Raw genomic sequence first — 56,387 nt, 5'->3', positions numbered from 1 at the left:
TAAAGCACATGTATTCATTGCCAGATTCACATAGTCGATTATTTTCATAGAACAGATTTCATAGTACAGATCGTGATTTTTAACTCGGTTTGGCTGAAACTAAAAATAGCGACCAAAAACGATCTTTTTCATCTATTTTCTGATCAATATTGTAGTGCGCTCGGGCAAAGAAAGAAGTTAGCTTTTGGTCTAAGTCAACAAAAAGCTATAAAAGCAAGGGGCAATTAAAAAAATATATAGACCGAGTTAGAGAAGGCATACGAAATCGTGTCTAAATCTGCTATTCTATTGAACTTCTTTTTTTAGTAATTATTCGAGGCAGAGATGACGCAACATAACGCTCAATCGACTTCTGAACCCATTATTTCCGAAAACGATTTAATTGCGCAGCGTCATGCCAAGTTAAAGCAAATTCAAGAACAAGCGCAGGCGAAGGGTACTAGTCCTTGGCCAAATACATTCAAGCGCGAACATTATGCAGAAGACTTACAGGCCCAATTTGCAGAAATTTCTAAAGAAGAAATTGAAGCAGGTGAAAAAGTTTATGTGTCTGTAGCGGGTCGTGTGATGCTGAACCGTGGTTCATTCATCGTGATTCAGGACATGACTGGACGTATTCAGTTGTATGTGGCTCGTAAAGAACTCAGTGCTGAAACCTTAGAGACTATTAAAAGTTTAGACCTTGGCGATATTATTGCAGTCAAAGGCTATATTGGTCGTTCAGGTAAAGGTGATTTATATGTTCATATCGAACATTTTGAATTGCTTACCAAATCATTACGTCCACTTCCAGACAAATACCACGGTCTAAGCGATACTGAAGCAAAATACCGTAAGCGTTATTTAGACTTGATCGTAAATGAAGATACACGTAAGACTTTTGAAATTCGTGCCAAAGTGGTTTCGGGTATTCGTGCATTCTTAACCGAACAGCGTTTTATGGAAGTTGAAACGCCAATGATGCATGTGATTCCAGGCGGTGCATCTGCGCGTCCATTTGAAACGCATCATAATGCTTTAGATATGCCATTATTCTTGCGTATTGCACCTGAACTATATTTAAAGCGTTTAGTGGTTGGTGGCTTTGAGCGTGTGTTTGAAATTAACCGTAACTTCCGTAATGAAGGGGTGTCTACGCGTCATAACCCTGAATTTACCATGATCGAATTCTATCAAGCTTATGCTGACTATAAAGACTTGATGGCATTGACTGAGCAAATGCTCGAAAAGTTAGCTTTGGATATTTTGGGTACTACAGATGTGCCGTATGGCGAAGAAGTGTATAGCTTCAAAGGTCCATTCAAGAAAATTTCTATGTTTGATGCCATTCTTGAGCATAACCCTCAGTTTACGCCAGACAATGTCAATGACCGTGAATTCTTGGCAAAATTTGTGCAGGAAGAATTAAAAGAGCAAGTGAAACCAGGTTTTGGTTTGGGTAAACTGCAAACCATCGTGTTTGAAGAAACGGTGGAAACACAATTACGTCAGCCGACTTTCATTACTGAATATCCTGCAGAAACTTCGCCTTTGGCACGTCGTAATGATGATAATCCACACATTACCGACCGTTTTGAGTTCTTCATTGGTGGTCGTGAATTGGCAAATGGTTTTTCTGAGTTAAATGACCCGATTGACCAAGCTGAGCGTTTCCAAGCACAGGTTGCAGAAAAAGACGCTGGTGATGATGAAGCAATGCACTACGATGCAGACTTCGTTGAAGCATTGGAATACGGCTTACCACCAACAGCGGGTGAAGGGATCGGGATTGACCGTTTGGTTATGTTGTTTGCCAACGCTGCCAGTATTCGTGATGTGATTTTATTCCCGCACATGCGTCATAAAAACTAAGTCTTAGATTGTTCTTGTCCAGATAAAAAATAACCTGCTGAAAAGCAGGTTATTTTTTGATTACAACTTAATAATTAAGCGCTTGCCACCAATTTTTTAATCGTAGGGCGTTGACGTTGGCTTGCAAGCCATAAATCATGCTGCATTTGTAAATTCAGCCAAAACTCTGGTGAGGTTTCTAAAGCTTCACTTAAACGAAGGGCCATATCTGCAGAAATTCCAGTATGACCATTCAAAATACGAGATAGGTTTGCACGCGTCACTCCAAGTGCTTGAGCCACCTCAGTCACAGAAGTTTCACCAATATATTCGCGTAACATTTCACCTGGATGAGGTGCATTAAACATCATATTCATCTTTGTACTCCTGCGCTAGAAGCTTAGTGATAATCCAAATAATCTACGATGTAGACATCACCATCTTCAAATTTAAAAATTACTCGCCAATTACCATTTACTGTTAGTGACCACTGATCTTGTAGATTCCCACTCAATTTATGTAAACGCCAATTGGGTGGGGTTCGCAAATCATTCACTGTAGATGCAGCATGTAATGCTGCAAGTATTAAACGTAATTTTGTAGAATGCGCTGCTTGAATACCTGCTGTTGAACCAGTTTGGAAAAAAGCCTGAAGACCTTTATGTTTAAAACTCTTAATCAAGCCTTTGTACCCAAATGTATTGTGTATATGAACAGTATACGTTAATTTCGAGTTTAATCAACCAACCTGTTCAGGGCTGTACTGTGAGGGATTCGCAGAATTTTAAAGTGAAGAGGCTTATAATAGTGCCGTCTGAATCCGTACTTTCATATCTAAAGTTTGTTGCAAAATATGCGCTTTCATCCAAGCCACTTGTTCGCCCATGGGGTTGGTTTTCATGGCTGTGTTTAAAAAATCGAGTTTCTGCTGCGTAAATAATTGCGTTTCAATGGCTTGGTATAGTTCTGCTGTGGTCGCATTTAAAGGCATTTCCACCAAATAAAACCCTTTAGGGTAATTATAAAAAGCATAGATCAGGTTAAAGGCTTTTTGGTCGGCCTTTAAATTACCTGCACCAATTTCATAACTGCGATCTTGGTTACTGTGCGTGATACCCAATAAAAAGGAAAGCTTATCTGCATGGCAGCGTAAACCAAATTGTAGGCCAATTTGATCTGCGCTGAGTTCGTGTTGCACAAACACGTTGAGCATGGAACCATCATCATTCAGTGGTTCCTGAAAAATCAAAAGCTCAGGGCTGTGCTGATAGAAAAAACCAGCCAATTTTGCCTGTTCAAGTTTGGATTTAATGGGTTCAATATGCGGCATGGGAGAATCTTAAAACTAAAAATATGGCTTTACTTTAAGCATTTTTTTAGCGGGGTAGAAGCGTTAGATTAGATGAATAATCTATTAACTTATTGGAAAAAGTGAGGCTAAAAAGTATAAAATTGACTGTGTTAATTTATTTCATTGGCATTAAAATTTGTAGCCATAAAAGAATAAATTACTGATTAAATAAAACTTATACTGCTTATTGGTTTTCTTTTATATGAGCTTTTTGCATATAAATATAATAAAACAAGCAATAGTTAGCATAACTAAATCACTATAATCAAGATCAAATTTTATCTGTGTTATTTGGACACAAGTTTAAGTATATCCGGTGTGATCAATGTCAATAAATCAGGAACGACTTACTCATCTTAAACAGCTTGAAGCTGAGAGTATTCATATTATCCGTGAGGTTGCAGCTGAATTTGAAAATCCAGTCATGCTGTATTCGATTGGTAAAGATTCTGCGGTAATGCTGCATTTGGCTTTAAAAGCATTCTACCCTGCAAAACTCCCATTTCCACTGTTGCATGTCGATACAGGCTGGAAATTCAAAGACATGATCACTTTCCGTGACAACATGGCAAAACAGCACGGTTTTGATTTAATTGTCCATCAAAACCAAGAAGGGGTAGATGCCAACATCAACCCATTCGATCATGGCAGTTCTAAATATACCGACATTATGAAAACCCAAGGCTTAAAACAGGCATTGGATAAATATGGTTTCGATGCCGCTTTTGGTGGTGCGCGTCGTGATGAAGAAAAATCACGTGCCAAAGAGCGTGTTTATTCATTCCGTGATGCCAAACACCGTTGGGACCCTAAAAACCAGCGTCCTGAGCTATGGAATTTGTATAACGGTAAAGTCAACAAAGGCGAGAGCATTCGTGTGTTCCCATTGTCTAACTGGACTGAATTAGACATCTGGCAATACATTTACCTAGAAAGCATTCCTTTAGTCCCATTGTACTTGGCTGCAGAACGCCCTGTGGTTGAGCGTAGTGGTACTTTAATTATGGTTGATGATGAACGTATGCCTTTACTTGAAGGTGAAGTTCCACAAATGAAATCGGTACGTTTCCGTACTCTGGGCTGTTATCCGCTTACGGGTGCAGTCGAATCAGCAGCAAATACCTTGCCTGAAATTATTCAGGAAATGCTATTGGCAACCAGTTCAGAACGTCAGGGTCGTATGATTGACCACGATGAAGCTGGCTCGATGGAAAAGAAAAAACAGGAAGGCTACTTCTAATTCATCTCCCTTCAAGAAATCCTCCTTTCATAGCAGGAGGATTGAGCGAGATGAAAAACTGGTTTCTAAAGAATATGTGGAGCTTTGAGCAATGTCTCATCAATCGAATTTAATTAGCCAAGACATTTTGGCGTACTTAAAACAACACGAAAACAAAGATCTACTGCGCTTTTTAACTTGCGGTAATGTAGATGATGGTAAATCGACCTTAATTGGTCGTTTGTTGTACGACTCAAAATTGATTTATGAAGATCAATTGCAAGCGGTAACCCGTGACTCGAAAAAAGTTGGTACTACGGGCGATGCTCCTGACTTGGCCTTACTGGTCGATGGCTTGCAAGCCGAGCGTGAGCAGGGCATTACCATTGATGTCGCTTACCGTTATTTCTCAACTGAAAAACGTAAGTTTATTATTGCCGATACTCCAGGGCATGAGCAGTACACTCGCAATATGGCGACAGGTGCATCGACCTGTGATTTGGCGATTATTCTGATTGATGCGCGTTATGGTGTGCAAACCCAAACCCGTCGTCATACCTATATTTCTAGTTTATTGGGTATTCACAACATTGTGGTTGCCATTAATAAAATGGATTTAGTGGATTACTCAGAAGCACGCTTTAATGAAATTCAGGCGGAATATGCCAATTTTGTGAATCAATTGGGTGACCGTAAACCATCGAATATTATCTTTACACCTATTTCTGCCTTAAATGGCGACAACGTGGTGAACAGATCGGAACATACGCCGTGGTATGCGGGCGACACCTTAATGGGTACCTTAGAGTCGGTAGAAATTAACCGTAACACGGCACACAACGATTTCCGTTTCCCGGTGCAATATGTGAACCGTCCAAACTTAGATTTCCGTGGATTCTGCGGTACGATTGCTTTGGGTGATATTCATGTTGGTGACCGCATTGTGGCTTTACCATCGGGCAAAAGCTCAACCGTGAAAGAGATTGTGACCTTTGATGGTAACCTAGAACATGCCATTGCAGGACAGGCTGTTACCCTGACCTTAAACGATGAAATTGATATTTCACGTGGTAATGTGTTGGTGCGTGAAGATCAGGCACGTCCTGAAATTTCACGTGCTGTAAATGCCACAGTGGTGTGGATGGCCGATCAGCCTTTATCGATTGGTAAGTTGTATAACTTAAAAGTGGGTACGCAAACTGTGCCTGCGAAAGTCACTGCAATTCATTACCGCACCAATGTGAATACTTTGGAACAGGTACAGGTTGAACAACTTGAACTGAATGCAATTGCTAATGTAACGATCGAATTTGATGCACCAGTCGTATTTGACCGTTATCAAGACAGCCGTTATACAGGTTCATTTATTTTCATTGACCGTCTAAATAACGTGACCATCGGTGCAGGTATGGTTGAAGCTTGTGTAGAATGGTCTGCACACAGCGCGCCAGTCACTGCAGAAGATCGTGCTGCACGTTTAGGTCAGAAGCCTGCTGCAGTCAGCGTTTCAAGTCAGATTTTAGCGCAGGCTCAGGCCATAGAAAGCTTGTTGATTCAGCAGGGGATTGTTGCAATTGCCAAAGCAGGTTTAGATGCTACGCAAGTTGCATTGCTGCGTGAAACAGGCATTGTGGTGATTAGTGATGTAGAAAGCGGTGCCGATGCGCAGTTAAGTGCAGACAGCATTGAAGAATTGGCAGAAAAAATTATTGCACTGGTTCGTTTATAAAATCAGATTTGTTTATAAAATCGTAGCTGCAATACAGATGAACCCGCTTTCAAATGAAAGCGGGTTTTTTATGGGGTAAAAACTATAAGATTGTTGTGCTCAAGATTGCTCAAATCGCTCTGTATTAAGATGTTTGAGCATGGGGGTGAAATGCCCATAACTAATTTTTTGTGGTTGAATTTCAAAATCATATTTTTGATAAAACATCAGCGCAGTTTGTGTGCTAAACACACTAATTTGCGATACATTTTTAGCCTGTAAATGTGCAATAGCTTCAAATAACAAGGCTTGACCAATACCACGCTGTTGCACTTCAGGTGCAATCGCATGGTGTAAAATTTGCCCGCGATCACTCATCATAATAAAACCAACCACCACATGCTGTAGGACATAGACCCAGCAATTGTTGTAGTGCAACAGCATTAAAATATTTTCATAGTTTTTCGTTTCAAGCCACGCCTGAATTTTGGCTTCATTACGTTGATGATCTTGAATACAAGACCGAATACTGGCGTGTAATACCGCAACCAAATCGGAGACATCTTGAATTTGTGCAGTTCTAATCATCTAAGCTTATAGTTATAGATAAAAACAAGGCTCTATTGGACGGGAAAACATCTGCAAGAAATAGCAGAAATTTGTTGTGTTTTGCTTCATTATGATGAAGCTCAAGTCGTATTTTTGAGTAAAAGCGTAGTATTGTGTAATTCAAGCATGCCTAATTGAATTTAAGTATAAGAAGCTTATTTCTGTTTTTGTTTATGATCTTTAGCAGTATAGGTTTAGGTTTAATCCGTTGCTAAGGATGTGTTCGCACAGTACACAGAATAGACGCTAAGCGCTGAAATCGTTATGCTTTATTCAAGCGCCTGAATAAGAGCGAAGACCAAGATGGCAAAACTATTGTTGTGGATTTTGTTCTTCATTGCAGTCTATGCAGTGTGGAAAGTCTGGTTCAAAATAAAAATTAATCGTAGCTTTCAGCAAAGCTGTCAAGATATGGCCAATATCGTACAAGACCCAATTACCCACAAAGCACCTCGTGCTGTAGAAGAAGTGGTTGAAGAAGTCGCCGAATACGAACAACAATTATTTGACGATGTTGCAGCGTTATTTTTAAGCCTAAAAGTTTCTACTTCCGACCCTGATGATGCTACTACTATTCAGCAAGAATTACTCAATAAAATGCCTGCTAAAGCTCAAACGCAGATTCGTCAGTTAGATTTAGGTGAGTGGTCTATTTATTGGAGTTTTTATCAACAATCTTTGGAATATTATGTGGGTAAATATGGTGTTTTTATTACCCATGTAGACCGTTTTGGACAAGAACATAAATATAATCATACAGATGTGTAAAGCCAATTTTATTGGGTGTTTATTTTTATTGTTTTGACTTAGTGCTTAAATCAGTCTGAGTTTGAGCAGTATTACAGAAACAAGGTATCATGCATTTTTCTTTTACATAGGCTGCATCAATGTCGGTTTTAGAAATAATTGCTGTATTGATCAGTGTCTTAGGCGTGACGTTAACCATCAAACGGCATATTGCTTGTTGGGTGGTAAATTTTATTGCCTGTTTGCTGTATGCCTATTTATTCTTTGAATATCAATTGTATGGCGAAACAGTATTGCAAACTCTATTTATGGGAATGGCAATTTACGGTTTTTACCAGTGGAAAACTGCACAGCAAGACACTCAAGCTATCGTGATTCAGACCTTATCACAAAATAAAATGCTGCAGCAGCTTGTACTTAGTATGGGTTTGGGGCTTATTTTTGGTCTAAGTTTAATGCAGTGGACGCAGGCATCTGTACCGTTATTAGATGCACAACTTGCAGCTTTGAGTCTGTTGGCAACCTATTGGACCAGTCGTAAATATTTGGCCACATGGCTGCTTTGGATTGTGGTCGATCTACTCTACGTAGGCATGTTTATTTATAAAGCTTTATTTTTAACCGCAGCACTTTATGTTGGATTTGTGGTATTGGCTTATTTAGGATGGCGTGAATGGAGCAAAATACGTCAGCAACAACATGTGCAAGCTTTGCCTTAAAGGATAAGCATGAGTAACCTGATCCATTTTAAACAGGCACAGCTTGCTCAGTTTGATCATCTTGCACAAAATATTCTGTCTAATCCTGAACGTTATTTACAGTTCGATTCAATTGCAGATTTTTATCAGGCCCAATGGTTGGATGATTTTCCCCAAGGCACCACTTGGTATGCCACAGGATTGGATGATGGGGCAGAGCATTTTTATGCCAAAATTGAATTTTGTGGGCATTATCTCACTCTGTATAGCCATGATATTTATGCAGCTGAATTTGGCATCCTACACACAGATTTGAACAATTAGAGTCAATGACAGCAGGTGGAAAAAATACTTTAATAGCCTGAAAATAAAGTTGTATTTAGGATATAAAACAACTTATACCCGTTGAGCATCAGCCAAATTATATTGCACGATGATGCTAGACCTATTCCATCAATAAACAAAATAAAAGGAACTCAAATGGCTCATCAATTTACTGTTAATGCCACCATTCATGGCGTTTCAATTGACGAATTTAAGCGTTTAGTGGCAGATATTGCGTTACATGAAGCGGTGTGTAAACGTATACCAGGTGAAAATTTAGAAATTTTAGAATCAAAAAAGAATGGTGATATTTACACCCTGCGTCGTGCTTATAACTTGGATGTGAATATTCCAGATATGGCAAAAAAACTATTAAAAGATGCATTTCGTTTAAAACGTAATGATGTGACCAACTTATCAGCACTTACTTCTACAGTTGAGTTGGGCGCTAACTTACCTTTGGAAGCCAAAGGCGAGCGTACCGTTACAGGTAATCAAGAAAAAATTGAAATTCAGTTGGACTGGACCATTAAAGTTAAAGTTCCATTGATTGGTGGTATGTTAGAAAAACATGCAGAAGGTGAAATCCGTCGTTTCAGTGAGCTAGAAATTAGCATTGTAGAAGATGAGCTTAAGAAAAATTTAGCCGCTTAAACTGTTTATTTAAAACACGAATGCTTAATTTGTATTTAGCGCTGCCTATTGGGTGGCGCTTTGTTTTTTTGTAGCTGGGATGGCTGCACTTGGTCATTTGCAGCACTGGTTTTTAAGTCAATTGTAGATGCGAAGCATAATATATTAATTATTTAAATATATTATATTTATTATGCTACTATTTTAATCACATCTAAATTGACTCTGAGATCAACCATGAAATTGATTAAGCTGTTGTGTCTGTCTTTATTCCTGAGCTTTGCAAGTCTATCGCCTGCTATGGCAGAGAATAACAAAGATCCGCTATTTGTATTGCTCACCAGTAATGATGCACACCGTACCAAAATGGCAATTGGCATGAGCAATAACCAGTTTGGCAAAGGTCATCCACTGACCATTTACTTGGTTGATCAGGGTGTGATGTTGGCATCTAACCGTTTTGAACATAAATATGCTGAGCATCAAAAAATGCTAAAAAGCATTATGGCCAAAGGTGGTGAGGTCTATATTTGCAAAATGTGTATGGATCAGTATGGTGTTGCCGAGGGTGATTTAATCAAAGGTTTAAAATATTCAAATCCAGATGTGATGGGTGAAGCGATTTTCCGCCCAGGCACACAGACCCTGAGTTGGTAATATTGCTGCTTTAAAGTGCAAAAGCCTTGTTGAAAAACAAGGCTTTTTTTATTGAAGGAAGTTTTAACGCATGGCGTATTTTTTTAAACGATAATCCAGTGCGGCACGTGAAATTCCCAATAAGCGGGCAGCTTCAGATACATTCTGTTTGGCTTTTTGCATGGCGGTCATAATCAGTTGTTGCTCATGCTGTTCTAAGTCAAAACCTTCGGTGACCAATCTGTCTAAATCTGTGCTGCCGTGCACATCTTCAGCATCGTGTTCATGCTTTTGTGGGAATAACGCATTCAGTTTAATCATTTGTTGATCTTCGGTGAGTAATACTGCACGCTCCAACAAGTTTTCCAGTTCACGAATGTTGCCTGGCAAAGCATAACTTTGCATAAAGGCGGTGGCTTTTTCACTTACTCCCTGAATTTGTTTGTCGTACATTTTTTCAAAGCGTTTTAAAAAGTGCTCAACTAAAAGGGGGATATCTTCAGAATCACAAGCGGGTTTACCGCATTTACTGTGAGTTGGCACTGAATCTGCGTATTAAACCGAGAAGAAGACTAAAACGGCATGCGCCTGAACCATTGAAAGAACCAATCCGAGAAAATCAGGTTTGGTCATTAGATTTTATGCATGATCAGCTTTCCGATGGTCGCAAGTTTCGATTATTGAATGTGATTGATGATTACCGCCGCGAAGGCCTAGCCATTGAAGCAGGGTTCTCATTGCCCACAATCAGGGTTATTCGTACGTTGAATCAATTGCTGGAGTGGAGAGAAAAACCGTTAGTGATCCGATGCGATAATGGTCCCGAATTTATCAGTCACGAATTTGTGCGCTGGGCTACTGAGCATGGTATTCGTATTGAATATATTCAACCGGGTAAGCCACAGCAGAATGCGTATATTGAACGCTATAATCGGACCATACGTTATAGTTGGCTGAGCAAGCATTTATTTGATACTTTGGATGAAGTACAAGATTATGCAACAAACTGGTTGTGGCATTACAACCATGAAAGACCACATCAAGCTAACAAAGGAAAGCCACCTCTAATGGCTGCTTAACCTCTACTTTTAACTTCGGTTATTTATGGGAGGATTACCCCACAAGGTTGGGAGTTTTCGACCAAACTGTCTTATAGCTTCAATACTGAAAATGACGATACTAACTATCAATCGGGTGATTATTTTGCTGGGGATTATGCAATCGGTTATCAATTGAATGATCAACTCAAACTTGCGCTAGAAGGCTATATGTTTAAACAAACCACAGATGATGAAGTGAACGGTGCCAGTATTGGCAATAAAGGACAGGCGTTGGCATTTGGCCCTGCAATTCAATATAAGAAGGATAACTGGTCATTAGAGGCGAAGTTCCTGAAAGAAACCGAAGTGGAGCATCGTCCTGAAGGACATTCCACCACCTTGAAAATGGTGTGGGCGTTTTAAGGTCTAACTTTATCTAGCATTTGCTCTTGCAGCCTTGCAGTACAAAGCCAAGTTCTAGGACTTGGCTTTGCTTTTTTGGACATTCTTTTCTAAAAAGCTTGTTCTGTGGACTGAGTGTTAAATTAATGCTGTGCTTTATGTGTACTCTGCCCAAAAATGATCTAAAAGCTAGAGCAAAGATCATAGAGTAAACTGTTCACACAGGGTTAGAATCAAACATAGCATGTGCGTCTTGTATGCAGGAGAGTCATTTTGAGTCAAACAATTGATACCGATGTGATTATTATTGGTGGTGGACAAGCTGCATTAGCCACGGCTTACTTTTTAAAACGGCAAAAAATCAATTTTCTGATTTTGGATAATCAAACGCAAGCGGGCGGTGCATGGCAACATGCGTGGGATTCTTTGCAGTTATTTTCTCCAAATACATGGAGTTCTTTGTCGGGTTGGTTGATGCCTAAAACTGAACAGGAATATCCAAAGCGATTAGAAGTGATTGACTATTTAAGGGCTTATGAAGCGCGCTATCAATTCCCAGTGCTGCGTCCTGTGCAGGTCGAAAACATCATAGCTGAAGGCAATGATTTAATCGTTTGTTCGGCACAGCGAAGCTGGCGCGCCAAAGCGGTCGTGAGTGCAACAGGCACATGGAGTCAGCCTTTTATTCCAGCCTATGCAGGGCGTGAACAATTTTTAGGTACACAAATTCATTCGGCCCATTACCGCAATGCTGAAGCTTTTCAGGGAAAAAAAGTGATGATTGTCGGTGGTGGTAACTCTGGCGCACAAATTTTGGCAGAAGTGTCTAAAGTGGCTGAAACCTTTTGGGTTACACAGCAACCCCCAAGTTTTTTAGCCGATGATGTAGATGGACGGGTTTTATTTTTACGTGCCACGGAACGCTTAAAAGCCCAGCAAGAAGGTCGCAGCATTGAACAACCGATTGGCAGTTTGGGTGATATTGTGATGATTCCAAGTGTCAAAGATGCACGGCAACGCAATGTATTGCATGGCCTGCCGCCATTTGACTATTTAACTGAACATACTGCAGTTTGGGCAGATGGAAGTGAACAGGACATTGATGCCATTATTTGGTGTACAGGTTTTAAGGCAGCAGTGTCACATTTGCAAAGTTTGGGTGTGGTCAATGCACGCGGTACAGTCGATGTGTCAGAAAATCGAGCGCTACAACAGCAAAATTTGTGGTTGGTCGGTTATGGTGATTGGACTGGTGCAGCATCGGCAACTTTAATTGGCGTTTCCCGAACAGCACGAGATGTGGCAGCGCAAATCGCAGCGTATTTACAGACAACAGTGTAAGGTCATCATTGTGACTAAAAGTTATGATTAAAAACTGAAAACAGCAACTATAGCCATAAAAAAAGCCCTCTGTAGTAGAGGGCAAGAGGGTAACTTAAAAGTATTTACAGGCACTACTCAAAATAAGCAGTTACTGTTTTGGTAAATCAAACCAAATAAATTGGCTGTCTTGCTTTGCTTCAATCACGGCATCATCAGCAAATAACAAGGCATCGCCTGCTTTCACGGTCTGCTCACCAATGCTGATTTCACCACGAATCACATGCACATAGTTGACCGCTTGTGTTGCAGCAACATCTAGCTGCTTTCCTGCTTGCAATACTGCAGCTTTCACTTCGGCTTGTTGGCGTATATGCATTGGGGCATTGTCATTCGGGCCGACAATTAAATGCCACTGGTTCGGTTCAGCATTTGGGTCACGCTGAATTTGTTGGTAAGTCGGTTCCGCATTGCGTACATTGGGTTGAATCCAAATTTGCAACATGTGCACTTCTTCATCGCCATTGTTAATTTCGCTATGCTGAACGCCTGTACCCGCACTCATCAGCTGCCATTCACCAGCACTGATATGACGCTCATTGCCCATACTGTCACGGTGGGAAATCGTACCATTTAACACACAGGTCAAAATTTCCATATTGTCGTGGGGGTGTGTGCCAAAACCATTGTGCGCTGCAATACGGTCATCATTAATGACACGTAAAGCACTCACACCCATATATTTCGGGTTATACCAGCTACCAAAAGAGAAACTGTGTTTGGTGTCTAACCAACCCATTTTGACGTGACCACGTTTTTCGCTACAGTGTAAATAAGCATTCATGATCATGCTCCTATCATTTTTTTAACTTAAAGCCATCTTATGCTTTTTTATGTTGCCAACCTACAGCCGTTCTGCAACATGCCGTTCTAAAATTGCAACATTTAGGGTGGTGATCTGTAAAAGCATACTTTTTTCAAATATCAAAAAACCCACGTAAAACGTGGGTCATTCGCTGCCTAAGCAGGGGGATTATACGGTGTGCGATTATTCAAGGAATTTCACAGTCACACCAGAACGTACTTTACGACCTAAGTCATTGGCATCCCAGTTGGTTAAACGAATACAACCGTGTGATGCTGTTTTTGAAATAGTCGATGGGTTTGGCGTACCATGAATACCAAAGGATTTTTTACTCAAGCCAATCCAGATATTACCTACAGGGCCATTCGGGCCAGGTGGTAAAGACAGTGGTTTTAAGTTTTTACCCTGAATAAAGTTACTTGGTGAATAGCTATACCATGGGTTTGGCGCAACACCTGTAATTTTATAGGTACCTGTTGGTGATGGTGTATCTGCACTACCAATGGTTGCAGGGAATGAACCAACCATTTGGTTTTGCTTATTGAACAAATACAATTGTTTTGCGCCTTTGTGCGCCACAATCAGGTGAATGTCTTCTGGTAAGTCATTGCGGACATTGGTCACCAATAACTTTTCACCCGCTTTGTTAAATGTCGCATTTGGATTTAATTTCTTTAAGAAATTTTCATCCATGTGGAATTTTTCACCTAGCATTTCGCTGACACGGGTGTAGTACAAGCCTTTCATTTTGGCTTGTTCTGCATAGTCATGTGGAATGGACTTAGCATACGGACCTTTTAGGTCAGCTTCAGTAATTGTGTATTCTACAAATGCAGGACGTGAACCTTGACGTGCCACCAAAGCATCCCAAGTTTCTTGGGTTAAAATACCTGTAGGTTTAATGCCGTTCATTTGCTGGAAAGATGCAATGGCTTTCAGGGTATTTTTACCGCTGGTACCATCAATTGCACCCGGAGAAGCATGGGCATTATTCAACATGACATGCGCACGCGCATACACTGGAAATTGACCTTTGCCAATATTTTCATACCAAGTGGCATTATTAAGACCGTCTAAAGTCCACGAAGCTTTTGGCGCTGCAGTGGTTGTGGTTTCAACAGGCTGGCTTGGCGTGGTTGTGGTCGGTGCTGTGGTCGGTGCTGCACCTACATCGGCAGTGGTATCTTCAGTTTTGTGTAGATCATCTAAGGTTTGTGATGCCTTATTTAAATCATTTTGTTCTTGTTGCGTAATAGCAGTATCGGTTGCATTGAGCGTGCTTTGTGCTGCAGAAGCTTCTGTTGCTAAAGGATCAATTGGATCTTCAACCGCAGTATTGCTGATCACTTGTGGATTTAACGGTTGTTCAGCAGTAGATGCAGCAAAAGTAGTTCCTGCAAAAATGCAACTTAAACTCATTGCGAGTATTGTGCGAACGAACATGTAATTCAACCTTGAGAATTATTCATTTACATAGATAAAAACTAGCCAAGTATTGCAGAAAAACTAAGGAGATGCAGTAGTTGTTTTGTGTAAATGTGCAAGAGGATGATGCTTTTACCGATGCTTTTGTTTATGTGATGTATTTCACGAAAATAAAAATTGAAATTGCACGTAAAGTTTAGGATAAAAAGACCAACCAGAAATGAAGTTATTAAAACTTCAACCTTTTTGATATGATGGCTGCAAGATTGAAAATGAGTTGGGAAAGTAAATGACGACCTTAAAAAATGATCGTTTTCTTCGTGCCTTATTACGTGAGCCAGTAGATTGCACGCCCGTATGGATGATGCGTCAGGCAGGACGTTATTTACCAGAATATCGTGCCACACGTTCGCAGGCAGGAGATTTCCTTTCTCTATGTAAAAATACAGAATTTGCATGTGAAGTAACCTTGCAACCACTGCGCCGTTATGAATTAGACGCTGCTATTTTATTTTCAGATATTTTAACCGTTCCAGATGCTTTAGGTTTAGGACTGTATTTTGAGGCAGGCGAAGGGCCAAAGTTTCATAAAACCGTGCGTACTGAGCAAGATGTTGCCAATTTACCTAAATTCAATGCCAAGTCAGATTTAGACTATGTTATGAATGCAGTATCGACCATACGTTCTGCTTTGGGTGGACAAGTGCCTTTAATTGGTTTTTCAGGCAGTCCGTGGACCTTAGCGACCTATATGGTAGAAGGTGGTTCAAGTAAAGATTTCCGTTTTACCAAAAACATGATGTATGCACAGCCTGAAGTATTGCATGCGCTGTTAGGTCGTTTGGCAGACGCAGTGACTGAATATTTAAATGCACAAATTGATGCAGGCGCACAGGCAGTTCAAATTTTTGACAGTTGGGGCGGTGCATTAGCACATCGTGAATATATTGAATTTTCACTGAACTATATGCAGAAAATTGTGTCAGGTCTGCAGCGTGAAAAAGATGGCCGTAAAATTCCTGTTATTTTATTCACCAAAGGTGGTGGTCAATGGCTTGAGCCAATGATTGCAACAGGTGCAGATGCCTTTGGTTTGGACTGGACAACACCACTGAATGTGGCACGTCAAACTGTAAATGGTCGTGCGGCTTTACAAGGAAACTTAGACCCTGCCACTTTATATGGTTCACCTGAAGCGATTGCCAAAGCTACTCGTGCAATGCTGGATGATGCTTACGCCAATGGTGAAAAAACTGGTTATGTGGCCAACTTGGGTCATGGTATTACCCAATGGGTTGACCCTGAACGTCCTAAAGTGTTTATCGATACCGTACATGAATACAGCGCTAAATATCTATAATAAAAGCAATCATATAGATCAGTTAGTTGTAGATGGAAATGGGTAACGTGAGCTTCAGTCGGGTCGTCAAATCATGATGTGGCGAACATGGCTGAAGTCAGGATTTGAATTTTCGACTAAGGCAGCTTCGGCTGCCTTATTTGGAATTTTATTGCTGATTGCATTTGCATTTACAGCACCTATGGCCAGTCAGGAATATTTTGGCTTTTTTCGTTATGACTATTTGCTGTTTTATGCCTTAATCATTCAGGTTTGTCTTTTATATTTAAAACTAGAATCTTGGGCTGAAGCCAAGGTGATTGCTTTATTTCATATTTTGGCAATGATCATGGAAATTTTTCTGACCCATCCACAGATTGCTTCATGGCAATATCCGCAACCTGCTGTGTTTAAAATTATGACTGTGCCGCTGTTTGCAGGCTTTATGTATTCAGCAGTTGGTAGTTTTTTTGCACGTTCCTTGCGTTTGTATCGGGTATCGTTACTGAATTTGCCAACTTTCCCGAATATGCTGGCTTTAGCGGTTTTGTCTTATATTAATTTCATGAGCAAATTTTTTATTCCAGATATTCGCTACGGCTTATTTGCGTGGAGTGTGCTGATTTTCTGGAAAACCAAAATCCGTTTTCAATTGCAACAGCATCAATTGCAGCTGCCAATGTTACCTATATTGTTGCTATTGGCATTTATTATTTGGGTGGCAGAGAATATCAGTACCTTTTATCAAATTTGGCTATATCCAAGTCAGGTCGATACGTGGCACATGGTGGGTTGGGGCAAGTTGGGGTCTTGGTACTTGTTGCTGCTATTGAGTCTAGTTTTAGTCATGCAAATACTTGGTATTCGTGATGCTCAAGGACGATGGACACTTAAAGATGAGGCTCCGAAAACAGACTCAATTCAGGGATGATCTTACGCTACAAAAATAATGCATGACTTTGGTATAAATGTTTTGCGTTCTTAGTCGCATCTCGCTATCTTAAAGCGGTGTAATAAAAGTTACACAAAGCAATAATAATGATTCGAAGCATAACTTTTCGGATAATAAATTTCTGGAGTACGACTATGATGAAAAAATTAGCATTGGCTGCAGTGTTGGCAGTGGGTTCTACAGCAGCATTTGCAGACCGTGATGCAGGTTGTGGTATCGGTTCACAAGTTTGGGCAGGTCAGTCTGGTAAAGTGGCTAAAATTTTAGCAGCAACCACCAACGGTATTTTTGCTAACCAATTATTTGGTATTACATTTGGTACTTTAGGTTGTAGCGGTACAGGTACAGTAACTGCACAAGTCGTGACTTTTACCAATGAAAATGCTGAATCATTGGCACGTGATATGGCAGTTGGTGAAGGTGAAAGCTTAAATGTATTGGCTGAATTGCTAAACATTAAAGCTGAAGATAAAGCACACTTCTTTACAGTTTCTAAGCAAAACTTTGCTTCTATCTACTCTGCAGAAAACCAAACGTCTTTAGAAGTTCTGGCTTCTTTACAAAACGTAATGGCAAATGATGACGTATTAAAAGCATACGTTTAAGTTTGAATGAAAGCCCTGTGTAATTGCAGGGCTTTTTTATACCCAAATACAATGTTGAAATTCAAATTTGCCTATAAAAAACATATAAGATGTCCATGAAATTTTTTGTCTTGTGTACTGCTGCTTTTTTATCTCCTACGGTTTTTGCTTTATCTTCTGAAATATCAACCAGCCTGACTCAACAACTTTCTCCAAGTTCTGTGGCACAAAGGGCTGAAACTTTAGCCACATCTGCAAGCAATTATGTGCAAAAAGCCAAAGATTTGCACTTAGCAGAACAGGTGACTTGGCAGCGCTTAATGTATGCGCAGCAAGGCAAAAGTGAAGTGCAATATGCGGGCTATTTTGTGTCAGAACAAGGTGGAAGCAATTTAGACCAAGAGTTACTTCGCAATGTGCAGGCATTATTTGAAATAGCGCCTGCCAATCAATCGGTGCAGTGTAAATTTCCTGCACGCAGTCGTTGGCTGATTGAACAATTAAATATTCCTCAACAGGACTTAGCACAGGTGCAATGCCCTGAATTGGATGAATGGATTGGGCAAATTAAGCCCTATAAAGCAGTGCTGATTTATGCCACAGACTTTATGGGCAATCCAAGTTCTATGTTTGGGCATACCTTATTGCGCTTGGACCCGAAAGATCAAAAACAATTAAATCTTATATCCTATGCCGTGAATTATGCAGCAACCGTCACTGGCAGTGAAGGTTGGTCTTATGCGTGGAAAGGGCTTACAGGGCAGTATCCAGGTGAATATTCATTAATGCCGTATTACCGTAAAGTAAAAGAATATGGCGATTTAGAAAGCCGTGATTTATGGGAATATGAACTGGCACTGAATGAACAAGAAACCACATTTTTAGTGCAGCACATTTGGGAAATGAAGCATGTGCAATTCCCTTATTATTTTATTAGTGATAATTGCGCCTATCGTTTACTAGGGTTAATTGATCTGGTACGCCCTGAACTGAATTTACAACAACAATTTAAAGTGGCATCTATCCCAATTGAAACGTTGAAAGCTATAGAACAGGAAAACTTAGTTGCCGATGTAGTTTATCGTCCTGCTTTGGAAACCCAGTTATTGGCACAAGCTCGACAGCATGGTACGGCTTTGGCAAAAACAGCGCATCAAGTGGCTGAAGCAGAACCTCAGAATGTTGCTTCAATTTTGAAAAATTACAGCCAAAGCGATCAGGCTAAAATTTTAGAAATGGCCTATGACGATTTATACCTAAAACTGATTGGACGCAAAATTGAAGCTAAACAGGCACAGCCACGGCTTAGACAAATTCTAAGTTTAAGAAGTCACATCAATTTAGAAAAACAACGTCAGGATGCTCCGCGCCCTCAGGTTGATCCTGTACAGGGGCACGATGCACGAACTGTTGCGGTACACACAGGCGAGGTGCAAGGGGAGCACTTTATCGAATTGAACCATCGTCAGGCGTACCATGATTTACTCGACCCACAAGGCGGTTTTCGTACAGGGACGCAGCTGAATTTCTTAGACCTATCCTTACAATACCGTGAAGAGCGTTTAAAACTGAATCAGTTAGATGTACTTTCGGTGAACTCTTATAACCCAGTCACGCCATTTAAAACACCGCTCAGTTGGGGCTTTAATTTTGGTTGGCAGCAAGAAGCATTGAATTCACACGGAACTTTTAGTGAAACTGAGCAGCATGGCGTGATGAGCATCAAGACCCAGTTTGGCTATAGTTTGGCTAGTCAGACGCGTGAGCATTTATGTTATGCACAAGTGCAGAATCATATTCAAGCTGGAAAGGCTTTAGATAAAGGCTGGCGCGTGGGCATTGGCCCGACACTGGGTTGTCAAAATATCTGGTCAAAACGTATTAATAGCCTTGTTCAAGTGGAATTGCCGTATTGGGAAGATTCACATCAATGGCAATTTAAATTGAATAGTCAGTTTCAATATATGTTTCATCCACAACATGTTTTACGTTTGGGGTGGGAATATCAGCAACAAGACAAAAAGAACTGGGATAAGACTAGTTTAGGTTATGTGCATTTTTTCTAAATTGGCTTAATGTGACATTGTTCGCGTTTAGATAAAATTTAATTGAGTTATCCTTCAAATTCGTTAGAATTTGAGCGTTTAGATGGCAGTTGGATGGTTGGGATGTATCAAGAGTGTAAGCGTGAACTGGCAGATCAGTGGAAAATCGTTTGTGAGCAATATAGTCAAGCTGATTTAGAAGCTACATTTCAGTTCGTTCAAACCCATGCTGATGCTTTTGTACTTGAATTTTATCAACAAATGTTATTGGAAGAACAAGCTTTAGAGTTTCTTTCCGTTGAAATGGTACAAAACCGTTTAAAAAACTCATTACATCAATGGTTAGTATCTAGTTTTGAAGTACCATTCAAACAAAATTATTTAGAAATTGTTGAAAAGCAATTTAAAGTGGGTGATGTGCATGCGCGTGTGCATATTCCATCTTGGATGATTCTTCGTGGTGTGCGCATCATTATCAAAAAGGCCTTAACTTTTTTGGCCAATGAGCCTTATACCAATTTAAACCAAATTAATTATTTGTGCCAAATTCTGTGTTTTGCCACCGAAATTATGTGTCGTTCTTATGAACTTAAAGTAGAAGTTCATAATGATATGAAACATACCTACCGCTTATTTTCTGCAATGCAGGATGTTACCGTGCAAAAAGATCGTCAGCGCGGTACATTATTGGATTGGGAAAATGAGCTCATGTTTCAGGTTGTATCAGACCACAGCAAACTGACACAGCCAATTTTATCTAAAACTGAATTTGGTTTATGGTTTATTCATAAAGCTGCTTATGCATTTTCCAATACTGAGCAGGTCGGTACAATTACCGATCGCATCTATCAAGTTGATGAATTAATTGAACAAATTAAGAATTCTGAAAGCCAATCCCATGCAGTTGAAATGATTCAGTTGATCCGCGCTAAAAACCGTGAAATTTTACATTTGATTGATCAAATTTTTCAGGTTTCAGAATATATCAACTCAGGGAATGATGCTTTAACTCAGTTACTGAATAGACGTTACTTAAGTACTATTGTGGCGCGTGAAATTAACTTTGCGCGTAAAAATAATACACCGCTGACTGTGCTTTCCATAGATGCTGACCATTTTAAATACATTAATGACCGTTATGGACATGCAGCTGGCGATGAAGCCTTACAATTTTTGGCAGATTCTATTTTGCAATATACCAAGGGCAGTGATTATGCATTCCGTATTGGCGGTGAAGAGTTTTTACTTTTACAGGTCGATACCAATGTAGAGCGAGCGTTAAAAGTCGCTGAAAATATTCGTAAACGGGTTGCGGACAGAACGGTCAATACTTCTACTGGGGCGAGCTTTAATTTCACCGTTAGTATTGGGGTACATGAATATGATGGTCACCCAGACTATCAACGGTTCCTAGATGCAGTAGATAAAGCTTTGTATGTCGCCAAAAATAATGGGCGTAATAATGTTTATATGGGCTAAACATATAGCTAGACACTAAAATGCAAAAATCCCGAAATCAATTTCGGGATTTTTTTATGTAGGCTTGATCTATTTAGAGCAAACGTCATTTAAAAACTTTCAGGCACTGCACTTAAAAACTCACGACGTGCTTCTTTGTCGGTTTTAAAATCTCCCACAAAAGACACGGTACGTGTGGTTGATTCCTGTTTGCCTACACCGCGCATCATCATGCACATGTGGGCTGAATCAATGACTACAGCAACTCCGCGAGCTTTGGTCACTTCAGCTACAGCTTCAGCAATTTGCTGAGTCAGGTTTTCCTGAATTTGCAAACGACGAGCAAACATTTCGGTAATGCGGGCAAATTTAGACAAGCCCAATACATTGCCTTCTGGTAAGTAGGCAATATGCACACGACCATAAAATGGCAATAAATGGTGTTCACATAGTGAGTAGAACTCAATATTTTTAACCAATACCATTTCACGATTGTCGGATGGAAACACTGCATTATTGGTGACTTCGGCTAAAGTTTGGCTATAACCCGAAGTTAAATACGAAAAAGCTTTAGCAGCACGCATCGGCGTATCTTTGAGACCTGGACGATTAAGATCTTCACCAACGGCGGTTAGGATGTTTGCGTAGGATTGCTGCATAGACATAAGACGTGTTCACTTACACTGATATTGAACAAGGACGGCATTGTAACAGAAAACTATTGCAATGCCCTGTTTAAAAGATGAATCCGATTACTGTTTAAACTTTGGGTTCTTTTCACTGCGTTTAAGCAACACTAAAACCGCACCTGTACCACCTTGTTTTTCAGGCGCACTGACAAAAGCCAAAACATCTCGATGCTGACGCAGCCAACCATTCACATAGGTTTTTAAAATGGCTTCAGGGCCTTTACCATGTACAATTTTAATCACGTTCTGGTTTTCATCTTTGGCCATTTGAATGATTTGCAACACCGCAACTCGCGCTTCTTCTACAGTACAGCCATGTAAATCTACAGCTTCAAACCAGCGTAAGTTGCCTGCTTTTAAATCTTCAAAGACTTTATGCTGTAGGGTTGCAATCCGATAACTCAATGCAGCCTGACTACCAACAGGATTCAGCATGGCTTGCGTATCGGACAACAAAGTTTCATCTGTTTCCATTGGCCCCATTGCTGCAGCACGTTTGGCCAGTGTTTGTGCATCAGGCTTTTTTCTGGCAGGTGTTTCAAGTTTAGCAATATTGCCCGCATCCATTTTTTGGACACCTTGCATTTGCTGATGAAACAATGCCAAATCATCTTCCTGCTGTTGCTCGGGCGTCTGAACTTTGGGTTCAGACGGTTTGGCAATAGGAGCAGAATGAGGCTGAGTGATTTGCTTTTTAAAAGACTTCAGTAACTTGTACTGTTCTTTAGAAAGCGAGGAATCATGTTTACTCATGGTACTTTGAATGAATTAAAGATTTTCAGGCTGACCAAACAGTGCTTGAAAGGCAAGGTCTGGACGTTCTTGTTTCATAAAGCTTTCGCCTACCAAGAAACTGTGAATATCGTGTTCCTGCATCATGCGTACATCTTCAGGAGTCGTAATACCACTTTCTGTAACTAAAAGGCGAGAAGGGGACAAAAGATTTTTTAAACGCAACGAGTTATTTAAATCGACCTGAAAGGTTTTTAAATCGCGGTTATTGACCCCTAAAATGCAGCGTTCAGACAGTTTTAGTGCACGTTCGAGTTCGCTTTCATCATGCACTTCCACCAATACATCTAAATGATGTTCAAACGCCGTTTCAGACATTTCTTGCAATTGCTGATCAGACAAACAAGACACAATGAGCAAAATACAGTCCGCATGCAAAGCACGCGCTTCAATCACGCCATAAGGGTCAATTAAAAAGTCTTTGCGCAGGGCAGGTAGGCTGCAGTGCGAACGGGCAATTTGAATATTTTCATCTGCACCCTGAAAGAAATCTATATCTGTGAGTACAGATAAGCAGGCAGCACCTGCGGCTTCATATTGTTGTGCAATTTCGGCAGGATTGAAATTTTCACGAATGATGCCTTTAGATGGAGACGCTTTTTTAATTTCGGCAATTACAGCAGGGCGTTTGCTGTGCAAGGCTTGTGCAAAGCCACGTACAGGTGTTGCTGCACGTGCCAATTCTTCTAAGTCTGCATAACTACGTTGCTTCAGACGCTCGGCAAATTCTTCCTGCTTACGTTCTACAATTTTACCTAAAATTGTATTTGTAATATCAACCATGATGATTCTTCCTAACCTGTCTTAAGCTTCATACTGTTTAAGCGTTTTGGTAAATTCAGACAACACGCCCATTTTTTCCAAAGCTTGTCCACCATAAATAATGTCATGTGCCAAAGCCACACCTTGTTGGTAGCTGTTGGTCAAGCCTGATACATAAATACCTGCACCTGCATTGAGAGCAATCATATTGGCCGCTTTTTCGCCTTTGTCAGACTTGTTTTTACCTAAAGCATCTTTAATCAGTGCCAAGCTTTCAGCAGAGTTCTCTACAATCAGCCCCGTTAAGGTTTGAGATTCAATACCAACACTTTCAGGTGTGAGTTCCCATTCGGTAATTTCACCATCTTTGAGTTCTGCAACATAAGTACTCGAAGCAAGGCTAATTTCGTCTAAACCGTCTTTAGAATGCACGACCATGACATGTTCAGCACCGAGCTGCTTCATCACTTCTGCAATTGGACGGCACAATTCATTACTGAATACGCCAATCACGAAACGCTTCACACCTGCAGGGTTAGTCAGTGGGCCAAGCAGGTTGAAAATGCTGCGAATCCCCAATTCTTTACGTGGAGTCACCGCATATTTCATGGCTTTGTGATGATTTGGTGCAAACAAGAAACCCACGCCCATTTCACGAATACAGCGTTCAGTTTGTTGCATATTTAAATCAAGATTAATGCCTGCTTGTTCTAATAGGTCAGATGAACCTGATTTCGTGGAAACACCACGGTTACCGTGTTTGGCAATAGTTGCGCCTGCAGCAGCAATGACAAAGGAAGATGCTGTAGACACATTAAATAGGTTTTGACCATCACCGCCTGTACCAACAATATCCACCAAATACGGAATATCGCTGACATCAATTTTAATGGCAAATTCACGCATCACACGTGCAGCAGCAGTAATTTCATCAATACTTTCGCCTTTTAAGCGTAAGCCCATCATTAACGCACCAATTTGGGCATCAGTTGCTTCGCCCGACATGATGGCACGCATCACATCTTCCATTTGTGGCTGAGTCAGATGAATTTGTTTAGTAATGTGGTTTAAAGCTTGTTGAATATTCATGGTATCTGACTCGTTCATTAGGCGTAAATGTCCAAAAAGTTTTTAAAGATTTGATGTCCGTGTTGGCTCAGGATCGATTCAGGGTGAAATTGCACGCCTTCTACAGGCAAAGTCTTATGTTTCACACCCATGATTTCTTCCATCGAGCCATCTGCTTCGTTAGTCCAGCAAGTGACCTCTAAACAATCAGGCAAAGTCGCCTGATCAATCACTAAAGAGTGGTAACGGGTTGCAGAAAATGGTGAAGGCAGGTTGCTAAAAATACCTGTATTACTGTGATACATATCCGACAAACGACCATGCATGACAGTTTTAGCGCGCACAATGTTCCCACCAAAAGCTTGTCCAATACTTTGGTGGCCTAAGCACACGCCCAGTAATGGAATTTTGCCTGCAAAATGCTGAATGGCAGGAATAGAAATACCTGCTTCAGAGGGAGAACATGGACCTGGACCAATCACCAAATACTTGGGTTGCCATCGCTCAATGTCTTCTAATGTCACGGCATCATTACGAACGACTTTTACTTCCTGATTTAACTCGCCAAAATACTGGACGATGTTATAGGTAAAAGAGTCATAGTTATCAACCATTAAAAGCATGAGCTAACCTATTGAAATTTAAACACTAAATGTGTTGGTGAGTCTAAGATAATATGCTTTATTCCTACGCCTATAAATGAGAAAGGACTTTGTTTTTCTTGTCGAAAAGAAGATGGAATAAGAAAGCGCTTATCATCATAGCAAAAATTAAGCATTTTCTGCGGACTATTTATATGATAATCGCTGTTAAGGATTATCAGCAGAGTGCTGCATTGAATTTTTTTTAAGGTGAATTGAGTGGTATTCAATCTTTTAAGAAAATAAACGAAAGCAATTTTCTAGTAAATCAAAAATTGTTCATCGGGCTGTCATAGACAGGCTACAGACTATATGACTGTACTGATAAGATTGTTGTTGTGTTAAAAAGTTGCATCTTCTATGCGTAAATATTGAAAGGCTAAGCCAACTAAAACTTTAAAAACGTCAAAGAAAATATTGATGCTTGCTATGCTGTTTTTACGTGGATGTCGCTTAGAAATTAGGTAGGTTTATAATTTTTAAAGTATGTTGTTATTTTAGCTGAATAAAATAACAACATTTGCAGCACGCAATTTATTAGATAGAGCAATCATTATATAGATCATAACGATTACTGCCGCGAATTGAGCGAGTTTGACTGGTATTTTTAGTGGCACAGTTGCAGAAGCTTACAAAAAAATGCACTAAAACAGTGCTTTGTTTTGGCGTTTTTTATCAAATCAAATGAACAGTGTTTGAATATGGTGCAATTCGTATTTCTGACAGTATAATAGTGTCAAAGTAAATTATTTAAATGATGTGTTCTCATACGGAATTCATGGTTTTAGCATTGCTTTTAAAAGTTGGTACGCTAATTGCTTAATAACTACCAACTACTAACACGCACTTTCGGGTGCAACAAAAAACATCGGAGCAAAATGAGCATGGCGAACAAGGTCCTTCAACTCATCCAAGAAAGTGGTGCAAAATGGGTCGATTTCCGCTTTACAGATACTAAGGGTAAAGAGCAGCACGTAACTTATCCTGCAGACAGTATCGATGAAGATACTTTTGAAGACGGTAAAATGTTTGATGGTTCTTCAATTGCTGGCTGGAAAGGAATCGAAGCATCAGACATGATCTTACGCCCAGATGCTGCAACTGGTTTCATTGACCCGTTCTTTGCTGAGCCAACAGTGGTTGTGACTTGTGATGTCATCGAACCATCTACAGGTCAAGGCTATGATCGCGATCCACGCTCTATTGCTCGCCGTGCTGAAGAATATTTAAAATCTACAGGTATTGGTGACACGGCTTTCTTTGGTCCTGAACCAGAATTCTTCGTATTTGACGAAGTAAAATGGGACATCGATATGTCTGGCGCGCGCCATACATTAATCGCAGAAGAAGCAGCATGGTCTACAGGTAAAGACTATGAAGCAGGTAACTCAGGTCACCGTCCACGTGTGAAAGGCGGTTACTTCCCAGTACCACCAGTAGACTCTTCTCAAGACATGCGTGCAGATATGTGTGCAAAAATTGAAGAAATCATGGGTCCTGGTCGTGTAGAAGTACATCACCACGAAGTTGCTTCTTGCCAGTTAGAAATTGGTGTGAGCTTCAACACAATGGTGCGTAAAGCAGACGAAGTGCAACAGTTCAAATATGCAGTTTGGAACGTAGCACATCAGTACGCAAAAACAGCAACCTTTATGCCTAAACCAATGGTTGGTGATAACGGTTCAGGCATGCACGTACACATGTCAATTTCTAAAGACGGTAAAAACTTGTTTGCTGGCGATGAATATGCAGGTTTGTCAGAAATGGCGTTGTACTTCATTGGCGGTATTATCAAACATGCTCGCTCTTTGAATGCGTTAACTAACCCTTCTACAAACTCATACAAGCGTTTAGTACCGCACTTTGAAGCGCCTATTATGTTGGCTTACTCAGCACGTAACCGTTCTGCGTCTATCCGTATTCCTTACGTGTCTAGCCCGAAAGGCAAACGTATTGAAGCACGTTTCCCTGACCCAATGATGAACCCATACTTAGGTTTTGCGGCATTGTTGATGGCAGGTCTTGACGGTATTCAAAACAAGATTCACCCAGGTGAAGCAGCAGACAAGAACTTGTATGATCTTCCTCCTGAAGAAGAAGCAAAAATCCCAACTGTGGCACACAACTTAGAAATGGCGCTTGATGCATTAAAAGAAGATCAAGACTATTTATTAAAAGGTGGTGTATTCACTAAAGAGATGCTTGATGCTTATATCGAGTTGAAAACTGAAGATGTACGCCGTTTGAACACGACGACTCACCCAGTTGAATTTGATATGTACTACAGCTTGTAATACAACGCACATCTCGAATTTAAAAACCCGCTTCGGCGGGTTTTTTGATGTGTACTTGATTGATTAGTGCAGTGGTGCTTTCATAGTCTTTATCAAAATATAAGAATTCACCTGATTTTTTAAGATAATTGCATTGAATTGAGCGATAGGTCACAAAACTTTGCCTGATTTTGGGCTACACTAGGCTATCTTGTTAAGGTGGCGGAACATGCGAACACAGCCTATTTTTCCCAAGCAGGCAGATTTGCCTTCTGAATTAAAAACATGGCTCTATGCAGCAGGTTCTCTGACTCAACAACTGACCCAATTAGCAGGCGGACACTTTAAAGTCGAGCCGCTGCAACAATCTTATCAACGCTTAAATTTACAAGATGCTCAGTGGATGCAAATGCCACATTGGCACACTTCATGGGTGCGTGAAAGCTATTTATATGGCTGTGATGCAGAGCCTTGGGTTAAAGCCAAAAGTATTTTCCCAATTCTAAGTGTGCAGGGCAAAGCTCGATTGTTTAAGCATATTGGCAATAAACCGATTGGCTGGTTTTTGTTTCAGCGCACGAATCCTTTATGCCAAAGACGTGTGGTGTTACTGGAAGAGGGCTGGACACGGCAGAGTTGCTATACTTGGCATGGCTGTAAATTTATTGTGCAAGAAACTTTTTTACCGCGCTTTGAGCAATTCATTCAACAACATTAAGATACGAGAGTGGCATGGCATTGGCACAACAGATCACGTGGCGTGAGCGTTTAGAAGCATATTATTATCTGTGTCGTTTTGATAAACCTATTGGCACCGAATTAGTCTTTTGGCCAACTATGTGGGCATTGTGGATTGCCAATCAGGGGATGCCTTCTATAGGAATACTTATTCCAATGATTCTGGGCACAATTTTTATGCGTGCTGCAGGCTGTGCCATTAATGACTTCGCCGACCGTAAAGTAGATGGTCATGTGGAGCGTACCAAAACCCGACCTTTGGCCACAGGCGTGATTAGTGCCAAAGAGGCCATTTATGTATTCTTAGGTTTAGTGGCACTCAGTGCTGCTATGTTGTTGTTTTTACCGATTGAAACGTTTTACTGGTCGTTTGGGGCATTATTCTTAGCGTTTATTTATCCGTTTATGAAGCGCTATACCCATTTACCGCAAGTGTTTTTGGGTGCAGCATTTTCATGGTCTATCCCTATGGCTTATACCGCTGTTGGGGTTACACCTGATTTAACGTGTTGGTTACTGTACTTTGGTAATTTGGCATGGACGGTAGCGTATGACACGCAATATGCCATTACAGACCGAGAATACGATTTAAAAATTGGGGTGAAATCTACCGCAATTTTGTTTGGTCGTTATGACATTCAAATCATTTCATTGTTACAGGCTGTCAGTGTGTTATTAATTGGTACAGCACTGTGGCTGGAAAGTTTACTGATTCCATTCGGCTTAGCTGCATTATTGGTGGTGGTGGCAGACTTTATATATCAATGGAGCAAAACCAAAGATAAAGACCCGCAACGCTGTTTTTGGGCATTTCGTCATAACCGTTGGGTAGGGTTGATTATTTTTGTTGGCATCGTGCTGGCTTTAATGTAAATACTTTCACTTAAATCATCTAAAAAAGCATCTGATGTGATTGTTACTCAGATGCTTTTTTTATTGTGATCTCTAAGGCTGAGTGGTCCTGGAATGATTGAACTCGTATCGTGATGAATAGGTAACCGTGCATACGCATGAAAGATAAAAATTTTGTGCAGGCAACTGATTTTGTTATATTGAGCATCATTTTGATGAGTTTGAAGTAGGAAAACGCCATGTCACGGTCTGAACAGCAATCACCTGAAAAAAAGCCAAGTCTAAAAAAGATGATTCTCTTGGCCAGTCTAGGTTTGCTGATTCCTATTTTCTTAGTCAGCATGGCATTTCTTGCTGTGAATAGTGATGCTAAAAATCAGGAAAAATATAAACAACAACAAGCTGAAATGATTGCCCGCATTGAAGCGCGTGAAGCTGCAGAAAAACAAGCGCAGCAGGCGAGTCAAACTGAAGCGGCTTCAGAAGTTGCGCCTTAACACTACGGGTATTTTAATTTAAATCTTGTTGTAGTTGTCTGATACTCGGAATTTCGGTGTATCGGACAACACGATAGCCCGCTTCATGGAACATTGCATCACGTTCAGCATCTTCCTGTTCTTTACCAATATGCGAGGGGTCATCTAGCTCTACAATTGCGATGACTTGCAGCTCAGCATTTAAAATTACAAAATCAGTCACTTTGCGGTTAAAGAGCGCACGAATTTTATAATGAGTGTTGGTGATTAAGGCGCTAAAAGCTACTTGTGCCAGTACATGATGCTCAGGAAAAGCCTGTTTTAAGCGCATAAACATTCTGCGCTCAAAGGCAGTCATGATCGGTTTGGGATAAAATTTTTTCTTGGGAAAAAATAATTGCTGTACCAGTAAAAATAGCAGTGCGACACTGGCAAGGCATCCAATCACAAAGAAGGTCGATTGACTTGATGTAAACACGTGAAAATCCACAGCCATAAAAAAACCCACTCAAATGGAGTGGGTTTTTAGAATTTGGCTCTCCCACCTGGGCTCGAACCAGGGACCTGCGGATTAACAGTCCGTCGCTCTACCGACTGAGCTATGGGAGAATCTGACAGGCATTCTATGTGTCTAACTGGTTGGGGTCAAGTCAGAATTGAAAAAAAAGCGTTAAAAAGCAGATTAATTGCTTTAAAAATAAGCGCCTAGCCAGTTTTATAGCACTTTAAAGTGACCGAATCGCTTTTATATAATCTTCACGTGATTGTAGCGGATTGGCTTGACGGCAGGCTTGTATCAATTTCAGCATCTCTTGTTGCGTCATGTCGGTTTTGATCTGACTTTGTATTTGTTTTAAAGTGGTTTGCTTATGGGTAGGTAAATCTCGACTGCATTGATATAGGCGTTCGTACATAAGCGCAGCAGCAGTTTTATTGCTTTCAGATTTTTGCGTACATTGGAAAATTGCAAAAATCACCACAATAAGAATGGCCCAAAAAATAAGTGATTTTAACCAAGGTGCTTGCATGGGTTTTCAAATTTTATTGTTGTAGATGATTTAAGTTAGCGAAAAAAAGTATTGCTCACAAGTATCGACTAACGCTCTTTACAGCTTATGTTATTGTAGTGATGCTTGCTGATGAATCTTTGGATTTGGCTTGGCCATTTTTTTTGTTGCGATGATCCTGATTGAAAGCACATAAAAAAAGCCCACGTTATGATGCGTGGGCTTTTAAGAATCTTGGCTCTCCCACCTGGGCTCGAACCAGGGACCTGCGGATTAACAGTCCGTCGCTCTACCGACTGAGCTATGGGAGAATAGATTGGCTCTCCAACCTGGGCTCGAACCAGGGACCTGCGGATTAACAGTCCGTCGCTCTACCGACTGAGCTATTGGAGAATCTGAGGGGCATTTTAGGGATGAAAGTTAAAGTCGTCAACACGTTCAGCATCATAAATGCATTGTTTGCTTTATAAATATGCATTTGATGCCCAAAAATAAAAAAACTGCCCATAAAGAGCAGTTTTTCTATAGAAAAATAAAAATTATTTTTCTACACCAGCGTCTTGACCAGCATATTTAGCATTTGCATAGTCCCAGTTCACTAGGCTTTCTAAGAAAGTTTTGATGTAAGCAGGACGTGCGTTACGGAAGTCGATATAGTAAGCGTGTTCCCAAACGTCAATTGTTAACACTGCAACTTTGCCGTGCGCCATTGGAGTGTCAGCGTTTGAAGTTTTAAGAATAGAAAGTTTACCATTCACTTCGTCTGCAACTAACCAAGCCCAACCTGAACCAAATTGAGTGGTTGCAGCAGCAGCAAATTCTTCAGCAAATTTTTCGTAAGAACCGAAAGCTTCGTCAATTTTAGCAGCCAAAGCACCAGTCGCTTTACCACCACCATTTTTCGCCATACAGTTCCAGTAGAACGTGTGGTTCCAAACTTGTGCAGCGTTGTTGAATACGCCAGCTTTAGCTGCATCACCCGCAGTAGCTTTAATGATTTCGTCTAAAGTTTTACCTTCAAGCTCAGTACCTGCGATTAGGTTGTTTAGATTTACCACATAAGTATTGTGGTGCTTGTCGTGGTGGTATTCTAAAGTTTCTTTGCTGATGTGCGGAGCAAGATCTTCATAACCGTATGGTAAAGCCGGTAAAGTAATCGTTGTCATGTTTTCAATTCCTTGCATTTTGCTGGGTTTTAACATTAAGTGGCTCTATTGTAATAGATTTCAAGCCAAATTGCGCATTGTGTATAAATAACAATACAGAATAAGTCCTGAATGTATACATCTAAAGACCATGTCAAACACAGATGTCATTTATGTGAAACCGTAGAGTGCAACTAGGCATTAAATCGGATTATTTAATTCGAAATAACTATACTCAATATTAAACTGTTCTGAAATAGCTTTTGCGAGACGTTGCACGCCATAACGCTCAGTTGCATGGTGTCCGCAAGCGTAATAATGCACGCCTAATTCTTTAGCTTCGTAAAAGGTTCGCTCACTGACTTCACCCGAGATAAATGCATCACAGCCTTGTTCTGCCGCTTTGCTAATAAAATCTTGTGCTGCACCTGTGCAGAACCCGACTTTTTGAATGTGGTTTTTTTCAGCAGGAAGATGAATCGTATTAAAACCTAAACGTGCTGTTAAATAGTCGCGAAATTCTGTTGCACTCATGGCTTGTTGTAGAAAACCAATATTACCAATAGGATGACGTTCACTTGGGTCTAATGCTTGCAGATTTTCTAATTGTAAAAGTTCTGCAATGGCAGCGTTATTGCCTAGACTTGGATGTGAATCTAGCGGTAAATGATAGCCGACCAAAGAAATGTCATGCTGGATTAAACTTTTAATGCGTTTACCACGCATACCTGTAATCGGGTAGGCTTCACCTTTCCAGAAATAGCCATGATGCACCAAAAGTAAGTCTGCATTTTGGGCAATTGCGGCATCAATTGCATCTTGCGACGCAGTGACTGCGCATAAAATTTTATGCACTTCAGGCTTACCTTCAATTTGTAATCCATTGGGTGCATAATCTTTAAATTCATGCGTACTTAAAGTTTGATCACACCAGTGAATAATGTCTTTTAATTGCGCCATAACTCTCTCAAATTGCAGATTTTTCATTTATATCAAAACATATTTTGTATTGTAACTAAAGCAAGACAAAACTCTTCAGCTTTTTTATGTTTCTAGGTATGTTTCGTTTTACAATAGTGCATTCAATAACTTAATCATCAAAAAATTTATTTAGAGGTACAAAACGTGCGCCGGAGCTTTACCTGGTTACCTTGGGTGTTACTCATTCTGGTCATTATTGGCTTTGTCACTTGGCAACAATTACAAAAACCGAAAGCACCTGTAGCAACTGATGGTGTAAAAATGCCTGCCGAAAAAATAGAGCCTTTGATTGATACGACACGCACAGGTGGGGTAGTGTCGTACAGTGCTGCGGTAAAAGTGGCTGCGCCAGCAGTGGTGAATATTTTTACCACACAAAAAGTCAAACAGTTGGATCATCCATTACTGAATGACCCTGCGTTTCGTGAGTTTTTTGGTAACCAGTTACCCGATCAATTTAAGCAAGGTCCAAATGAAAACAGTTTGGGTTCTGGGGTAATTGTTCGTCCAGACGGTTATATTTTGACAAATAACCATGTGATTGCGCAGGCAGAACAAATTGTGGTGGCATTGCATGATGGTCGTCGTGCTGAGGCAAAAGTTGTTGGTACTGACCCAGATACGGACTTGGCGGTAATTAAAATTGAGTTAGAAAAATTGCCAGTCTTGCCATTTAAACTCAGTGGTAATGAAGTTGGCGATGTAGTTCTTGCGATTGGCAATCCGTTTGGGGTAGGACAAACGGTGACTCAGGGGATTATTTCTGCCACAGGTCGTTCTGATTTAGGCATTAATACCTATGAAGACTTTATTCAAACCGATGCGGCAATTAACCCAGGTAACTCTGGTGGTGCATTGATTGATGTGGCAGGGAATTTAATTGGGGTAAATACTGCAATTTTCTCGCAATCGGGTGGATCATTGGGGATTGGTTTTGCGATTCCTGCGCAGGTGTGTCAGCAAGTTTTAAACTCTATTTTAAAAGATGGACGTGTGGTTCGTGGGTGGTTAGGTATTAGTTTATTGCCTGTAGAGCAAGACAATATTTTAGAGCCTGCACAAGGTGGTGTAGTGGTTGCAGATGTACTGCGTGGTGGCCCAGCTGCAGAAGCTGGTTTAAAACGTGGTGATAAAATTCTGAAAGTAAATAATGAAGCGATTACATCAACTTCGCATTTAATTAATTATGTGGCAGTACAAGCACCAAACAGCACAGTCACGGTATCGGTAGAGCGTGGTGAAGAGGCACTAGATTTACAGGTCGCTGTAGGTGAACGAAAAGTACAAAATTCAGATAAGCAATTTATTCCATTGCCTGAATAATGTATTGATCATCCGTAAAAAAGCCCTGCCAGTAGCAGGGCTTTTTTGTGTGACAGGAATCTGACCGAAGTTGCTGTAATCGTCTAAATGTATTCACTTTTGTATAAATCGAAGCTATGCCGTATTTAAGTTTATGGGTTATCTGTAAATATCAAGATGTTGTCCTACCTCAATCTAGAGCAGAACCTAGAAGATACTAAAGTCCTGTTTAATGTGTTTATTCAGTATCAAAGATACGTTGCTTTAACTACTATGTTTTTCTTTAATTTATGATGGATATGAATTAAAGAGAGATTTAAATTGCAAAGAAAGTTTTTGAATAGAAGCTATGTCTAATAAAAGATATAAATAAAAAACAGCGGCCTAGGCCGCTGTTTTAAATTATTTTGAAATTATTGCTCTTGTTGAATACCTGCCACTAACCAGTCTTGGTTTGAACCTGCAGGTTTTACAAAGTGCCAGATTTCTGTAAATGGCTGCGGTAGGCTGTTCAGGTCTTCGCTGACCGTACCAGTAAAGCGTACACTCACCACATATTGACCATTTTCAGTTGTAGAATCGACCACCATTGCATTTAAGTTAGAAAACTCTGCTACATCTTGGTCTTGGTTTGCCATAATATCCTGATACATTGACTGATATAAATCAGGTGTTAAATAACGCTGAATTTCTGCAATATTGCTTGCTGTATTCATAGACTGAATATGGTTAAAACGCTGACGTGCAACACGTAAGAAAGCCGCTGGCTCAGAACCATCAGGCAATTGGTTGCCACTGTTGGTATAAGCTGTGCCGAAAGGAGCATTGTTATTTGCTGCTTGGCCAAAAGGTGCTTGCGTTGCAGCTGCAGAACCACCTACAGACTGACCAAAAATATTTGTATTGTCGTTACGCGGAGCAGCATTTGCTGGAGTTTGCGCAAACGGTGCCTGATTGGCACCGCTGTTTGGCGCATACGGGTTAGGCGTTAGTTTTTTTTTTGCGCCCATCTTACGGAAAATGAAGAAGGCGACAGCAGCAGCGAGTAAAATCCAAATCCAGCTTGGAATACCACCTTTTTCCTCTTGTGCTTCGGCTGCACTGGCTTGGTCATCTGCCAAAGCATTCGCAGCAACAGCACCAATCGCTGCACCAGCAACACCTGCTGCAACCATACCACCTACGCCTGGGCCAGATTTTTGCTGAGCAGGAGCAGGTTGTTGTGCTGGCGTTGTTTGGCGAGGTTGTTGGTAAGACTGAGTTGGGGCTGCAGAACGGCTCATACCATGACTTTTACCGCCACCTGCACGTTTTGCCTCTGCTGCCAACGGTGCTACCAATAAGGTCGCTGTAAGCATTGCTGCAATCAAACCACGCTGTCGAACTTCCATCAAATTTTCCTATATTAAAATAAAGTTAAGCTGTGTATTTATGCAGGCATTTGCTACGAATTTCAATATAAAATCGGTATTTTTTCTACAAATGTTGAGAAATACATAGTGAAATGAATACGGCTAAAAAGTCTTTAGAGATTTTCACTTAAACTCATGGCTTCACTTAAAGCTTCATGCAAACGAGCTACCGCAATAATTTGCACACCTGCAATGGCTTTTTGTGGTGCATTGCCACGAGGCACAATAATGTATTTAAAGCCATGCTTAATGGCTTCTTTTAAGCGTTCTTGACCATTAGGCACAGGGCGGATTTCGCCCGACAAACCGACCTCACCAAAAACAGCCAATTGTTGTGGTAGGGCTTTGCCTCGTAAGCTCGAAGCACAGGCCAGCAATACTGCAAGGTCAGAGCCTGTTTCGGTAATTTTTAAACCACCAACCACATTTACATACACGTCTTGCCCTGAGGTTTGCACACCACCATGTCGATGCATGACCGCCAACAACATATTCAGACGGTTTTGCTCCAAACCTAAAGCTACACGTCTAGGTTGACCATGTGCATCATCCACCAAGGCTTGTACTTCAACCAAAAGGGGACGTGTACCTTCGCGGCTAATCATGACAATCGAACCTGGGATTGCTTCATCATAACGACTTAAAAATATCGCTGATGGATTGGCGACTTCACGTAAGCCTTTATCGGTCATGCCAAAAACACCCAGCTCATTCACTGCGCCAAAACGGTTTTTGACGGCCCGTATCATACGGTAACGAGAGTCTGACTGACCTTCAAAATATAGGACACAATCGACCATGTGTTCCAAGACGCGTGGCCCTGCCAAAGCGCCTTCTTTGGTCACGTGACCCACAATAAAGAGTGCTGTGCCACTGTTTTTTGCAAAGCGAGTTAGAAGTGCCGCCGATTCACGAATTTGTGAAACGCCACCTGGTGCAGATTGCAACGTTTCGGTATATAAAGTTTGAATTGAGTCTAAAACAGCCACAGCAGGGCGTTCATGCGCAAGCACTTCGCAAATACGTTCAACACAGGTCTCTGCCATGACTTTGAGCTGATCTGTGGGTAAGTCTAAGCGTTGAGCACGTAATGCCACTTGTGAAAGCGATTCTTCACCCGTGATATATAAGGCGGTGTTGTTGGCCGCAGCCATGTGAGTTGCAGTTTGCAGCAAAATGGTCGATTTACCGATACCTGGGTCACCACCAATGAGCACCACCGAACCTGTAACCAAACCACCACCCAATACACGGTCAAACTCACCAATGCCTGTGGTTAGTCTGGTTTCATGCGAAACAGATACTTTGTTTAATGTAGTAATTGCTGCAGCTTGTCCTGCATAGCCACCGCCCATTTTGGGTTGGGCACGATGCGTGACTGCAGGTGCAATACTCACTTCATTCAGCGAGTTCCACTCGCCACATTCCGAGCATTGTCCTGCCCATTTAGGATGATCTGCGCCACATTGTTCACAGCGATAGACACTTTTTACTTTTGCCATAAGTCCAGTCGTTGTATTTATTTGAAAACTGGCTACAGCATACAGAGTAAAGGCGGGGAAATGAATGTTATCTTGATCTTTCAAGGAAAATCATACAACCACAATGGTGATTGTATGATGGGTAAGGATGAAATTACATTTGTAGCTAAGGCTTAATACAACTCGCCAGATTTGCGTTTGGCAATAAAGTCCTTAGATTCTTTGGCAATCACACCAGACAGTAACAATAAGGCAATCAGGTTCGGAACAGCCATTAAACCGTTAAAGGTATCGGCAAATAACCAAACGAGATCGAGTGTCGCAATGGTACCAATGAACACCGAAGCAATATAAATCAGGCGGTAAATCAACACGTATTTTTCGCCAAATAAATAAGTACAGCATTTTTCGCCATAGTAGCTCCAACCTAAAATAGTGGAGTAGGCAAAGAAGATGATGCCGAAAGTTACCACCCAGCCACCGAAACCAGGTAATAACTGGTCAAAGACTTGTGTGGTAAGTACTGCACCTGTTACACCGCCAAAACTATTGTCGGCCATAATAAAGCCCATGACCAAAACAATACCTGTGATGCTACAAACAATAATGGTGTCAATAAATGTACCTGTCATAGACACTAAGCCTTGACGGGCAGGGTGGTCGGTCTTGGCAGCAGCAGCGGCAATTGGCGCAGAACCCATACCTGCTTCATTCGAGAACACACCACGTGCCACACCGTAACGAATCACGGCACCAATTGCACCACCTGCAACGGCTTCACCAGTAAAGGCATCCCGTAAAATCAGTTCAAATGCAGGAACAACGAGGTGCAGATTGTTTAAAATAATAATCAGGCCGCCTGCGACATACAGAATGGCCATAATTGGAACAATCACCGAAGATGCTTTAGAAATAGAGGTAATTCCACCTAAAATGACGAGCGCTGAAAATACCGTAATCACTATACCTGTCATCCAGGTTTCTACGCCCATACTATTTTGTACAGCCAAAGCTACCGTGTTGGACTGCACCGAACTGCCAATACCAAATGAGGCAACAGTACCAAAGAAGGCAAAGATAATCGCCAACCATTTCCATTTTAGTCCGCGTTCAATGTAGTACATTGGGCCGCCTGACATTTGCCCTTTTTCATTTTTAATTCGATATTTAACTGCCAGTACACCTTCGCCGTATTTGGTTGCCATCCCAAATAGCGCAGTCATCCACATCCAGAAAACGGCACCTGGGCCACCGAGTACACAGGCAGTTGCGACACCCGCAATATTCCCCGTACCAATGGTGGCAGAGAGTGCGGTCATCAGTGAGGCGAAATGTGAAATATCGCCAGGTTCTTTTTCAGCTTTATCATGTTTGCAAAAGACTTGTTTAAAAGCCAGAGGCAGCATGCGGAATTGCCAGAACAATAAACGGAAGGTAAGGAAAACACCCGTTCCCACAATGAGAATGAGCATATATGGACCCCAGACCCAGCCGCTTAAGGTTTCCATGATCGATTGTAAATTTTGCATAAATTTCTTCTTATAAACGCAGTGTTATAAATGCTTAAAATTGGCTGTAATTGAACAGTTGTAAAAATTAAGCAAGTGATATGCCAGTCTTTAAAACTTCCTGTTAAAAGAACGTGGTTTAAAGCACGCCCTATTTTTTGCATAGTTTTTGGATTTTGACAATTGATGCCTTGAAATATAATTCACTTTATCTGTGTCATAAGTCGCAATAATACTGACTGTACAGGGTGAATAAATGCCTGTAGAAAAAATATTGTGATTGCTGGTATTTTTACAAAGCTCAAGATAATCTCTGTGTTTTAGCACTTTGGTCACAGCGGTGATCACGTTATACTTCATCGAAAATATTTTATAGGTGGTCAGATGCGTACAGTCATTTGCTGCGTGAGTGTTGTATTCACAACAGTACTTTTGGTCGGTTGTGGTCAATCTGGGGCATTACAGCTTCCCAATGATCCAAACTATGACAAACGAGCAAAATATTTGTTATATCCAGATCATGCACCACAAAGTGTTAAACCATCTGAAACAGCTTCTGAGCAGGCAGCACCTGTACAACAGCAGTTTGCTTCACCTGCAACATCTACATCGACTACACCTTAACGCTTTCTAGAAAAGGATACATTCATGAGTTTTACCCGTATTCAAGGGGTTTTGCATGCCGAGCAATGTTCGCTACAACAACTCGCACAGCAATTTGGCACGCCACTTTATGTTTATTCAAAGGCAACTTTTGAAAAACATTATTTAGATATGGATCGTGCTTTTCACTTTATCGACCATCAAATTTGTTTTGCGGTAAAGTCGAACTCGAATATTGCGGTATTGAATGTATTGGCTAAATTGGGCGCAGGCTTTGATATTGTGACAGGCGGTGAGTTGGCGCGTGTGCTCAAAGCAGGTGGTGATGCATCGAAAATTGTATTTTCAGGTTTAGGCAAAACTGAAGCAGATATTCAAAAAGCACTAGAAGTGGGCATTGCCTGCTTTAACGTAGAATCACATGCTGAATTAGACCGTATTCAAAAAGTTGCGGCTCAAATGAATGTGAAAGCGCCCATTTCATTACGCGTTAATCCAGATGTAGATGCCAAAACTCATCCTTATATTTCTACAGGTTTAAAAGAAAATAAATTCGGGATTCCATCCGATTCTGTGTATAGCACCTATGAATATGCTGCATCTTTGCCAAACTTGGATATTGTTGGCATTGACTGTCACATCGGTTCGCAATTGACCGAAACACAACCTTTTGTGGATGCTTTGGATCGTGTCATTGTGATGATTGATACCTTAAAAGAAATGGGTATTCAACTGAAACACATTGATATTGGCGGTGGTTTGGGTGTGACCTATAAAGATGAAACACCACCAAGTGTTGAAGAATATGCCAATGCTTTGCGCCCAGCTTTAGAAAAGTTAGGTCTTAAAGTATATATGGAGCCAGGACGTAGTATTTCTGCCAATGCGGGAGTATTGCTGACTAAGGTTGATTTATTGAAACCGACCACACATCGTAATTTTGCGATTATTGATGCGGCAATGAATGACTTGATCCGCCCTGCATTGTATGAAGCGTGGATGGATATTCAGTCAGTGACGCCACGTACCGATGTTGAAAGCAAAGCATGGGATGTGGTGGGTGCAATCTGTGAAACAGGCGATTTCTTGGGTAAAGACCGTGAATTGGCGATTGCTGAAAATGATATTTTAGCCGTGATGGGTGCGGGTGCATACGGTTTTGTGATGAGCTCTAACTACAACACTCGTGGTCGTGCGGCCGAAGTGATGGTCGATGCAGATCAGGCACACTTAATTCGTGAACGTGAAAGCATTGAATCTTTGTGGGAAAGAGAGCGTTTATTGCCATAAGGGGAATTCGAGATGTTATTAGAATTTACCAAAATGCATGGTTTGGGCAATGATTTCATGGTGGTTGATCTCATCAGTCAGCGGGCGTATTTGGATGCACTGACGATTCAGCGCCTTGCAGATCGCCACTTTGGCATTGGTTTTGATCAATTGCTGATTGTGGAACCGCCAGATTTGCCGAATGTGGATTTTAAATATCGCATTTTCAATGCCGATGGCTCTGAGGTGGAGCAGTGTGGCAATGGTGTGCGTTGTTTTGCACGTTTTGTGCATGAACGTCAGTTGACCACCAAGACCAAAATCAAGGTGCAGACCAAAGCGGGTATTGTAGAACCTGAACTTGGTCAAAATGGTTGGGTGCGGGTGAATATGGGCTATCCTAAATTCTTACCGCAAGAGATTCCTTTTATTGCCGATAAACCAGATAATTTATATGACATCGCTTTAAAAGAGGGTGCTGCTTTGACCATTGATGTGGTGAATATGGGCAACCCGCATGCTGTGACCATTGTGCCTGATGTTCTGACTGCAGATGTTGCAGGGATAGGCCCTCAAGTGGAATCACACGAGCGTTTCCCACAGCGTGTTAATGCAGGCTTTATGCAAATTATTGACGAAAAACATGCACGTTTGCGTGTTTTTGAGCGTGGCGTAGGGGAAACTTTGGCTTGTGGTACAGGCGCCTGTGCGGCAGCAGTGTCAGGTATGCGTCGTGGCTTATTGGCCAATTCAGTTGAAATTGAACTGGCTGGTGGCAAGTTGCAAATTGAATGGCGTGAGGGAGATGTGGTGTGGATGACAGGCCCAACCGCAAACGTCTACCATGGTCGATTAGATTTAAGTTATTTTCAAGGTTGATGACGTACTCGAATAGGCATGCGTCATAAATCTGCTGAAAAGCACTATTTTATAATAGTGCTTTTTTTGTATCTTGTAGCACTGTTCGGGTATGCTGTATTAAAAGTTATTCTAAAAATTTACAACGCTATATGCCGCAATTGATCTTTTTACCAGGCGCTTCAGGCAATACCGCATTTTTTCATCCTCTAATTGAAAAACTGCCTCAGTCAAATGCAAACATTGTGGCTTATCCAGAATTTGGACATCAGCCTGCACATCCATTTGTACATGATTTTGATAGTCTACAGACTTATGTGCTGGATCAGATTCCAGCTGATAGCGTTTTAATTGCACAGTCGATGGGCGGTATTTTTGCTGTCGCTGCAGCCTTACAATATCCAAAAAAAATTAAAGGACTGGTATTGGCTGCGACATCAGGTGGCATAGATTTGAGTAGTTTTCAGCTTGAAGATTGGCGACAGGCTTATCAAAATCAATATTTGAATTATCCAGACTGGTTTGTGGGGGCAAAGGTCGATTACACGGCTGAACTGTCAAAGATTCAAACTCCAGTCTTATTGTTGTGGGGTGATCAAGACCTCATTAGTCCAATCGCGGTAGGTGAGTTTTTGCAGCAACAACTCCCACAAGCTGAGGTAAAAATTGTTCAAGGCGGTGATCATTTGTTTATAGAAGAACACGCAGATCAGGCGGCCAAATATATCTCTGCTTATTTATCTCAGTTGGATTTAGGCGCTCAATTGGAGCCTAAGTAATGTACGATCCGCAGCAATTACTCAGTATGTGGCTCAAAGAGCGAGAAATACAGCAGCAGTCACCGCATACTTTAAAAGCCTATGCACGTGATTTAACCGATTTTTTTACATTTTGCGAGCAGCAAGGGCTCAGCTTGCAGGATGTCGAGGCATCTGATTTAAGACATTATTTGGCGCAAAAAGTAGAACAGCAGCAGCTGAATGGCAGTAGCTTGCAACGTATGTTGTCAGCCATTCGCCAGTTTATGAAATGGGCTGAACAAGGGCAGTATCTACAATTTAACCCTGTCGATGATTTTCAATTAAAGCGTCAGCCACGCCCTTTGCCGGGTCTTGTTGATATTGAAACCATCAATCAAATATTAGATCAGCCTGAACCTGAAACTGAAGTACAACAACAGATGTGGCGACGGGATAAAGCAATTTTAGAATTGCTCTATTCAAGTGGCTTACGTTTGGCAGAAGTACAGAGTTTACGTATTCGGGATTTAGATTTTAATCGGCAATTGCTGCGCGTTACAGGTAAAGGCAATAAAACACGAATTGTGCCATTTGGCAGTAAGGCCAAAGATGCAGTGATGCAATGGCTACAGATTTACCCATTTTGGCAGGGGGATTTTGTATCAGATGCAGCGTTATTCATTACTCAAAAAGGTGAACCCTTAAAAGCACGACAAATTGAAAATCGGGTAAAATTTCAGGCACAGCGTGCAGGTGTAAATGTAGATTTACATCCACACTTATTGCGGCATTGTTTTGCCAGTCATATGCTGTCTAATAGTGGTGATATACGCGCCGTTCAAGAAATGCTAGGGCATAGTAATTTAAGTACCACACAAATTTATACCCATGTCGATTTTGACCATTTGGCACAAGTGTATGATCAGGCGCATCCACGTGCCCATAAAAAGTAAATTTTGCGACAATTTAGGTGAATAGGCACTATTTTTGCTTGTGATAGGTAGGGCTTTACAATTTGCAAATGCGTTTATTTGGGATGTAAGTCGCAATGCAAGAGCGCTTTCACTAAGATGTCATTGCAACTATTGTAGAATAATAAAAACTTGCGTTATGCAGTATAAAGAAGCAGAAAGAGTGGGTCACACGAATAATAGACATGGATGACATTATTTTTTGTTCCACTGCATAACACTTTGGATATCAAATGATAGGCAAAACCATGATTTCAAATCTTCAAGTAAAATATGACCAGCTCAGTCCGAGTCAAAAAGAAATTTTTGCTGGCTATGGATTACGTCAGGTAAAACACTTTGTAGAGATTAGCTTGCCTATGATTGAGCAAGAATTGCCAGCGCATTGCCAAGTTCAGGGCATTAATGCAGAAGGTAAAATGCAAGCGATCAACCCACAGACTCAACAAAGCTATTTATGGATTTCAGATCAACAGTGGCAAGAACGTCCAAACAGTGCCAGTAAAATTGACCTGAAAGAAGACTTTTTGGCGGTTTGGGAAGTTTTTAATTTACAGGCCTATGAGCTGATTGATTTAAGCCATATTCACCGTGATTTCCTAGAAACTCAGCAAGTTTAAGCTGAGTTTTTTTATGCCTTAAATCATGAAGGTAATGGGGTTGTAGTGCATTGATACTCATTAAAATACAAAAGATTGCTTCTTTCTTATCCAATAAAAGCTTCAATGTTGTGAAGTGAACTAACAGTCACATTTAAAAAGGGTGTTTTTATCAGGAAAAAATAAGCAAATAAGGGCAGTTTCTATCTTTAATGACAGTTTAGTTAACGGTTTTTATGTAAGGAATTTTGCATATTTTGTAGACATCTTTGTATTTAAACTATTTTTCAATCAATCTTGTTGATGTTATAAATCAATAAAAAACATAATATAAATCAAAGCTTAAAATTGTTTATATAATCAGCGCTTTGATTGTGGATTTTTGCAAATAAAAAAGTATGAACGCATCGTTCAGTTTATTTTCGGCATTTTTCGCTTTGTTTAGACAATTCTGACTTGACCGAAATGCCGATCACATAGCAAGATAGGACACCTAAAAAATTTAAAGCGAAGAGTTATTATTAACTTTTCTCAATATTTACTTTTGCTAAAACAGCCGAGGATTACATGAAGGCTCTTGTTGCTGTAAAACGTGTGGTAGATGCCAACGTTAAAGTTCGCGTTAAGCCGGATAATAGTGGGGTTGACCTAACTAACGTTAAAATGTCAATTAACCCATTCTGTGAAATCGCAGTGGAAGAAGCGGTTCGTTTAAAAGAAAAAGGAACTGTTTCAGAAATCGTCGTGGTATCCATTGGTCCTAAAGAAGCGCAAGAACAAATCCGTTCTGCAATGGCGCTTGGTGCAGACCGTGGTATTTTGGTTGAAACAGCTGATGAGATTGGTGCACTTGAAGTGGCTAAAATCTTAAAAGGTGTTGTTGAGCAAGAACAACCACAACTTATTCTATTGGGTAAGCAAGCCATTGATGACGACTCTAACCAAGTTGGTCAAATGCTAGGTGCTTTACTGGGTGCAGGTCAGGGTACTTTTGCTTCAGAAGTAAAAGTGGATGGCGATAAAGTTCAAGTAACGCGTGAAATTGATGGTGGTTTGCAAACTGTTGAGCTTGCACTTCCAGCAATTGTTACAACTGACTTACGTTTGAATGAGCCACGTTATGCGGCACTTCCAAACATCATGAAAGCACGTAAAAAACCGCTAGACACCAAATCTCCTGCAGATTATGGCGTAGCAACAGGTACTAAGCTTAAAACTGTAAAAGTTGAAGCACCTGCTGAGCGTCAAGCGGGCGTACAAGTGAAATCTGTAGATGAGCTTGTAGAAAAATTGAAAAACGAAGCGAAAGTGATCTAATACAGAAGGATAAAAATCATGAGTATTTTAGTTATCGCTGAGCACGACAATAAAGCACTAAATGGTGCAACATTAAACGTTGTTGCTGCAGCTCAAAAAATCGGTGGTGATGTCACTGTATTGGTTGCGGGTTCTGGTGCACAAGCAGTTGCAGACCAAGCAGCTAAAGTTGCAGGCGTAAGCAAAGTATTACTTGCTGACGATGCTGCTTATGCAAACCAATTGGCTGAAAACGTTGCAAAACTTGTTGCAGAATTAGGCAAAGGTTATAGCCATATCCTTGCTGCTTCTACAACAACAGGTAAAAACATTTTACCGCGTGCGGCTGCACTTCTTGATGTCAGCATGATCACAGACATCGTAGCTGTAGATTCTGCAAAAACATTCAAGCGTCCAATTTATGCAGGTAACGCAATTGCGACTGTAGAATCTTCAGAAGCGATTGTGGTTGGTACTGTACGTGGTACAGCATTTGACCCTGTTGCTGCAGAAGGTGGTTCAGCTGCAGTTGAAGCTGCTGCATCACAAGGCGATGCGGGTATTTCTAAGTTCGTATCTGAAGAAATTGTGAAATCAGAGCGTCCAGAGTTAACAGCAGCGCGTATTGTGGTTTCAGGTGGTCGTGGTGTAGGTTCTGGTGAGAACTATCACAAAGTACTTGATCCATTAGCGGACAAACTTGGTGCAGCACAAGGTGCTTCACGTGCTGCAGTAGATGCAGGCTTCGTACCGAACGACATGCAAGTTGGTCAAACAGGTAAAATTGTTGCACCTGATTTGTACATCGCTGTGGGTATCTCTGGTGCGATTCAGCACTTGGCAGGTATGAAAGACTCTAAAGTGATTGTTGCAATCAACAAAGACGAAGAAGCACCAATTAATGCAGTAGCAGACTACTGGTTAGTGGGTGATTTGAACACTGTTGTTCCAGAATTGGTTTCTAAAATCTAAGTTCTGAGCACAGTTCAAGACGCCTCTATGTGAATTGCATAGGGGCGTTTTTTTATGGACAAATTTGCATTAAAGAATGATAGTGCTTTCAGCATAAGCATTCACAAAGTCATCTAAGTACAACGCTGATAGCCTATTTGCAGTGTCTTGGTGGTCTGCGATAAAACTTGCAGAGCTATTATCCATATAAAACATTTATGATATTATCCACCGTCTTTTTTAAGCTTTGCTCAATTTTATAATTTGAGTAGGAGTAGTCTTTTGTTGGTCGATACTCGGCTTACATGGCCCATAGTGGTTATTGTAGTGCTGTGCTGTTTATTTCCATTCTTTGCAGATTTAGAAGTGCCATTGCTAGATGGTGCAATGGTTCGCTATGTGGAAAATTTACAGGCACTGTTGTTGCTCTTTGGTGCAATATTCAGTTTTATTTATATTCGACCGCTACAGCTACAAGGTGGGAACAAACAGTTTTGGTTATGGGCTGTACTTTGGTGGTTGCTGCTTTTCGGCGCAGTACTAGCTGGGGGCGTGACTACTTTCCTGAAGTCCCGAAGCCGTATTTTCGTGCAATTTCAGTCATGTTAATTGCACCTGTAGTATTTATGCTGTTTTCACCCTACCTTAGAAAAGAAATTGCGAAAAAGTTGAAGTATTTTACGTTGCCTATTTGGGCGCTAATGCTGGCATTTTCTGGACTAATCATTTCTGATGCAATTGAGCATGAGCGTGCCATTGATGCATTATTTCTTCGAGATATTCAATATAAAGATTTGATGGAAGAGTTGTATGAATTTCCATTAATTCTCGGTTTGCTTTTCATTACCTATCATTTAATGAAGCAAGATAAGCTTGCAGAAAATTAAGTTTATTGCGTGTCGCTCTAAGCGTATTCCACTTTAAAATATAGTCAGTCTCGCCAATTTTGTTGGTGAAGATGATACCTATGTCAGATTGAAATTTAATTTTTAAATTAGTATAAAAAAACATCACTAAATTTAAGTAAATTAACAAGATTAAGATCATCTCTAAAGCACAAAAACACAGGTGTATATGCTATAATTTTTCGCTGTATTTTATTTTTAGCCTGCATTTCAGGCTAATCATTTGCAAGTTTTACGACATATAAAATGCAAGCAAAATTTGTTTGCAGAATAAGGAGTATGCATGAGCGTATCGGAAATTAGACCGATTGCCATTGAGGATGAACTCAAGCACTCGTATTTAGACTATGCGATGAGCGTGATTGTGTCACGTGCGCTGCCAGATGTACGAGATGGTCTAAAACCTGTGCATCGTCGTGTGCTATTCGCAATGCACGAATTGGGCAATGACTACAACAAAGCTTACAAAAAGTCTGCCCGTGTAGTCGGTGACGTCATCGGTAAATATCACCCGCATGGTGACTCCGCTGTTTATGAAACCATTGTTCGTATGGCGCAAGACTTTAGTTTGCGTTATCAATTGGTCGATGGTCAGGGTAACTTCGGTTCGATTGATGGCGATAGCGCAGCAGCTATGCGTTATACCGAAGTGCGTATGCGTAAATTGACTCATGAACTGTTGGCCGATTTAGAAAAAGATACAGTTGACTGGGAAGATAACTACGACGGCTCTGAGCGTATTCCTCAAGTCATGCCAACCCGTATTCCAAACTTACTGGTGAACGGTGCAGCGGGTATTGCGGTAGGTATGGCGACCAATATGGCGCCACACAACATGACCGAAGTGGTACATGCGTGTTTGGCTTATGCAGACAATCCAAATATTTCTATTGAAGGGTTGATGGAACATATTACAGGTCCAGACTTCCCTACAGGCGGTATTATTTACGGTAAATCAGGCATTGTAGATGCTTACCGCACAGGTAAAGGCCGTCTGCATATTCGTGGTAAGTACCATTTTGAGGAAGATCAAAAAACTGGTCGTACCACCATCGTCTTTACTGAAATTCCTTATCAGGTCAATAAAGCGAAAACCATTGAGCGTATTGCTGAACTGGTAAAAGAAAAGAAACTTGAAGGTATTTCTGAATTACGTGATGAGTCCGATAAAGAAGGGATGCGTATTGCAATTGACTTAAAGCGTGGTGAAAACGCTGAAGTGATTGTGAATAATCTGTTCTTGAACACGCAATTAGAAAACTCATTCAGCATCAACATGGTTTGCCTAGACAATGGTCAGCCAAAGTTGATGAACTTAAAAGATATTATTGCGGCATTTATTCGTCACCGCCAAGAAGTGGTGACTCGCCGTACCATGTTTGAGTTGCGTAAAGCACGTGAACGTGGCCATATCTTAGAAGGCTTAACCGTTGCTTTAGCCAATATTGATGCCATCATCGAAACCATTAAATCTTCTGCCAACCCAGCCGAAGCGCGCGAGCGTTTACAGGCAGGCGAGTGGGCAGCTGGTGGTGTCGTGGCATTATTGGAAAAAGCAGGTTCAGTATCTGTACGTCCAGATGAAATTGAAGGCGAAGACCCAAATCGTCCATTCGGTTTGGAGGGACAGATTTACCGTTTGTCACCTACGCAAGTGACTGCAATTTTAGAATTACGTCTGCATCGTTTAACGGGTCTGGAACAAGACAAATTACATGCAGAATATTCTGAAATTTTGGCACAGATTGCTGAATTGACCGCAATTTTGAATGACTTTAATTTGTTGATGGGTGTGATTCGTGAAGAATTGGCGCAGGTTTTACAACAGTATGGCGATGCACGCCGTACTGAAATTGTAGAATCACGCATCGATTTCTCTCGTGAAGATTTAATTCCAGAAGAACAAGTGGTTCTGACTGTTTCACAAACAGGTTATGCGAAAACTCAGCCATTGTCTGATTATGCTGCGCAGCGTCGTGGTGGTCGTGGTAAATCTGCAACGTCAATGAAAGAGGACGATTATGTGCAGCATTTAATTGTGACCTCTAACCACGCAACAGTATTGTGCTTTACCGATGTAGGTAAAGTCTATCGTCTGAAAGTGTTTGAAGTGCCGCAAGCGTCACGTGGTGCCAAAGGCCGTCCGATGGTGAATTTGTTGCCATTAGATGCCAATGAAACCATCACCGCAATTTTACCTGTGATTGATGCACCGAAGAAATTTACAGAACGTCTGGCAGATTTCCGTAGCTATGTGAAAGCCAATGCGACACATCTACAGACCAATGCCATTATTGCTGCGCACTATGCTGAACTAGAAGCTGCTTTTGCTGAGCTTGCAGATGGTGATGATTTATCTGATGCACTGCGTGTTCAGTTAAAACAATTGGGTGTGGAGCTTTCTGCAACCGATCTAGATGATGAAATCATTGCTGAATTCGCTACACAAGCAGAAGCATTGCGTAAAAACTTCTATGTATTTATGGCGACAGCATCGGGCACAGTTAAACGTGTTGAATTGGAGCAATTTAGTAACGTTCGCTCGAATGGTTTACGTGCCATTGAACTGAATGAAGAAGATACCTTAATTGGTGTTGCCATCACTGATGGCGAACAACAAATTATGTTGTTCTCCAATGAAGGTAAAGCGATTCGTTTTGCAGAAACTGACGTACGTTCAATGGGGCGTGCAGCCAAAGGTGTGCGTGGTATGCGTGTCAGCTTTGGTTCAGCGCAAGTTGAAGACATCGAAGATGCCGAAGTAGATGGTGATGATGAAGACAGTTCAGATTCAGCATTTATCAGTCGTATTGTGTCCTTAGTTGTTGTTCCAGAAACAGGCGAAGTGCTGTGTGCTTCGGCCAATGGTTATGGTAAGCGTACGCCAGTAGATGATTTCCCAACCAAAAAACGTGGTGGTAAAGGGGTTATTGCAATCAAGACCTCGGAGCGTAATGGTGAATTGGTGGGTGCAGTTGCCATTGATGAAAGCAAAGAGCTGATGCTGATTTCTGATGGCGGTACTTTGGTGCGTACGCGTGCATCTGAAGTAGCGCAAACAGGCCGTAATGCACAGGGTGTTCGTTTAATTCGCTTGGGTGAAAACGAAACATTGGTTGGCGTAGAAGCGATTGAGGCAGTTGAAGAAGAGGACGATTTTATTGAAGATCAGGAATCTGATGCTTTAGAAAATTTAGAGACTTCAGAAACAGCAGCAGAAGCAACACCAACGGATGCAGCCGATGATCAAGAAAGTGCTGACTAAATAACTCAATCTAGAGAAAAAATGATAGAAATAAGGGCGCTACGGCGTCCTTATTCTTATAGAGCCAAAATGGAAACAACGATGAAGAAAAAAGTAGCTTTGATCTTTGCTGCAACGATACTGAGTTTAGTTGGCTGTAAGCAATCACAAGATCAGGTGCCTGAACCAACGGCGGCACAACAACAGGTTGCCTTTGCTGCTTATGATCAATTACGTGATGGTGAATATGAGCAGTTTTTGACACAGCTCGAGCCTGAGTTGCAGCAGTATTTTCAGGACAATCAACGGGTCATGAAAAAGTTTTCCAAGTCTATTCCTAAAGATGCAGAGCGTTCTCGCACGTTGATGACTAAGAAAATTGAGCAACAAGCCAATCAGGGCAAGCAATATAAAATCAGTTATGAAATTGCTTATCCTAAAAACTTGGTGCAATACGATGTAAGTTTTGATGCTGTAGCAAATTCAGCAACTACAACGCAGCAACCTAAAATTCGGAATTTAAATATTCAGGTGTTTGGTGAGTAAACTGATCTATCCTGAAATTTTATGATGAATTGAGAATGCTACAAATAAATATTGTGAAAGATTGATTTTATGACTGCATCTGGCATTTGATATTGAAATAATTTTATGCAAGTCAGGGCAAGATGTGGTTAAATGCCATCATTTTATTGTGTTTCACATAGATAAGGAAAAATCATGCGCGCGTACAATTTCTGTGCTGGTCCTGCTGCATTACCTACAGCCGTTTTAGAAAAAGCCCAAGCTGAAATGCTGGATTGGCATGGCAAGGGACTTTCCATTATGGAAATGAGCCATCGTAGCAAAGACTATGTGGCTGTTGCAGAAAAGGCTGAAGCAGATTTACGCACTTTAATGAATATTCCTGAGAACTACAAAGTATTGTTCTTACAGGGTGGTGCATCGTTGCAGTTTTCTGCAATTCCGTTGAATTTGTTGGGTAAAAACAACAAAGCAGATTATATTCATACAGGAATTTGGTCTGAAAAAGCATTAAAAGAAGCACAGCGCTATGGCGATATCAATGTCGTAGAAGCGGGTATTCAAATTGAAGGCAAACATGCCATTAGCGAACAAAGCCAATGGAATTTATCTGCCGATGCTGCTTATGTGCATTATGCCGATAACGAAACCATTGGTGGTTTACAGTTTGCCAATATTCCTGAAACAGATAAGCCATTGGTATGCGATTTCTCATCAAGCATTTTATCTGCACCTTTAGATGTATCTAAATTTGGTTTGATTTATGCCGGTGCGCAAAAAAATATTGGCCCTGCGGGCCTAACCATTGTTATTGTACGTGAAGACTTGCTTGATCAAGCCAAGCCTGAAATTCCAAGCATTTTGAAATATTCAGCGCAAGCAAAAAATGATTCGATGGTGAATACCCCTGCAACTTATGCATGGTATTTATCTGGTTTGGTGTTTGAGTGGTTATTGCAAAATGGTGGTGTGGATAAAATTCATCAAGCCAATTTGGAAAAAGCTAAATTGTTGTATGGCTATATCGATTCAAGTGACTTCTATGCAAATCCAATTTACACAGCAAACCGCTCAATCATGAATGTGCCATTTACGTTAGCGGATGCAGCACTTGAAAAAGCATTCTTGCAAGAAGCTGAAGACAATCGTTTGCTGAATTTGGCAGGTCACCGTTCTGTGGGTGGTATGCGTGCAAGTATTTATAATGCTGTGCCATTAGAAGGTGTTCAAGCTCTCGTGAACTTTATGGATGACTTTGCAAAACGTCACGGTTAATCACGTAGCGAAAGCAAAAACCCAGCGAAAAAGCTGGGTTTTTTATGGAATGATGGTGGTATTTGGTTTCAGATTAGAGAATTCAACTCGGAACATTAGATATTAGAAAACAAAATAGTGTAAAGCATAAGCAGAGAGCAGCATGCCTAATGCAAAAAATAGGCAAGACATTGCATCGAGTTGGTAGCGTTGCTCTAACTGATGTTCAACATGCTGTAAGTTTTCTTCTTGCACGATTTTCATAGATATTATTTTCCGATGATCTATTTATCGTTAAATATGTAGTAAGCCATATTTTTAGCATAAAAAATTGATTAAATAAAGTACTAATTTTATTTTAAGCAGATTTAAGTATCGATATTGAAATAATTATAGTGAATTTTCAAAATCCTTGCTGTTTAAGGCTTTGCGATTATTTGATGTAATTCTATTTTAAATAATTTATCCACAACTTATATATTAAATTGAGTTGATTTTTGAATTTATAATAAATTTAAAACTGTGGATGAATGTGCCTATTTTGAATTTAAAACGATTAAATAATCGGCAGTTTATCCACAATTCTTTTATAAAGGCAACGATTTAACCCTAAATAAAATAAAAAATCGCCCATCTTTTAGATACATTGTATCGATGGGCGATTAGAAAGGTTAAATAAATAACTTACTGTTTTTTATTGTGAATGTAGGCTTGAATCCAAATGTTGCCACGAATGTATTGTCCAATTTCAAAATTTTGATGGGCAGGGTTTTTAGTCGCAATACGAATCAAAATAGCAGGCTGATTTTCATCATGAATCAGGGTGACATCATAAACAGTATAGTTTTGATTCATGAATTCAAAACTGGTTTTGCCAACCACGTTGCCCTGAAACCATGCTTCATCTTCCTGACCAATATTTTCACCATATAAATATGCCACCATTTTAGAAAAATCGACGGTGACAGGTGCCTGATCATCTTCAGATTTGGGCTGCCATGCATCAATTTGTTCCTGCAAATTTGGTGGTGCAACGCCATCATTGGCAGCCAAAATATCATTTAAGGCACGGTGGTGTTTGATTGAAGCAGGATCATCTACTACTAATTGTTCACCTTCGGCCACGGTTTCCAGTTCGTATGCCCATGCATTTAAATGTACCCAATAGCTTTGGTCTTTTTGGTATTGCTGGTGGTTTACGCTATAGAGACTATCAAAGGCATATACAATACTGTTATTGCCTAAATTGAGTCTAAGCACCGCTTGGGTATTCGATTTACAGCAAATTATACGTTCAATTTTGGCTTCGACTTTGTATGGACTTTCAAAACACGGAAAAGCTATTTTAACAGCTTGTGGTTTATTATTTTCAACAGCAATTACTTGCGCCAACTGTACCGCTTGTTTGCTTGGCCCTTGAATGAGCCAAGTTGCAGGATCCATTTCTGATTCTTGGCGACATAAACCCATTGGCATAATTGGAGCATCTAGAGCCAGCCCTAACCATTTTGGAACTTCAGTGCAGGGTTCATCCGTCAGTAAATTCCAATGTTCTACATGGCTACCGAAGTTTTGATCTTCAATGCGGATGATTTCTGGTCTATTTTGATTGTTCATAAGCACTTTTAGATGTTGGGTTCTGTTCTTTACTATTAGATCGAGGGTTATTTTGATTTTTCAAGTCTTTGGCTGAAATTTCACAGAAATGTAGGAGATCATCGATATATTCAACATCAGCTAAAGCGATTTGAGATCGTAATGAAAAATAGTCGGCAGGATGCTTTCATCTGCATAATTTGAAATTTTAAAACAGGCTGTATTGCAGTGAGTTTGATACACTAGTTCAATATTATTGTGATGGGTTGTACTGTGCTGCCATTTAAACTTTGGGTCGATGCGGATGCATTGCCTAAAATTCTGAGAGAAGTGATTCTACGTGCTTCAGATCGTTATCAGCTAGAAGTTACCTTTGTTGCCAATCAATCTGTGGGCATCACGCCTTCGGTACGCATCAATTCCATTCAGGTCATGCATGGTGCAGATGCAGCTGATCAGGAAATTGTAGACCGCATGAAAGCGCATGACATTGTGATCACTCAGGATATTCCACTTGCAGCTCAGGTGATTGAGAAGGGTGGAATTGCGATTCATCCACGCGGTGAAGTGTATACGGTAGCCAATGTGAAAGCACGGCTGCATTTGCGTGATTTTATGGATACCTTACGTGGTGCGGGGGTACAAACAGGTGGACCTGCACCCATTTCAGAACGAGATAAACGTGAGTTTTCCAGTAGCTTAGACCAAACCATTCAAAAGCAAAAACGTAAAACTGCTTAATACGAGCCCGATATGCCATCTAAAACCAATATTATGATGACCTATGCAGGATTGGTTTTCATTTGGGCAACGACACCTTTGGCGATTGTGTGGAGTGTGTCGGATTTACCCGTGCTGTGGGCATTGGTGCTACGGTTCTTTCTAGCATTGCCCATGGCGGTGACTTTATTGTTGCTATTCAAAGTACATTTTCCATGTCATGCACAGGCATGGCACAGCTATTTAGCTGGCTCGTTTAGTTTAATTGGCTCGCAAATTTTTACCTACATTGCCACAGCTTATTTAAGCTCGGGCATTATTGCTTTAATGTTTGGACTTGCGCCAATTATGGCAGGCTTGATTGGTCGCTTTGTATTTCAGCAGCATTTGGCACGTTTGCAGTGGTTGGGTATGCTAGTGTCTATTACTGGATTGGGCATTATTTGTTTTGGTGGAGAAACGCAGCATGTGCACCCTGTCGGGATTGCTTTAATGCTGTTGAGTGTACTGACTTATGCGATGTCCATTTTCTGGGTTAAAAAGGTCAATGCAAAGATTGAACCTGTTGCACAAGCCACAGGCTCAATTTTAGTGTCTACTATTGCAGCCCTATGTATTGTGCCTTTTATTTGGCAAGATGTTCCGACAGCTTGGCCAAGTTTGAAATCTATGGCCGCTTTGCTCTATACCGTGATCATGGCTTCACTCATCGCCATGTTCTGTTATTTTAAGTTGGTGCAAAATATTCAGGCCACCACTTTATCGCTAACAACGGTGATGACGCCCATGCTGGCTTTATTGATTGGCGCATTGTTTAATCAGGAAGCATTGTCCATGATGGTTTTTGTGGGGGCATCGGTATTGTTGTTAGGCTTATTCCTGTATTTTTATCGTGATTTAAAAACCAGCCGCAGCTTGGCACAAAAAATAAAATCATCATCACCATCTTAAACAAGGCTTAAAGCTACATAGAATTTGAAAGTCACTTTCTTTTTAATTGTATTTTGTTAGGCTTTACTCAGATATCTTTACCTTGTTTTATTGCGACAGCTTCGGTAAGTTTGACGCGGTCTTGAGGGTGTAAGGTAATAAAATACGCACCTGTGCGATATTGGCCATTTTCTTCCTCACGGCTATACACCACTTGGGCAGTTGCCGCGATATGAAAGAAATTTTCAGGATGGCTGAGCGTGACATGAATATAACTGCCCGAATTTAATTCACGGTCACTATAAAAGCTCAAACCACTTTCTGAAAAATTGACCTGTTCAGGCACAGGTAACATGCTTTGTACAATTGCATCGTACAAAGACCCCGTAATAAGGTTTAATTTTTGGTTGAATAAGGATAAGATTCGAGCAATTTGTTGATCTTTTTCAGTTAATTGTTCTAATTCGTAGTTTAGGGCATGATCAAATTGATCTAATTCTGCGAGTAGTAGAAAATAACGCGGTAAAACAAAATTAGGATCGTAAGGGTCATTTAAGGCAACATCGTCTGAAATGATCTGATAATTGATTCTTAAGGCAGCATCAATTCGTGACATTACACGACGTTCGGACGGGACACTTTGATGCTGTAAATTTTCCATAATGTATTACCTCGGACTAGATGGTATGTTTAAACCAATCTCGCTATATATAGGGTTGAGATATACGCGCGCACGGCGCAGTAACCACTTTATTTCTTTTATTGCCTTAGTTTCAATGATCGGTCTAACTTTGGGTGTTGCCGTCCTCATTACCGTACTTTCGGTGATGAATGGTTTTGATCGCGAGTTAAAAAATCGTGTCTTGGGAATGATACCTCAAGCCACTGTTTCATCAACACAAATTTTAACAAATTGGCCAGAACTTGCAACGAAAGTTGAGCAGCATAAGCATGTAGTTGGGGCTGCTCCATTTACCCAATTACAAGGCATGTTAACTGCGCAAGGTCAGGTTTCGGGCATTATGGTGACGGGGATTGAACCCGAATACGAAAAGAAAGTTTCGATTATTCAAAACCATATGGTTGCAGGCAGTATCGATAATCTTAAAAAAGGTGAGTTTGGTATTGTCTTAGGCAAACAAATGACCGATGCCTTGGGCTTAGGTTTAAATGACAATATCACACTGGTTTTGCCTGAAGCGACACCCTCACCAGCAGGTGTAGTACCACGTTTTAAGCGCTTCAAAGTGGTAGGTATTTTTAGTATTGGTGCAGAAGTTGATTCAATGATGGGCTATATTGCCTTGAATGATGCATCTACTCTGTTGCGTTTGCCTGATGGTGCACAAGGTGTGCGTTTAAAACTGGATGATATTTTTGCCGCGCCACAAGTGTCACAAGACATTGTGCAAGATTTGCCAGCGAACTTCTATGCTTCGGATTGGACCTATACCCACGGTAATTTATTCAGTGCCATTCAAATGGAAAAGGCGATGGTCAGCCTGTTGTTATTCCTGATTGTTTTGGTGGCTGCTTTTAATATTGTGTCTTCATTGGTCATGGTCGTGACTGATAAAAAGTCGGATATTGCAATTTTAAGAACCTTGGGGGCAT

57 protein-coding genes, 3 tRNA genes and 3 pseudogenes (2 of these 63 cut by a window edge) are annotated in these 56,387 nt (G+C 40.8%); 37 read left to right on the top strand and 26 right to left on the bottom strand.

The genetic code is table 11. The annotated features are described in order from the left end of the window. Positions 1-18, bottom strand: the 5' portion of a protein-coding gene (locus tag ACNS8M_RS09900; RefSeq protein WP_168419329.1) for a YqiA/YcfP family alpha/beta fold hydrolase. 489 nt of this gene lie to the left of the window's left edge; only the first 18 of its 507 coding nucleotides appear in the window; the start codon lies at positions 16-18; its stop codon lies off the left edge, out of view. A gap of 306 nt (positions 19-324) precedes the next feature. Here ACNS8M_RS09900 and lysS point away from each other — a divergent pair, with 306 nt between their 5' ends. After that, positions 325-1,851, top strand: a complete 1,527-nt coding sequence (gene lysS / locus ACNS8M_RS09895; protein ID WP_168461791.1) for a lysine--tRNA ligase — start codon at positions 325-327, stop codon at positions 1,849-1,851. Between the two features lie 74 nt (positions 1,852-1,925). Here lysS and ACNS8M_RS09890 read toward each other — a convergent pair whose 3' ends face one another. From ACNS8M_RS09890 to ACNS8M_RS09880, 3 genes are all read right to left on the bottom strand, one after another. Continuing rightward, positions 1,926-2,207 carry a HigA family addiction module antitoxin gene (locus tag ACNS8M_RS09890; protein WP_136144789.1) on the bottom strand — a complete coding sequence of 94 codons (282 nt, stop codon included), beginning with the start codon at positions 2,205-2,207 and terminating at the stop codon, positions 1,926-1,928. A 23-nt stretch (positions 2,208-2,230) separates the two neighbouring features. Beyond that, on the bottom strand, positions 2,231-2,512 hold the full coding sequence (locus ACNS8M_RS09885) for a type II toxin-antitoxin system RelE/ParE family toxin (protein WP_168419323.1): 282 nt from the start codon (positions 2,510-2,512) through the stop codon (positions 2,231-2,233). Positions 2,513-2,629: 117 nt separating this feature from the next. After that, positions 2,630-3,160 (bottom strand): hypothetical protein, encoded by a 531-nt coding sequence (locus ACNS8M_RS09880; protein WP_168542288.1) that lies wholly within the window; start codon positions 3,158-3,160, stop codon positions 2,630-2,632. Positions 3,161-3,512: 352 nt separating this feature from the next. On the opposite strand from ACNS8M_RS09880, the gene cysD reads away from it, so the two are divergent. Further along, positions 3,513-4,421 carry a sulfate adenylyltransferase subunit CysD gene (gene cysD, locus ACNS8M_RS09875; RefSeq protein WP_171458961.1) on the top strand — a complete coding sequence of 303 codons (909 nt, stop codon included), beginning with the start codon at positions 3,513-3,515 and terminating at the stop codon, positions 4,419-4,421. 91 nt (positions 4,422-4,512) lie between these two features. After that, entirely contained in the window at positions 4,513-6,129 is a 1,617-nt protein-coding gene (gene cysN, locus ACNS8M_RS09870; protein ID WP_168542290.1) for a sulfate adenylyltransferase subunit CysN, read from the top strand. Positions 6,130-6,228: 99 nt separating this feature from the next. Here cysN and ACNS8M_RS09865 read toward each other — a convergent pair whose 3' ends face one another. Next, complete coding sequence (locus ACNS8M_RS09865) at positions 6,229-6,696, bottom strand: GNAT family N-acetyltransferase (protein ID WP_168542292.1); 468 nt, start codon at positions 6,694-6,696, stop codon at positions 6,229-6,231. Between the two features lie 324 nt (positions 6,697-7,020). On the opposite strand from ACNS8M_RS09865, the gene ACNS8M_RS09860 reads away from it, so the two are divergent. The 5 genes from ACNS8M_RS09860 to ACNS8M_RS09840 all read left to right on the top strand — a co-directional run bounded on the left by ACNS8M_RS09860 (position 7,021) and on the right by ACNS8M_RS09840 (position 9,776). Further along, positions 7,021-7,485 carry a hypothetical protein gene (locus tag ACNS8M_RS09860; protein ID WP_168524982.1) on the top strand — a complete coding sequence of 155 codons (465 nt, stop codon included), beginning with the start codon at positions 7,021-7,023 and terminating at the stop codon, positions 7,483-7,485. A gap of 119 nt (positions 7,486-7,604) precedes the next feature. Beyond that, positions 7,605-8,183 (top strand): nicotinamide riboside transporter PnuC, encoded by a 579-nt coding sequence (gene pnuC / locus ACNS8M_RS09855; protein WP_168542294.1) that lies wholly within the window; start codon positions 7,605-7,607, stop codon positions 8,181-8,183. Positions 8,184-8,192: 9 nt separating this feature from the next. Then, positions 8,193-8,486 (top strand): hypothetical protein, encoded by a 294-nt coding sequence (locus tag ACNS8M_RS09850; RefSeq protein ID WP_104488712.1) that lies wholly within the window; start codon positions 8,193-8,195, stop codon positions 8,484-8,486. A gap of 156 nt (positions 8,487-8,642) precedes the next feature. After that, positions 8,643-9,140, top strand: coding sequence for a DUF2505 domain-containing protein (locus ACNS8M_RS09845; RefSeq protein ID WP_104488713.1), 498 nt, complete (start codon positions 8,643-8,645; stop codon positions 9,138-9,140). A gap of 216 nt (positions 9,141-9,356) precedes the next feature. Further along, entirely contained in the window at positions 9,357-9,776 is a 420-nt protein-coding gene (locus ACNS8M_RS09840) for a DsrE family protein (RefSeq protein WP_104505546.1), read from the top strand. 63 nt (positions 9,777-9,839) lie between these two features. Here ACNS8M_RS09840 and ACNS8M_RS09835 read toward each other — a convergent pair. Further along, a pseudogene (locus tag ACNS8M_RS09835) lies at positions 9,840-10,256 on the bottom strand (helix-turn-helix domain-containing protein); the annotation flags it as partial. On the opposite strand from ACNS8M_RS09835, the pseudogene ACNS8M_RS09830 reads away from it, so the two are divergent. The 3 genes and pseudogenes from ACNS8M_RS09830 to ACNS8M_RS09820 all read left to right on the top strand — a co-directional run. Then, positions 10,247-10,834 (top strand): annotated as a pseudogene (locus tag ACNS8M_RS09830) (IS3 family transposase); the annotation flags it as partial. The pseudogenes ACNS8M_RS09835 and ACNS8M_RS09830 overlap by 10 nt on opposite strands. Positions 10,835-10,858: 24 nt before the next feature. Next, positions 10,859-11,218, top strand: a pseudogene (locus ACNS8M_RS09825) (SphA family protein); the annotation flags it as partial. A gap of 249 nt (positions 11,219-11,467) precedes the next feature. After that, entirely contained in the window at positions 11,468-12,538 is a 1,071-nt protein-coding gene (locus ACNS8M_RS09820; protein WP_416240599.1) for an ArsO family NAD(P)H-dependent flavin-containing monooxygenase, read from the top strand. A 130-nt stretch (positions 12,539-12,668) separates the two neighbouring features. On the opposite strand, the gene ACNS8M_RS09815 is transcribed toward ACNS8M_RS09820, so the two are convergent. Together ACNS8M_RS09815 and ACNS8M_RS09810 are read right to left on the bottom strand one after the other, a co-directional pair. Next, positions 12,669-13,361: a pirin family protein gene (locus ACNS8M_RS09815; RefSeq protein WP_168541770.1), complete on the bottom strand. Its 693-nt coding sequence runs from the start codon at positions 13,359-13,361 to the stop codon at positions 12,669-12,671. Positions 13,362-13,565: 204 nt separating this feature from the next. Next, positions 13,566-14,825 (bottom strand): L,D-transpeptidase family protein, encoded by a 1,260-nt coding sequence (locus ACNS8M_RS09810; protein ID WP_168526311.1) that lies wholly within the window; start codon positions 14,823-14,825, stop codon positions 13,566-13,568. A 271-nt stretch (positions 14,826-15,096) separates the two neighbouring features. On the opposite strand from ACNS8M_RS09810, the gene hemE reads away from it, so the two are divergent. From hemE to ACNS8M_RS09785, 5 genes are all read left to right on the top strand, one after another. Then, complete coding sequence (hemE, locus tag ACNS8M_RS09805) at positions 15,097-16,167, top strand: uroporphyrinogen decarboxylase (protein WP_168526313.1); 1,071 nt, start codon at positions 15,097-15,099, stop codon at positions 16,165-16,167. Positions 16,168-16,243: 76 nt separating this feature from the next. After that, on the top strand, positions 16,244-17,077 hold the full coding sequence (locus ACNS8M_RS09800; protein WP_168417809.1) for a DUF817 family protein: 834 nt from the start codon (positions 16,244-16,246) through the stop codon (positions 17,075-17,077). A gap of 155 nt (positions 17,078-17,232) precedes the next feature. Then, positions 17,233-17,703: a DUF3015 family protein gene (locus ACNS8M_RS09795; protein WP_168541768.1), complete on the top strand. Its 471-nt coding sequence runs from the start codon at positions 17,233-17,235 to the stop codon at positions 17,701-17,703. Between the two features lie 95 nt (positions 17,704-17,798). Then, a complete protein-coding gene (locus tag ACNS8M_RS09790) occupies positions 17,799-19,748 on the top strand; it encodes a DUF4105 domain-containing protein (RefSeq protein WP_419224803.1) in 1,950 nt (649 codons plus the stop codon). A gap of 102 nt (positions 19,749-19,850) precedes the next feature. Continuing rightward, entirely contained in the window at positions 19,851-21,206 is a 1,356-nt protein-coding gene (locus ACNS8M_RS09785; RefSeq protein WP_168526332.1) for a diguanylate cyclase, read from the top strand. 89 nt (positions 21,207-21,295) lie between these two features. Here ACNS8M_RS09785 and folE read toward each other — a convergent pair whose 3' ends face one another. The 5 genes from folE to ACNS8M_RS09760 form a co-directional block, all read right to left on the bottom strand. Continuing rightward, entirely contained in the window at positions 21,296-21,844 is a 549-nt protein-coding gene (folE, locus tag ACNS8M_RS09780; protein WP_171062567.1) for a GTP cyclohydrolase I FolE, read from the bottom strand. Positions 21,845-21,937: 93 nt separating this feature from the next. Next, a complete protein-coding gene (locus tag ACNS8M_RS09775) occupies positions 21,938-22,627 on the bottom strand; it encodes a Smr/MutS family protein (RefSeq protein ID WP_168526317.1) in 690 nt (229 codons plus the stop codon). A gap of 15 nt (positions 22,628-22,642) precedes the next feature. After that, positions 22,643-23,449 carry an indole-3-glycerol phosphate synthase TrpC gene (gene trpC / locus ACNS8M_RS09770; RefSeq protein ID WP_168526319.1) on the bottom strand — a complete coding sequence of 269 codons (807 nt, stop codon included), beginning with the start codon at positions 23,447-23,449 and terminating at the stop codon, positions 22,643-22,645. Between the two features lie 21 nt (positions 23,450-23,470). Continuing rightward, positions 23,471-24,517, bottom strand: coding sequence for an anthranilate phosphoribosyltransferase (trpD, locus tag ACNS8M_RS09765; RefSeq protein WP_168417737.1), 1,047 nt, complete (start codon positions 24,515-24,517; stop codon positions 23,471-23,473). Between the two features lie 17 nt (positions 24,518-24,534). Further along, complete coding sequence (locus ACNS8M_RS09760; RefSeq protein ID WP_168541764.1) at positions 24,535-25,119, bottom strand: anthranilate synthase component II; 585 nt, start codon at positions 25,117-25,119, stop codon at positions 24,535-24,537. A gap of 896 nt (positions 25,120-26,015) precedes the next feature. Here ACNS8M_RS09760 and glnA point away from each other — a divergent pair. The 4 genes from glnA (at position 26,016) to ACNS8M_RS09740 (ending at position 29,497) form a co-directional block, all read left to right on the top strand. After that, positions 26,016-27,431 (top strand): type I glutamate--ammonia ligase, encoded by a 1,416-nt coding sequence (gene glnA, locus ACNS8M_RS09755; protein ID WP_171501112.1) that lies wholly within the window; start codon positions 26,016-26,018, stop codon positions 27,429-27,431. Positions 27,432-27,639: 208 nt separating this feature from the next. Next, positions 27,640-28,128 carry a chorismate--pyruvate lyase family protein gene (locus ACNS8M_RS09750; RefSeq protein ID WP_154320927.1) on the top strand — a complete coding sequence of 163 codons (489 nt, stop codon included), beginning with the start codon at positions 27,640-27,642 and terminating at the stop codon, positions 28,126-28,128. Between the two features lie 14 nt (positions 28,129-28,142). After that, positions 28,143-29,021, top strand: coding sequence for a 4-hydroxybenzoate octaprenyltransferase (ubiA, locus tag ACNS8M_RS09745; RefSeq protein ID WP_168417739.1), 879 nt, complete (start codon positions 28,143-28,145; stop codon positions 29,019-29,021). 218 nt (positions 29,022-29,239) lie between these two features. Beyond that, entirely contained in the window at positions 29,240-29,497 is a 258-nt protein-coding gene (locus ACNS8M_RS09740; protein ID WP_168417740.1) for a hypothetical protein, read from the top strand. 13 nt (positions 29,498-29,510) lie between these two features. Here ACNS8M_RS09740 and ACNS8M_RS09735 read toward each other — a convergent pair whose 3' ends face one another. The 7 genes from ACNS8M_RS09735 to ACNS8M_RS09705 all read right to left on the bottom strand — a co-directional run bounded on the left by ACNS8M_RS09735 (position 29,511) and on the right by ACNS8M_RS09705 (position 32,588). Next, positions 29,511-29,954 carry a DUF2726 domain-containing protein gene (locus ACNS8M_RS09735; RefSeq protein ID WP_168417741.1) on the bottom strand — a complete coding sequence of 148 codons (444 nt, stop codon included), beginning with the start codon at positions 29,952-29,954 and terminating at the stop codon, positions 29,511-29,513. A gap of 55 nt (positions 29,955-30,009) precedes the next feature. Continuing rightward, positions 30,010-30,085: transfer RNA gene (locus tag ACNS8M_RS09730), tRNA-Asn, on the bottom strand. 116 nt (positions 30,086-30,201) lie between these two features. After that, positions 30,202-30,504 carry a hypothetical protein gene (locus ACNS8M_RS09725; protein ID WP_168417742.1) on the bottom strand — a complete coding sequence of 101 codons (303 nt, stop codon included), beginning with the start codon at positions 30,502-30,504 and terminating at the stop codon, positions 30,202-30,204. Between the two features lie 214 nt (positions 30,505-30,718). Beyond that, a tRNA-Asn gene (locus ACNS8M_RS09720) sits at positions 30,719-30,794 on the bottom strand. A 6-nt stretch (positions 30,795-30,800) separates the two neighbouring features. Continuing rightward, positions 30,801-30,876: transfer RNA gene (locus tag ACNS8M_RS09715), tRNA-Asn, on the bottom strand. Between the two features lie 146 nt (positions 30,877-31,022). After that, entirely contained in the window at positions 31,023-31,649 is a 627-nt protein-coding gene (locus tag ACNS8M_RS09710; protein ID WP_154320925.1) for a superoxide dismutase, read from the bottom strand. 180 nt (positions 31,650-31,829) lie between these two features. Beyond that, the gene (locus ACNS8M_RS09705) at positions 31,830-32,588 is read right to left on the bottom strand and encodes a Nif3-like dinuclear metal center hexameric protein (RefSeq protein WP_168541762.1); all 759 of its coding nucleotides are present in this window, start codon (positions 32,586-32,588) and stop codon (positions 31,830-31,832) included. Positions 32,589-32,753: 165 nt separating this feature from the next. Between ACNS8M_RS09705 and ACNS8M_RS09700 the strand changes: the two genes are divergently transcribed. Then, entirely contained in the window at positions 32,754-33,932 is a 1,179-nt protein-coding gene (locus tag ACNS8M_RS09700; protein WP_168541757.1) for a S1C family serine protease, read from the top strand. A 392-nt stretch (positions 33,933-34,324) separates the two neighbouring features. On the opposite strand, the gene ACNS8M_RS09695 is transcribed toward ACNS8M_RS09700, so the two are convergent. From ACNS8M_RS09695 to ACNS8M_RS09685, 3 genes are all read right to left on the bottom strand, one after another. Next, positions 34,325-35,302, bottom strand: a complete 978-nt coding sequence (locus tag ACNS8M_RS09695) for a Tim44 domain-containing protein (RefSeq protein ID WP_168526325.1) — start codon at positions 35,300-35,302, stop codon at positions 34,325-34,327. A gap of 134 nt (positions 35,303-35,436) precedes the next feature. Then, entirely contained in the window at positions 35,437-36,825 is a 1,389-nt protein-coding gene (radA, locus tag ACNS8M_RS09690) for a DNA repair protein RadA (RefSeq protein WP_070154081.1), read from the bottom strand. Between the two features lie 152 nt (positions 36,826-36,977). Then, positions 36,978-38,333 carry an alanine/glycine:cation symporter family protein gene (locus ACNS8M_RS09685; protein WP_168541755.1) on the bottom strand — a complete coding sequence of 452 codons (1,356 nt, stop codon included), beginning with the start codon at positions 38,331-38,333 and terminating at the stop codon, positions 36,978-36,980. Between the two features lie 363 nt (positions 38,334-38,696). Between ACNS8M_RS09685 and lptM the strand changes: the two genes are divergently transcribed. The 13 genes from lptM to serC all read left to right on the top strand — a co-directional run bounded on the left by lptM (position 38,697) and on the right by serC (position 51,548). After that, positions 38,697-38,936 carry an LPS translocon maturation chaperone LptM gene (lptM, locus tag ACNS8M_RS09680; protein WP_168417744.1) on the top strand — a complete coding sequence of 80 codons (240 nt, stop codon included), beginning with the start codon at positions 38,697-38,699 and terminating at the stop codon, positions 38,934-38,936. Positions 38,937-38,960: 24 nt separating this feature from the next. After that, positions 38,961-40,205 (top strand): diaminopimelate decarboxylase, encoded by a 1,245-nt coding sequence (lysA, locus tag ACNS8M_RS09675; RefSeq protein ID WP_168460185.1) that lies wholly within the window; start codon positions 38,961-38,963, stop codon positions 40,203-40,205. 12 nt (positions 40,206-40,217) lie between these two features. Next, positions 40,218-41,063 (top strand): diaminopimelate epimerase, encoded by an 846-nt coding sequence (gene dapF, locus ACNS8M_RS09670; protein WP_168460183.1) that lies wholly within the window; start codon positions 40,218-40,220, stop codon positions 41,061-41,063. A gap of 131 nt (positions 41,064-41,194) precedes the next feature. Next, a complete protein-coding gene (locus ACNS8M_RS09665; protein WP_419224802.1) occupies positions 41,195-41,821 on the top strand; it encodes an alpha/beta fold hydrolase in 627 nt (208 codons plus the stop codon). After that, positions 41,821-42,735: a tyrosine recombinase XerC gene (gene xerC / locus ACNS8M_RS09660; RefSeq protein ID WP_419224801.1), complete on the top strand. Its 915-nt coding sequence runs from the start codon at positions 41,821-41,823 to the stop codon at positions 42,733-42,735. The genes ACNS8M_RS09665 and xerC overlap by 1 nt, the downstream gene beginning before the upstream one ends. Positions 42,736-43,001: 266 nt before the next feature. Next, on the top strand, positions 43,002-43,373 hold the full coding sequence (locus ACNS8M_RS09655) for a hypothetical protein (protein WP_168541753.1): 372 nt from the start codon (positions 43,002-43,004) through the stop codon (positions 43,371-43,373). A 546-nt stretch (positions 43,374-43,919) separates the two neighbouring features. After that, positions 43,920-44,669 (top strand): electron transfer flavoprotein subunit beta/FixA family protein, encoded by a 750-nt coding sequence (locus ACNS8M_RS09650; RefSeq protein ID WP_419224799.1) that lies wholly within the window; start codon positions 43,920-43,922, stop codon positions 44,667-44,669. A gap of 18 nt (positions 44,670-44,687) precedes the next feature. After that, the gene (locus ACNS8M_RS09645) at positions 44,688-45,620 is read left to right on the top strand and encodes an electron transfer flavoprotein subunit alpha/FixB family protein (RefSeq protein WP_168460175.1); all 933 of its coding nucleotides are present in this window, start codon (positions 44,688-44,690) and stop codon (positions 45,618-45,620) included. Positions 45,621-45,881: 261 nt separating this feature from the next. Continuing rightward, a complete protein-coding gene (locus tag ACNS8M_RS09640; RefSeq protein ID WP_419224797.1) occupies positions 45,882-46,208 on the top strand; it encodes a hypothetical protein in 327 nt (108 codons plus the stop codon). Next, positions 46,202-46,486, top strand: coding sequence for a hypothetical protein (locus ACNS8M_RS09635; RefSeq protein ID WP_419224796.1), 285 nt, complete (start codon positions 46,202-46,204; stop codon positions 46,484-46,486). The genes ACNS8M_RS09640 and ACNS8M_RS09635 overlap by 7 nt, the downstream gene beginning before the upstream one ends. 301 nt (positions 46,487-46,787) lie before the next feature. Then, complete coding sequence (gyrA, locus tag ACNS8M_RS09630) at positions 46,788-49,769, top strand: DNA gyrase subunit A (RefSeq protein ID WP_419224795.1); 2,982 nt, start codon at positions 46,788-46,790, stop codon at positions 49,767-49,769. Between the two features lie 81 nt (positions 49,770-49,850). Continuing rightward, positions 49,851-50,294, top strand: a complete 444-nt coding sequence (locus ACNS8M_RS09625; protein WP_419224794.1) for a DUF3887 domain-containing protein — start codon at positions 49,851-49,853, stop codon at positions 50,292-50,294. A gap of 174 nt (positions 50,295-50,468) precedes the next feature. Next, entirely contained in the window at positions 50,469-51,548 is a 1,080-nt protein-coding gene (gene serC / locus ACNS8M_RS09620) for a 3-phosphoserine/phosphohydroxythreonine transaminase (RefSeq protein ID WP_168417754.1), read from the top strand. 102 nt (positions 51,549-51,650) lie between these two features. Here the strand turns inward: serC and ACNS8M_RS09615 are convergent, their stop codons facing one another. After that, on the bottom strand, positions 51,651-51,791 hold the full coding sequence (locus ACNS8M_RS09615) for a hypothetical protein (protein ID WP_168417755.1): 141 nt from the start codon (positions 51,789-51,791) through the stop codon (positions 51,651-51,653). Positions 51,792-52,211: 420 nt separating this feature from the next. Beyond that, a complete protein-coding gene (locus ACNS8M_RS09610; RefSeq protein ID WP_168417756.1) occupies positions 52,212-53,144 on the bottom strand; it encodes a hypothetical protein in 933 nt (310 codons plus the stop codon). Between the two features lie 240 nt (positions 53,145-53,384). Here ACNS8M_RS09610 and ACNS8M_RS09605 point away from each other — a divergent pair, with 240 nt between their 5' ends. Then, the gene (locus tag ACNS8M_RS09605; protein ID WP_168417757.1) at positions 53,385-53,864 is read left to right on the top strand and encodes a YaiI/YqxD family protein; all 480 of its coding nucleotides are present in this window, start codon (positions 53,385-53,387) and stop codon (positions 53,862-53,864) included. A 12-nt stretch (positions 53,865-53,876) separates the two neighbouring features. Next, a complete protein-coding gene (locus ACNS8M_RS09600; protein ID WP_168460166.1) occupies positions 53,877-54,794 on the top strand; it encodes a DMT family transporter in 918 nt (305 codons plus the stop codon). 67 nt (positions 54,795-54,861) lie between these two features. Here ACNS8M_RS09600 and ACNS8M_RS09595 read toward each other — a convergent pair whose 3' ends face one another. Beyond that, positions 54,862-55,434 (bottom strand): PilZ domain-containing protein, encoded by a 573-nt coding sequence (locus ACNS8M_RS09595; protein WP_168460165.1) that lies wholly within the window; start codon positions 55,432-55,434, stop codon positions 54,862-54,864. A 25-nt stretch (positions 55,435-55,459) separates the two neighbouring features. Between ACNS8M_RS09595 and ACNS8M_RS09590 the strand changes: the two genes are divergently transcribed. Next, a protein-coding gene (locus tag ACNS8M_RS09590) for a lipoprotein-releasing ABC transporter permease subunit (RefSeq protein ID WP_168417760.1) crosses the window boundary here: on the top strand, positions 55,460-56,387 show its 5' portion. It continues 308 nt past the right edge of the window; the window shows 928 of its 1,236 coding nt (coding positions 1-928); it begins with the start codon at positions 55,460-55,462; the stop codon falls past the right edge of the window.

The organism is Acinetobacter sp. A2, from assembly GCF_048537555.1.
Classification (GTDB): Bacteria; Pseudomonadota; Gammaproteobacteria; order Pseudomonadales; family Moraxellaceae; genus Acinetobacter.
The sequence above is the reverse complement of the archived record's forward strand: the minus strand, read 5'-3'. Positions and strand labels throughout refer to the sequence as shown.

What these genes read in the sequence shown, in the direction of transcription:
- lysS (WP_168461791.1), top strand. Translation starts at nt 325, where the DNA reads ATGACGCAACATAACGCTCAATCGACTTCTGAACCCATTATTTCCGAA.
- ACNS8M_RS09890 (WP_136144789.1), bottom strand. Translation starts at nt 2,207, where the DNA reads ATGAATATGATGTTTAATGCACCTCATCCAGGTGAAATGTTACGCGAA.
- ACNS8M_RS09880 (WP_168542288.1), bottom strand. Translation starts at nt 3,160, where the DNA reads ATGCCGCATATTGAACCCATTAAATCCAAACTTGAACAGGCAAAATTG.
- cysN (WP_168542290.1), top strand. Translation starts at nt 4,513, where the DNA reads ATGTCTCATCAATCGAATTTAATTAGCCAAGACATTTTGGCGTACTTA.
- ACNS8M_RS09865 (WP_168542292.1), bottom strand. Translation starts at nt 6,696, where the DNA reads ATGATTAGAACTGCACAAATTCAAGATGTCTCCGATTTGGTTGCGGTA.
- ACNS8M_RS09860 (WP_168524982.1), top strand. Translation starts at nt 7,021, where the DNA reads ATGGCAAAACTATTGTTGTGGATTTTGTTCTTCATTGCAGTCTATGCA.
- pnuC (WP_168542294.1), top strand. Translation starts at nt 7,605, where the DNA reads ATGTCGGTTTTAGAAATAATTGCTGTATTGATCAGTGTCTTAGGCGTG.
- ACNS8M_RS09850 (WP_104488712.1), top strand. Translation starts at nt 8,193, where the DNA reads ATGAGTAACCTGATCCATTTTAAACAGGCACAGCTTGCTCAGTTTGAT.
- ACNS8M_RS09845 (WP_104488713.1), top strand. Translation starts at nt 8,643, where the DNA reads ATGGCTCATCAATTTACTGTTAATGCCACCATTCATGGCGTTTCAATT.
- ACNS8M_RS09840 (WP_104505546.1), top strand. Translation starts at nt 9,357, where the DNA reads ATGAAATTGATTAAGCTGTTGTGTCTGTCTTTATTCCTGAGCTTTGCA.
- ACNS8M_RS09815 (WP_168541770.1), bottom strand. Translation starts at nt 13,361, where the DNA reads ATGAATGCTTATTTACACTGTAGCGAAAAACGTGGTCACGTCAAAATG.
- ACNS8M_RS09810 (WP_168526311.1), bottom strand. Translation starts at nt 14,825, where the DNA reads ATGTTCGTTCGCACAATACTCGCAATGAGTTTAAGTTGCATTTTTGCA.
- hemE (WP_168526313.1), top strand. Translation starts at nt 15,097, where the DNA reads ATGACGACCTTAAAAAATGATCGTTTTCTTCGTGCCTTATTACGTGAG.
- ACNS8M_RS09800 (WP_168417809.1), top strand. Translation starts at nt 16,244, where the DNA reads ATGTGGCGAACATGGCTGAAGTCAGGATTTGAATTTTCGACTAAGGCA.
- ACNS8M_RS09795 (WP_168541768.1), top strand. Translation starts at nt 17,233, where the DNA reads ATGATGAAAAAATTAGCATTGGCTGCAGTGTTGGCAGTGGGTTCTACA.
- ACNS8M_RS09790 (WP_419224803.1), top strand. Translation starts at nt 17,799, where the DNA reads ATGAAATTTTTTGTCTTGTGTACTGCTGCTTTTTTATCTCCTACGGTT.
- ACNS8M_RS09785 (WP_168526332.1), top strand. Translation starts at nt 19,851, where the DNA reads ATGTATCAAGAGTGTAAGCGTGAACTGGCAGATCAGTGGAAAATCGTT.
- folE (WP_171062567.1), bottom strand. Translation starts at nt 21,844, where the DNA reads ATGCAGCAATCCTACGCAAACATCCTAACCGCCGTTGGTGAAGATCTT.
- ACNS8M_RS09775 (WP_168526317.1), bottom strand. Translation starts at nt 22,627, where the DNA reads ATGAGTAAACATGATTCCTCGCTTTCTAAAGAACAGTACAAGTTACTG.
- trpC (WP_168526319.1), bottom strand. Translation starts at nt 23,449, where the DNA reads ATGGTTGATATTACAAATACAATTTTAGGTAAAATTGTAGAACGTAAG.
- trpD (WP_168417737.1), bottom strand. Translation starts at nt 24,517, where the DNA reads ATGAATATTCAACAAGCTTTAAACCACATTACTAAACAAATTCATCTG.
- ACNS8M_RS09760 (WP_168541764.1), bottom strand. Translation starts at nt 25,119, where the DNA reads ATGCTTTTAATGGTTGATAACTATGACTCTTTTACCTATAACATCGTC.
- glnA (WP_171501112.1), top strand. Translation starts at nt 26,016, where the DNA reads ATGAGCATGGCGAACAAGGTCCTTCAACTCATCCAAGAAAGTGGTGCA.
- ACNS8M_RS09750 (WP_154320927.1), top strand. Translation starts at nt 27,640, where the DNA reads ATGCGAACACAGCCTATTTTTCCCAAGCAGGCAGATTTGCCTTCTGAA.
- ubiA (WP_168417739.1), top strand. Translation starts at nt 28,143, where the DNA reads ATGGCATTGGCACAACAGATCACGTGGCGTGAGCGTTTAGAAGCATAT.
- ACNS8M_RS09740 (WP_168417740.1), top strand. Translation starts at nt 29,240, where the DNA reads ATGTCACGGTCTGAACAGCAATCACCTGAAAAAAAGCCAAGTCTAAAA.
- ACNS8M_RS09725 (WP_168417742.1), bottom strand. Translation starts at nt 30,504, where the DNA reads ATGCAAGCACCTTGGTTAAAATCACTTATTTTTTGGGCCATTCTTATT.
- ACNS8M_RS09710 (WP_154320925.1), bottom strand. Translation starts at nt 31,649, where the DNA reads ATGACAACGATTACTTTACCGGCTTTACCATACGGTTATGAAGATCTT.
- ACNS8M_RS09705 (WP_168541762.1), bottom strand. Translation starts at nt 32,588, where the DNA reads ATGGCGCAATTAAAAGACATTATTCACTGGTGTGATCAAACTTTAAGT.
- ACNS8M_RS09695 (WP_168526325.1), bottom strand. Translation starts at nt 35,302, where the DNA reads ATGGAAGTTCGACAGCGTGGTTTGATTGCAGCAATGCTTACAGCGACC.
- radA (WP_070154081.1), bottom strand. Translation starts at nt 36,825, where the DNA reads ATGGCAAAAGTAAAAAGTGTCTATCGCTGTGAACAATGTGGCGCAGAT.
- ACNS8M_RS09685 (WP_168541755.1), bottom strand. Translation starts at nt 38,333, where the DNA reads ATGCAAAATTTACAATCGATCATGGAAACCTTAAGCGGCTGGGTCTGG.
- lptM (WP_168417744.1), top strand. Translation starts at nt 38,697, where the DNA reads ATGCGTACAGTCATTTGCTGCGTGAGTGTTGTATTCACAACAGTACTT.
- lysA (WP_168460185.1), top strand. Translation starts at nt 38,961, where the DNA reads ATGAGTTTTACCCGTATTCAAGGGGTTTTGCATGCCGAGCAATGTTCG.
- dapF (WP_168460183.1), top strand. Translation starts at nt 40,218, where the DNA reads ATGTTATTAGAATTTACCAAAATGCATGGTTTGGGCAATGATTTCATG.
- ACNS8M_RS09665 (WP_419224802.1), top strand. Translation starts at nt 41,195, where the DNA reads ATGCCGCAATTGATCTTTTTACCAGGCGCTTCAGGCAATACCGCATTT.
- xerC (WP_419224801.1), top strand. Translation starts at nt 41,821, where the DNA reads ATGTACGATCCGCAGCAATTACTCAGTATGTGGCTCAAAGAGCGAGAA.
- ACNS8M_RS09655 (WP_168541753.1), top strand. Translation starts at nt 43,002, where the DNA reads ATGATTTCAAATCTTCAAGTAAAATATGACCAGCTCAGTCCGAGTCAA.
- ACNS8M_RS09650 (WP_419224799.1), top strand. Translation starts at nt 43,920, where the DNA reads ATGAAGGCTCTTGTTGCTGTAAAACGTGTGGTAGATGCCAACGTTAAA.
- ACNS8M_RS09645 (WP_168460175.1), top strand. Translation starts at nt 44,688, where the DNA reads ATGAGTATTTTAGTTATCGCTGAGCACGACAATAAAGCACTAAATGGT.
- ACNS8M_RS09635 (WP_419224796.1), top strand. Translation starts at nt 46,202, where the DNA reads ATGTTAATTGCACCTGTAGTATTTATGCTGTTTTCACCCTACCTTAGA.
- gyrA (WP_419224795.1), top strand. Translation starts at nt 46,788, where the DNA reads ATGAGCGTATCGGAAATTAGACCGATTGCCATTGAGGATGAACTCAAG.
- ACNS8M_RS09625 (WP_419224794.1), top strand. Translation starts at nt 49,851, where the DNA reads ATGAAGAAAAAAGTAGCTTTGATCTTTGCTGCAACGATACTGAGTTTA.
- serC (WP_168417754.1), top strand. Translation starts at nt 50,469, where the DNA reads ATGCGCGCGTACAATTTCTGTGCTGGTCCTGCTGCATTACCTACAGCC.
- ACNS8M_RS09615 (WP_168417755.1), bottom strand. Translation starts at nt 51,791, where the DNA reads ATGAAAATCGTGCAAGAAGAAAACTTACAGCATGTTGAACATCAGTTA.
- ACNS8M_RS09610 (WP_168417756.1), bottom strand. Translation starts at nt 53,144, where the DNA reads ATGAACAATCAAAATAGACCAGAAATCATCCGCATTGAAGATCAAAAC.
- ACNS8M_RS09605 (WP_168417757.1), top strand. Translation starts at nt 53,385, where the DNA reads ATGGGTTGTACTGTGCTGCCATTTAAACTTTGGGTCGATGCGGATGCA.
- ACNS8M_RS09600 (WP_168460166.1), top strand. Translation starts at nt 53,877, where the DNA reads ATGCCATCTAAAACCAATATTATGATGACCTATGCAGGATTGGTTTTC.
- ACNS8M_RS09595 (WP_168460165.1), bottom strand. Translation starts at nt 55,434, where the DNA reads ATGGAAAATTTACAGCATCAAAGTGTCCCGTCCGAACGTCGTGTAATG.